Origin of the sequence: Sulfitobacter sp. HGT1, assembly GCF_013282155.1 — a bacterium.
In the GTDB taxonomy this organism is placed as follows: Bacteria; Pseudomonadota; Alphaproteobacteria; order Rhodobacterales; family Rhodobacteraceae; genus Sulfitobacter.
Genome location: NZ_BLWI01000014.1, coordinates 1 through 57,671 on the forward strand (window position 1 = coordinate 1; position 57,671 = coordinate 57,671).

Genomic DNA, 57,671 nt, shown 5'->3' on the forward strand with positions numbered 1-57,671 from the left:
TTTTAAGTGACATCCAACAGAGAGACTTCAGGCGCAGATTTACCCAAGCTTCGCAGCCGTTGGAGTTCGCCGCTGATTTCGGGACACTTTTGATGCGCAAACGCAGGCCCCGTAAATTTCGGAGCAAGGTCGGTATCAGGCGGATATTTAGACGCCCAACCCGGCGAAAATTTCCCGGAATAATTACGCCGAAAATACCCGGCACTATGATCGCTTTTTGCTTCCCTGCATCGTCCAAAAAGGTACGAAATACGAGGGCACAATGGTTCTGCTCCCCTGCTCAAGGAGGAGCCCATGCCGTCAATTTCACCCTTTCACCGTTTCGAAAAACTTTTGATGGAACGTGCACAAACTTGGCCAATACCTGGCTGCAAATCCCCGGCACCAATGTCACGCTGGCAAGCGGCCAGTTTGTTACAAAAAGCAATCCGCCGGGGTGATGTACCGCGCGTCAAACTCGCAACCTCGTCACTTCTGCAATCTGACCCCGCCCGGCTTTGGCGCAGGCTGGGGATTATCGCTTTTGAAGACATCGGGCTGGCAAACCTGTCTCTAGTGGGACAGGTCACTCTTGCACTGCAGGGAAAAATCTTCCGCCGGTCGCTAGGCGGGGAGGCTCGCGTGGCATCGGGGCTAGCGACAGACCTTGCGTTATCCTCGAAAAGTCGCGCAGCGGATGACATGCTGTGTGTCATAGTTGATCACCCCAAAAGCTCGGACATAAGGCGAAAGCTGGCTGGGATGTCGGAGGAGAGATTATTGACAGTGGTAGCTGCCTGCCAAGATATGACGACCAGATGTATAGCCGCCGATATGTGTGCAGTTAATTGCACAGAGCCAAAACATCTCTTTCTAGAGAAGTTTTTGAATGCCGCTGGGGTTGGCCCGTCAATAACGTGGATGGCGCAGGAAGGTAGCAAGCGCACTGGAACATTGCTGCCGTTGTTCATGGCGTTGCTGTCCCAGCAAAATGGCGTCAACGAATTTAATCCTGACGACGAAATGCCAGAAGAGATCGATATCGCAGGCCTTCCGGGTTGGGCGCTTGATATGTTTACCCGAGAAGGCAAGGCGAGCATTCGCCATCTTTTGGCGGGTCAAAGCGAGGCCGCAAGATATCTCCGGGATAGCTTCCCAGTAGCAGGCAGAACGCGGCTACTTGGGGAGGCTGTCTTTCGGGTGGAAAGTGGGTTGCTGCGAAATCGCAGCGATGGCCCAAAGGGGCAAATGCTACGTTCGCAAATGGAGCGTGAATGCCTTGGGATAGACCTAGACCAAGCAGATCAGTTGTTGAGGCTCACGCGATCCGCAGTCCCAGACTTAAACGAATGCCGCAAATACATCATGGGGGGACCAAAGCATGGCTGAGGATATGATCCTAACCCGGCATAATCCTTTCTTATCCCGGGTCACAAACGGTTCAAATTGCACCACCTTGAGAGGGGATGATGCGGTTGAGCACTTCATCCGCGAAAGCCTTTCGGAGAACACACGTCAGGCCTATCGGGCTGATCTGGCCCACTTCACAGTTTGGGGCGGTACACTCCCGGCTTCACCCGAGACAGTTGCACGATACCTTGCCGAACACGCCGAAATCCTTGCCCCTGCCACTCTCTCCCGCCGTGTTGCGACCCTAAGCAAGGCTCACGCGGCAAACGGCTGGCCGAACCCCTGCCGCAAGGAGTTGGTGCGCGCGACGCTGCGAGGGATCAAGCGGGTCAAAGGCACAGCGCAAGCTCAAGCACGGCCATTGCTGCGTGAAGACCTATTCTTGGTTCTGGACGCCTTAGAGGATGACCCTCGCTCTCTCAGAGATCGCGCATTGCTGCTGATCGGCTGGGCTGGGGGCTTCAGGTCTTCAGAACTTACCGGGCTAGACATCTCAGACATCGAAGATGTGCGCGAAGGCATAATCCTGCATCTCCGCCGCTCTAAGGCGGATCAGACAGGCCAAGGCCGCAAGGTCGGTATACCTTTAGGGAGGACACGTCACTGCCCTGTGGCGGCTCTCTCTGGATGGCGGCAAGCCCTCTCAGGGCCAGGTGGCAGGGTGTTCCGTCCCGTAGACCGTCACGGCAACGTGCGAGGTTCCACGCTGAGACCAGATGCCGTTTCGACAATTCTCCGGGATCGGCTGGCTACGGCGGGGATCGAACCTGAGGGCTACAGCGGCCACAGTCTCCGCGCGGGTATTGCCACAAGCGCCATCAAAGCTGGGGTTCCCACATACAAGGTCCGCGCACAGACAGGTCATGCGTCCGACGTGATGCTGGCCCGATATGTTCGGGATGCTGGATTGTTTGATGGGAATGCAGCCGGGGCTTTGTTGTGAGTTGGGCGGATTGTGTTGAAAAACTCTCCTTCAGCGCATTGGGCCCAAATTTGGCAGAACAAAATTCCAAAATATGGAAATTTCGGCGGCATTCCGGGGCGCAATTAGCTCGTCGGGGAACAGGTTTCCGCATTTCAGAAATTTGCAGTTGCAGCAAAGAGTTTTTCAACACAATCGGCGAAAACCGGACTTTCGCTGCGGTGCGCAATGTAATTCGATGAGGTTCCAAAGCAGCCATTCACAGATCTCTGATTGCAGGCGAAAAAATATACCTACAAAGAGCTTATTTTTTTTCAAGCACTCGCGTAAGGGTAGTGCCCGTATCCTCCAACCTAGTGGCAGAATTCATGTTCCCTATATCGCCAATGCCCAAAAACCTTGAAGAGAACCAAAACACTGGAGCGTTTGAAGACTTAAGAAAGCAATACAAAGGTACCTTTGCTGTTTTGGAAGATTCGGACCCGCTCGCTACTGCACTTTCCTTCGCCGCTCTTTTGCTGAATGAAAACCTCCAAAGTTCCACTTATCGGATCGAGACCTTGGTCAATTTAGCTTTGGCGCTTGGTCGCGACAAAAACAGGCTCAAACAGAAGGATTTCCGCAGACTTTATGGGGACATGGAAAATGGCATCGTCGCTAGACAAGAAGATCCAGCTGAAGATGTGTTCGTAAGTAACATCAGCACTATGCGTGGCAATTTCCTCGTACTTGAGGGGCTAAGTGAAGGAACTGGATACTTCCTGCAGGTATTCATGCAATTGGTCGACAGTCTTCCCAAAAACGAAAGCTACGATGTGATTAGGGATCCAGTCTACGCACTGTTGACCTTGTCAAATGAAGCCTGCAAACGCGCCGGTTTGTCCAGAAACCAGCTGGGGAACGAGAGACCACAGGCAAAGCTCACACCACAAGATGCTGAACGAATACCGGAGCTGAGAAAATGTCTTACGTTTAGCTCGGCAGATCTTGATGATCTGGGTATAAAGCTCGACGACCTTGGCGAGTTTGGATTTGGTCCATCAGCAAGAGCAAAACTCCTCAAACAGAACCTTCTTCACAACGACCTCGAACGTTGGCCCGTAGGCCATAAGGACAGCAATACTTTCCTGCTGCTTCCGACCGCAGTCAGCGGCAGCATTCGTCGCTTTGTTTTCGAGATGATTGTCAAAGCCTACGGGCTGGACACCTTCTTAAAGGCTTTAGCCTATGAGTACTCAAAGCGACTGAACTTGATACCTTTTCTCGGAGAATTTGGTCGAATTCAGCTAGAATTTACGCCCGCCGGTGACACTCTCATGGCAAGTGTGTTCCGCTGGGTGGACGACGGGAGAGCGCTTCACATTCTGTTTTTCATGGACAATCTGCGGGGCTTTGAAGAAACAGGGTTTGGCGGGTGGCACAAGGACCAGCCCAATACATCCGCCGCGATCCTCGATCACATTAAACTGGCTAAAGCGAAAGCTGAAGAAAGCGATGACTTCAAATCTGGCATAAGCATAATAGTAAACTGTGGCGTCGGGCGAGGCATCAATCTTGCTGCCAGCGTGTTCGAAGTTGAAGACTGGGACGTAGACTTTCTCTCTGTGCACGACTTTGAAGTTCTTTCTAACAAGCACAGCTTTTCACCGATTTCACTATGGCGGCTGAAGGATGCTGAACGGCAGGTTTCGGGAGCTGGAATTGAACTCTTCAATATCAATGGTCTGCTCAATCTGATTGCTTGGCGAGAGCAACTTGGCGGCCACTTGGTACCACACAATCAGGTTCCAGATACCTTCGGGGACGGAGGTGCCGGTTTGATCATGGTCGATCAAAACGCGCTGCGCACATTGCGACATCAATCGAAACAAGAAGCCGATGTTCATTCTGCCTGCAAGCTTGATGGCAGTTGGACTTTGGTCAGACGCACGTCCAGCTCGTTGAGCGAAGAAGATCGATCCATTTCTCTATATGCAGACATGCTAAGCAACGAGAGCCTTCCGGCGTTACTGTTCGAGGATCGGGGCATCGAATGGTGGACCCAGGTAAGTGGTGTTGAGGGTAGTCCGAGAGATGCGATCTCTGAACGTTGGAGGATGCTGTCTACATGGTTGCCTCGAATTGCCCAAGCATTTGGTGCACTTGAACAACAGCACAAACCGCCAAATCGATTGCAAATCAATGCAACCTTTGATGGTGCAATGGCTGGCCTGGCAGAGCAGCCTAAGCCGTTCTCAGAAAATGAGCTGAGGGAAACTCTTTCAGTAAGTGCTCAAACCGGCGAAGCGGTGGTAACCGTGAAAGCCAATCGCAGATTTGAAGATGCCTTCTTCAATGAAGATAATGTTGCCGAAAGAGCGTGGGTGAGGGCAGCTTGCCTCGGAGTTTCTCAACTCGCAGCTGAGCCGTTGGCCGCAGAGCAATTTGAGGATCTGCTAAACTTAATTGTTCCGAACAACCGTGTGCGTCAAACGCACGCCTTCCCTGCAGCGAGTTTTCGCGATTTTGTTCATCACAAACTCCCTCGAAAACCAGTATTCATAAACGATGCCGACACGAGCACTCTCAAGCTTTTCCTTGGTTGGAAGGTCCGTGACCGCAAACTGGGCGCAAACATACAAGGAAAAGCAGAGTGTACGGCCTATCTGCGCCAATTGGTTGAACTTCTCGAGAATAAGCTGATCGATTTCTTAAGAAAATTTGAGAAGAAGTCTGTTTTGCAAAGGCTTATCACTAACCATGAAGCTGCAATGTGCGACCAAGAGACTTGGAAAAGAACCGCCGCTGCTGTCAGTGCATTGCACGAGGAGAAAGGACGCGCATTGGAGGAAATACTCAAGCACCAGTCGAAGCTTAACGCAGTTTTTCAGTCATCGCGTGTTCTAGTCGAAGTTGCTAACTGCGTTTGCAGCCTCGACGATGGCGATGCGTTTGGCGAATTTGATCTCGCACAGTCCATGGCGATGATGATTGAGATTATTGAATTTGGGGGATGGTCTGACGCAATCCACTACGGCGCGATGGAACCAACACTTGTGGTGGCGGCGCTCGGCGATGTCCTAGCTAACCATGACTTTTTCGAGGAGGTTGTCGTCCCGTTCGGTCAAGCTGGTATGAAATCCAGAGTTGAGCGAAGCATTCAAGGTTATGGGGATCACTTTTTGGCACCTAAGGAAAAGACTGGCGAGCTGGATAAGGGGTTTTTGGCCGAAAAAGAACAGTTTTCAAAGGCATGGGAATGCGAGCTTGGCTTCCCTATTGAAGCACATGGAGCTTTTGTAGTTGCTTGTGAAGAGGTGGGGCTGGCCGAGGAAAAAGCGTGCTTTGTGGTTCGAAAGTCGGAGCTTACCCGGAGGGTTCTGGACCTAAAACCGGAACTGGAGCAGCATTTGGATCAAATTTTTCATGAACTCTCTCTGCTCCCAAGATCAGACTGGAGGATCGCTCCTGAAGGATTTACTGATCTTGATCGCCAACCTTGGAAGTTCCGTCGTTTGCTAAGTGTCCTTCGGCGTCCATTGATCCAACTTAGCGACGTAGAGGATCCTGAAATCTATCTTTGGCCAGGGATGGTCGGCGATGGTGGTGAGTATACTTTCGTTCGGTACTGGGAAGCCGAATTCCGCGAAATTCAAATTCGCACGAAGGAAATGCTGCGTTGGAATGGTTCGGTGAAGGATAAAAGTAGCTTCAACGATCAAGTGGCTGGAAGGCTCCGTGAATTGGGTTGGACAGCAAAGTCAGATGTTGGCGTTACACAGATTTTGGGTCGATCTGAGGATGAGAAGTTCGGCAACATCAAGCGACTAGGTGACGTGGATGTTCTTGCATGGGACGAACAAAGTCGCCGCGTGATTGCTATTGAGTGCAAGGATCTTATGTACCGAAAGACGCCTGGAGAAATCGCCGAACAGTTGTCAAGTTTTCGAGGTGAATTGGATGCAAAGGGCAAACCGGACCTCTTGCTTAAGCATCTCAACCGAGCATCCGCCCTGCGTGGAAATCTTGATGAACTAAGAAAATTTACAGGGATATCCGATCCTACTTTGGAGGATTGCCTCCTTTTTAGCGGTCAGGTCCCCATGGGGTACGCAAAAGAGGGTATCCGCAGCAAGGCAAATATGTTGCTTTTCGATCAAATAGGCACCCTAGCTTTGAACACATAAAATGCATAGTGAGTAAAGCTATGACTGAAAAAACTATTCTGGACTACTTCGGAACCGTTGACCGGCCCCAACGTCTTTATTGTGGCCTTTGCGAAAGACTGATGCACCTCGACTTCGTGCACTTGCAAGAGCGCACAAGGGCCAATTTCGAGGCCGCTGTCAACTCATCCAAACATTTTGCATACTCATCCTCCGCTGTCCCACAGCAGCCGCGTCCTCGCTGCCCTCATTCGCATTTTGAAAATCCTACACAAATGACCAAGGTCCGGTTTGACGGGGCGTGCAGCAGCATCCAACGCGACACTTGGACGGTCGGCTCAGGTCAGTCAGAACAAATAACCACTGATATGAGGTCAACATGCAACTGATGATGGGCGGCATTAACGGAAACTATCTCACCAACATCACGCTGAATGCGGCGACTGAGACGCAAGAGGTTTTGGCAGCGGTCGCATACGTTACGGAAATGGACCTTCTGTTCGACTGGTGTTGGAACAACGGTATCCCGCTTAAGTTTTACGGTCGCCTCGACGAAGGCGTTCCAGTCAAACCTTCCATCCTATCGACGTTCCTGGATCGGAAATCTGCAAGATTCCAATGCCGTCTCGTTCAGCATCACCATGCAAAGGTAATCTGGTGGCGCGAATACGGCCTGTATATCGGCTCTGCGAACCTCACCGCGAGTGCCTGGTACAAGAACGTCGAAGCAGGGTGCTTCTTTCCGGAAGCAGAAATCACCGACGAGATGGCGGACGATATACTTGAACTCTTCAACGTGCTCGATCGGAACTCGACGCCGCTGACGGAGGAGTTGCTCGCCGTCATGCTGAAGCGTGCAAAGCAGATAGCCAGCTCGAAGCCGCCTTCTGAGGAGTTCTGGAATAGCCCCAGTTTCAACAAATGGTCGGGGCTCGTTCAAACCGGGAAGAAAAAGGCCACGGACCGCCGACGCGCCGCATTTCTGGAGGAGTGGCATTCAACGCTTCAACAGCTTCGTGACATCGGAAATCTTGTGAGCAAGCCTGAGAACAGACCTTCATGGGTCGACGCGGATGCGCCAGCCGGTGCTCAAGGCGACCAATTCCTACATGCACATTATTACCAACGCACCTTTGATGGACGCAGAGCACTCTATACCGAGCATTTCGAACGGAACAGGAAGAACCCTGATACTGCGGTCGCCGAAGCCATAAGCTGGTGGCGTAGCCTCTCAAAAGCTCCTTGGGAAGAAGACGTAATGTTGAATTCTACCGCCCCTATGCTTCGGGAGGCGCTCACTGCCGAGGCCATCGACGAAATGGACTATAGCGATTTTCGTGAGGTCTGCATGGGCATACATTCCATCAAGGATTACGCCCGACGAGTGGCCAACAAAGCTGTCGGTCTTCGAGAGGACGGGACAAAGTACACGATACCAGAAAAGGTCGACGCGCTCTCGAAACGGATTTGGGGCGACAAGTCCGCAGGCGGCAACGACGTTAAGCAGCTCCTGAACTTCATCCTATATAGCGGTGCAGAGGCGCAATTGCCGGAGCGCCTCTGGACCGCTGTTCATGACCCGAAATGGAAAATCGAAGGCCTCGGAATCAGCGCTTTGGGCGAACTCGTCGGTTGGGCACTACCGGATCGTTTCCCACCCCGGAACGGACGAACATCGAAATCTCTTATGTCTTTGGGCTATGACGCCACAGTCCACGTTAGATGACTTAAGCTACAACAGATCTTCGACGCGGCTCTATCGATTTTGCATGACTGCTTCGGCGAAGCTGCAATGCAGCGTGATGCTGCTGGATCAATGTTCGGTTAAGACCGTTTCCAACAAAGACGGCGTGGACAACCCCTCGCCTCATGAATCCTGACCATGACATAGTTCTGCTTCGGAAACGGAAGCGCAATACGCACGAAAATTGGTGGGAAAAAATCGATGGAAAACTGTTCAACATTGCGATGAGCTGGTAGCAATTGATACGTTAGGTGGAATAAATGTAGATGCTGGAAAGGCTGGATACGAATTGAAAGTCACATGGCTATCCAAGATCGCGGTGTTCATAACACTGGCGTCACCGTGCTGGGCGGCTCAAGACCCCGTGGTAGTTTCCTGTAAGTTTCAAAACCTTCCACTGATGCAGTTTATATTTCGAGGAAACTCTTCCGAAGAAATTAGCACTGTTCAGATTGGCGACCGAGTCCCGTTGCCCCTAACGATTGGGTCGATGTTCATATCCGCTACTGATGATCGAACAGGCACTATGTATCAGTACGTGTTGCGCGAACCAGCGAACGTTGATGTCTGGCAGCAGGGTGCCAGCAACCAACTGAACTTTTACGGCGAATGTATATCCAGCTTGAGATGAAGCGATAAGAACATCGGGATGCAGACCGGACTTACTTCCACAATGGAAATGTGTTTTCGGGGCTAACGACAACCAAGCTCCTTTCGGAAAGCGTTCACCCGTTCAAGGTTTTTACTTGAGCTCTGCCCACACTGCTTTTCGCATGGCACACCATCGTTATCACCATCAGCGCGAGCGTACCCACATATACACCATTGATAAACGGCTTCCTTGCAGCTGCTTACCTGCCCGCAAGTTTTCCCGCAGGAGTAGGCTTGGGCCAATTTGAACTCACCCGCGGCACTTTCTGGAACCTCATCCGGATAAGCAAAATTTGGCCTCAAGGTGAGGAGTGCGAAACCGACAAGAATATGTATTATATGCATGAAACGGACTCTCTTACTCAATCCGCATCCTCTCTGCATTGAACATTAAAGTCATTTCCTTCCAGGCGTCAAACTTCTCAGCCGGTAGTGGGAAGCCCCTAGCACCACATCTTATAATACTGCGACGGGCAGCTTCGAAAGCTTGGGTTACGGCAGCTTCTGAGCCGCCAAAACTGCTAGCAAGTTGTATGGAACCAGCGATAGGCGTACCGTCCGGTTTCATAGCCATCTCGACCGTGACCGTGGTGCGGAGTGCCTCGGACGAAAGGGATCCTACGGTCCAGCAAGCAGACACCGCTAAGAGGAACGCTTGCTTTTCTTCAGGAGACAACGAAGCCTCGCTAGGCAGATATGGCGCAGTCGGTGCTGCCAACCGGTGATCCAACTCATCAGGTACGCCATTTGTTTCTAAGTTTCGCCCTTTTGCAGGTTCTGAGAGCTCAGGACTGATGGGCTTTGGCTTTGGCGTTTCAGCAGATTGGATAGGCTCAGAGGACGAAGCTTCTCTATCAAAAGCTCCTTGGGCTTCTAATAGCAGAAGCAAGCCAGCTACGGCATCGAGAGACGATTTCGAAACCTTCCGGGGAGATTCAGACCCGCTGCCCCAAGGCAGAATGGCAGCTTTCATTGCGCTATCGCTACAAAATGCTTCAACGTGAAGCTTTTCTCCGTTTATCAGCATTCTGAACTGAGCGACTGGCCCTCGGCTGTCCTCAAAAATTTTGACGGAAGAGAAGGAAAGTATGTTTGCCATCACCGTTCCAGCGTTAATCGATACTTGTAGGAAACCAAGGCACGCACTGTTCGAAGAGAATTCTCTACCTTCTACAGTCGACTTCATGAAATCATCGAATTTCTCAGGAGCACCCTCGATTAGCTCCCCACCCTTCTCCATTGCGCTGCTACCCAGACCCAAAAGCAGGCTTCTCCCCAGATCCTGAGCTCCAACAGGGAAAGAGACCACGACCGCAAACGCTAGCGGCATCAATATTTTCAAACTTTTTCCCCCACAAAGATCGACATGACAGGCATTACTCTATCTCGAATAAAATGATATTTGCATAATCCTGCTGACGGAACAAAGCCCACATTTTTTATCAAACTTTGCATCGCTCTCCTGCTAGCAAGTTTTCACTGACTAACGGGAGAGGCCGCAAGCATCGCGCATCACAATTATCGCAACAGTTTGACTGGCGCACTCAGGCCTGCTCAGAGGGACTGAGGAGGACAATCCATCCGACAAATACTTGCTTTAAGCTCCTCGGATGTACTTTTTGAATTCGTCCTTGAAGTGGTTTACAAAACTGGTTAACTTTAATGTGGCCATGCTGGCTTAACACACTGGAAAATATAAGTTTTGGGATTTTTAGCGGATCACCCGCTAGGCTCCACCATTACCTTTGCATCATATCCCGGACACGCTCCGCCATCTTGGCTAACGGCTGGTATGTTCCCCACTAAAATTGTGTCGCGGCAGATTTATGATAATCTTTTCCGCGCCAACACTAGACGACTGGTCCATTACTTCCTATCTGCCCCTCATGGCAGAGCAAAAGAAATCAGACCTCACGCGACAGAAAATCCTGACCTCCGGCCGTGCGCTGATCAGCAAGCACGGCTTTGGCGCGGTCGGGCTGGCGCGAATCCTCAAGGAAAGCGGCGTACCCAAAGGGTCGTTCTATTATTACTTCCCCTCAAAGGAAGCATTCGGCCACGCCCTGCTGACCGACTATGTCGCCGATTACCTTGCGCGGATTGACGCGCTTTGCGCCACCCAAGGGTCCGCCCATGACAAGCTGACCGCCTTTTGGACGGCGTGGCTGACGCAGGCGGGGTCCGAAGGCATTGCCAGTCAATGTCTGGTCGTCAAACTGGGGGCCGAAGTCGCCGACCTGTCCGAAGACATGCGGCAGGTGCTTGATAAGGGCGTCACCGCCTTGGTCAACAGAATCGCCGCGCTGCTGATTCTAGGGGCGAAAGACGGCTCCCTGATCGCCGTCGACGATCCACAGGCAACCGCCCAAATGCTTTATGCAAAATGGCTGGGGGCCGCGATTCTTGCCAAACTGTCGCGAAATGAAATCCCGCTCAGACAGGCGCTGTCAGAGACGAACAAAACCCTTTCAAAATCCTAATTTAAAGAAAAGAGACACCGCTATGAAAGCTGCAATCCACGATACATTCGGCGAACCAATTGAAGTTCTGAAAGCCACTGAAATCGACGCACCAACCCCGGGCGCTGGCGAAGTTTTGGTCAAAATGACCCTGTCGCCGATCCACAACCACGATCTGTGGACGATCCGCGGCACCTATGGCTACAAGCCCGATCTTCCCGGTGCCATCGGCGGGTCCGAAGCGCTTGGCACGATTGAAGCCGTTGGTGCGGGCGTTGATGCCCTAATGATTGGCAAACGCGTCTCAATCGCGGGCGTTCACGGCACTTGGACCGAATATTTCCTAGCCCCTGCCGATGGCGTGCTGCCCCTGCCCGATATGATCTCTGACACGGCGGGTGCGCAGCTGATCGCGATGCCGTTCAGCGCCATTTCCCTGCTGGAAACCCTGAAGGCGAAAAAAGGCGACTGGATCATCCAGACCGCCGCAAACGGCGCTGTTGGCAAGATCATGGTGACGCTGACCAAAGCACGTGGCATCAATCTGTTGAACCTCGTGCGCCGCGACGAGGCCGTGCAAGAGTTGACGGATATGGGCATCGAAAACGTCCTGTCCACATCCGGTGCCGATTGGCAGAAAAAGGCGCGTGAAATTGTCGGCGATGCTGGCGCGGTATCAGCCATTGATTCTGTCGGTGGCGATGTATCGGCTGATCTGGTTGATCTGCTGGGCGTTGATGGCGAACTGGTTGTTTTCGGCACTGCCACAGGCGCGCCAATGCCGCTGTCGTCGGGCGCGTTGATCATGAAGCACATCACCGTCAAGGGATTTTGGGGTGCGCGCATCAGCAAGGAGATGGACCCGGCTGAGCGCAAACGCCTGATCACCGAACTGGTCACCTTGGTCGCCAAAGGCGACTTGGTGCTGGAAGACGGCGGGGTCTTTGCGATTGATGACGTGTCTGACGCCATGAAAGCCGCCCTGACACCGGGCCGCGCGGGCAAGGTGATGATCCGCGGCTAACCGTTAAGCTCAGAAAAACGAAAGCCCGGTCTCTGGAAACTTCCAAAGGCCGGGCTTTTTCATTGGTGCCGTGTGTATCCGGCTTAGAATGGCAAGCCGATGTAATTTTCGGCCAGATCGCGCCGCGCTGTTTCGCTTTGCGACAGGTGGCTTAGGGTTGCCTTGCGCATCTGCGCGGCAAAGCTGTCTTCGCCGTCGAACCGGTGCAGCATTGTCGTCATCTGCCAGCTAAAGCGCATTGCTTTCCAGATCCGCGCCAGCGCCCGATCAGCATAGGCATCGACACCGGACATGTCCTTTTTCTTGAGCGCCGCGATCAACGCGTCATGCAGATAATACACATCCGACGCGGCCAGGTTCAGCCCCTTGGCCCCCGTGGGCGGCACGATATGGGCAGAATCGCCGACCAGAAACAGATTGCCCCACCGCAGGGGTTCACTGACAAACGACCGCAGCGGCGCGATGGATTTTTCGATCGACGGACCGGTCACCAAAGCATCGGCGGTTTCCTTTGGCAGGCGCATTTTCAACGCCTCCCAGAAACGGTCATCGCTCCAGTCTTCGACTTTGTCGGTCAGCGGGGCCTGCACATAATACCGCGACAGGTTTTCATTGCGCATGGAGGCGAGCGCAAAACCATGGCGCGAATTGGCATAAATCAGTTCGTGATTGGCAGGCGGCGTGCGCGACAGAACGCCGAGCCACCCGAACGGATAAACCCGTTCGAATTCCTCGCGCTTGTCGGCAGGGATGGTTTGGCGGCTGACCCCGTGAAATCCGTCACATCCCGCGACATAGGCGCAGTCGACACGATGACGCGCGCCATTCAGGCTGTATTCGACAAAGGGCGCGTCGGTTGTAACGTCGCTAATGACCACATCTTCGACATCGTGAATGATCGTGGTGCCCATCGTATCCTGCGCGTCATACAGATCGGCGGTGACTTCGGTCTGGCCATAGACCATTACCTTTTTGCCGGTCAGTTCGTGGAAATTGATCCGCACCATCAGATCATCATCGGTCAGATAGCAGCCTTCGTGCGGCAATCCTTCGCGGTCCATGCGATGACCCACGCCTGCCTCGCGCAACAGATTGACCGTTCCATCCTCAAGCACGCCAGCACGGATGCGCGCCAAAACCCGCTCACGGCTGGTGCGCTCCAGGATCACGGTATCGACGCCGGCCCGGTTTAAAAGCTGCGACAGCAACAGGCCGGATGGCCCCCCGCCAATAATGACGACTTCGGTTTTCATAGTGCTGCCCCTTTGGATGAATTCAAACAGATGTACCCCCAGCCTTGCATTGCGTGAATGGACCAATTGCGCAATCTCTGGTACTTATCGTGCATGACGCAAATGGCCCTTATCCCTGATTATCAACTTTATGGAGAGACCGAGGCCTTTCCTGATGTGGTACATTGCGAACATATCAAAGACCGCGCCCCCGAGCATGGCTGGCACATTGCCCCGCACCGCCATGCCCAATTGGCCCAGGTGTTTTTCATTCAAACAGGCCGCGCAAAGGCCGTGGTTGACGGGCTGGATTTTGATTTATCCGATAACCAGCTCTTCTATGTCCCTGCGCAGGCCGTTCACAGTTTTGCCTTTGCCCCGAACACCCAAGGCATGGTTCAGTCCTTTCCGGTCTCCATTCTCCGCAGCATTCTACCCGCAACCGAAGATGTGGCGCGGGGTCTGTCCTTGCCGTTTGTCGCGACCCCCGATGCGACATTGCTGGCCCTGATGGCCTTGCTCGACCGATCATTGGCAGACGCTCTGCCCTATCGAACCCAGACAGCGGTCGGGCTGGCCCATGCGGTGTTGTCAAAGACAGCCGCGCTTGGCCCCGCCCCCAGTGGTCAGGAAGGGACGAAACGCGATGACAGGCTGGCGCGTCTTGACCAGTTGATTGCCGAACATCAAACCGCAGGCTGGCGCGTGCGGGACTATGCGGCGCAAATGGGCCTCAGCACCGGACACCTAAGCCGCCTGTGCCGCACAACCAACGGCATGTCGGCATCAGCCTATATCGAGGCAAGCACAATCCAGGAAGCCTGCCGCCTGCTGGCCTTTACCCAACTTACGGTGGCCGAAGTGGGTTACAGGTTGGGGTTTGCCGATCCGTCCTACTTCTCCCGACGGTTTCGGGCGCTCCAGGGGCAGACGCCCTCGGCCTATCGTCAGCGGTTTGTCAGCCAACCCTAGGCCGACCGAAACGCGCCTAAAATTTGTGCACGCGTCAAAAAAACAGCCCGATTATTGGCCGACAGGTTCTGTTTGCCATCGCCCCCACTGCGAATCCCGCTAACCATAATCTGGTTTTTAACGCCACCGCGGAGGGGCCCATCAACATCGCATCCCATACCGATCTGGCATCACAGGTGCAGACCCAGCCCCGTGCGTTGGGCACGCTGCGCGTGGTCAGCAAAACCTATGGCGCTGCCTCTGTTATTGGCGATCTGTATCAATCGGGATGCCTCAAGGCGCTGTTTCCCCGCGCGAATGCGGCAGGATTGACCGGCGTATTCCTGAACACCTCGGGCGGCATGACGGGGGGCGACCGCCTGTCGATCGACGCCGAGGCCGGTACGGGCAGCCGTCTGACATTGACCTCGCAAGCCGCCGAACGCGTCTATCTGGCCCAACCCGGCGCACCCGCACGGCTGACCACGACCCTTAACGTCGCAAAGGATGCGCGCATTGACTGGCTGCCGCAGGAAACGATCCTGTTCAACGGGTCCGCGCTGCACCGCCGGCTGGAGGTTGATCTGGCCCCCGATGCCACGTTCTTTGGGGTGGAACCGCTGGTCTTTGGCCGTGTATCGATGGGCGAGACCCTGACCAAGGGCAGCTTTGCCGACAACATCACCCTTCGCCGCGATGGTGTGCCAATCTTTGCCGATGCCGTGCGCCTGTCAGGCGATATTGCAGCGCAACTATCCGGCCCGGCCACCGCACGCGGCCAGTTCGCCATGGCCAGCGTCATCTATGCCGCCACCGATGCCGAAGCGGCGCTGAACCCCCTGCGCGCGCTGCTTCCGAAAACCGCCGGGGCCAGCCTGATCCGGCCCGGCGTGCTGTATGCGCGCGTTCTTGCCCCCGACAGTTACATCCTGCGCCAGTCCTTGGTGCCGATCATTGCCCGCCTGCAGGGCGCGGCCCCACCCAAAACATGGATGCTTTGACATGCAGCTAACCCCCCGTGAAAAAGACAAACTCCTGATCGCCATGGCAGCCGAGGTCGCCCGCAAGCGCCTGGCCCGTGGCGTGAAACTGAACCACCCCGAAGCCATCGCCCTGATCACCGACACCGTCGTCGAAGGCGCGCGTGATGGCCGCAGTGTCGCCGACATGATGCAGGCCGGTGCCCAGGTCATCACCCGCGACCAATGCATGGAAGGCATCCCCGAGATGATCCACGACGTGCAAGTCGAAGCCACATTTCCCGACGGCACCAAGCTGGTCACCGTCCACAATCCTATCCGCTAGAAAGGCCCCGATATGAAACATCTGATGATCCTGCCCGCGCTGCTTTTGGCCTCTCCTGCCCTTGCCCACCCCGGTCTGCACCTTGCACCCCACGGTGCCGAATGGATGCCGGTTTTCATGGGTCTGGCCGTGATCGGCACCGCTGCCGCCATCGCCCTGCGCGCCCGTCTCAAAGCCAAAGCGGCGGCAGGCAAATGATCCCCGGCGAAGTCTTTTGCGCCGAGGGGGACATCACCCTGAACGCAGGCCGCGACGCGATCACGCTGATGGTCGCCAACACCGGCGACCGCCCCGTACAAGTAGGCAGCCACTATCATTTCGCCGAAACCAACCCCGCATTGGATTTCGACCGCGCCGCCGCACATGGCTGCCGTCTGGACATCGCGGCAGGCACCGCCGTGCGTTTTGAGCCCGGCCAGCGCCGCGAGGTTCAACTGATCCCGCTGGCAGGTGATCGCAAGGTTTTCGGTTTCAACGCCGCAGTGATGGGCGCGCTTTAACGCGCAAAGAGGAAAGAGATCGACCATGACCACCAAACTCCCCCGCTCTGAATATGCCGCGATGTATGGGCCGACCACGGGCGACCGTCTGCGTCTGGCCGACACCGATCTGATCATCGAAGTTGAACGCGACCTGACCACCTACGGCGAAGAGGTGAAATTCGGCGGCGGCAAGGTGATCCGCGACGGGATGGGGCAGTCTCAGGTCACGCGCGCAAATGGCGCGGTCGATACCGTGATCACCAACGCGCTGATCGTGGACCATTCCGGCATCTACAAGGCCGACGTCGCCCTGAAAGACGGGCGCATCGCTGGCATCGGCAAGGCGGGCAACCCCGACACGCAGCCTAATGTCGATATCATCATCGGGCCGGGAACCGAGATTATCGCCGGCGAGGGTCGCATCCTGACCGCAGGCGGGTTCGACAGCCACATCCACTTTATCGCGCCCCAGCAGATGGAAGACGCGCTGCATTCCGGCGTGACCACCTGCTTCGGCGGCGGCACCGGCCCTGCCCACGGCACACTGGCCACCACCTGCACCCCCGGCCCCTGGCACATCGGGCGGATGTTGCAGGCCATGGACGGTGTGGTGATGAACATCGGCCTGTCCGGCAAGGGCAACGCCAGCCGACCCGGTGCCTTGATCGAAATGGTAAACGGCGGGGCCTGCTCCCTGAAACTGCACGAGGATTGGGGCACCACCCCTGCCGCGATTGATTGCTGCCTGTCGGTGGCCGATGACATGGACGTGCAGGTGATGATCCACACCGATACGTTGAACGAATCCGGCTTTGTCGAACATACGCTCGCCGCCATGAAAGGCCGCACGATCCACGCCTTTCACACCGAAGGTGCGGGCGGTGGCCACGCGCCGGACATCATCAAGATTTGCGGCGAAGAACACGTCTTGCCGTCGTCCACCAACCCGACGCGCCCCTTCACGGTAAACACTTTGGAAGAGCATCTGGACATGCTCATGGTCTGTCATCACCTTGATAAATCGATCCCCGAAGACGTCGCCTTTGCCGAAAGCCGGATCAGGCGCGAGACGATTGCCGCCGAAGATATCCTGCATGACATCGGCGCGTTTTCGATCATCGCCAGCGACAGTCAGGCGATGGGCCGTGTGGGAGAGGTGTTGATCCGCACATGGCAAACCGCAGACAAGATGCGCAAACAGCGCGGGCGTCTGCCCGAAGAAACCGGCGATAACGACAACTTCCGCGTCAAACGCTACATCGCGAAATACACGATCAACCCTGCGATCGCCCATGGGGTCAGCCGCGAAATCGGGTCCATCGAGGTTGGTAAAAAGGCCGATCTGGTGCTGTGGAACCCCGCCTTCTTTGGCGTGAAACCTGAAATGGTGCTGATGTCGGGCATGATCGTCGTGGCGCAAATGGGCGACCCGAATGCGTCGATCCCCACGCCGCAGCCCGTCTATAGCCGCCCCATGTTCGGGGCCTATGGCAGCGCGTTACAGCATTGCGCAGTGACCTTCATCTCTGAGGCCGCGCAATCAAACGGGTTGCGCGATCAGCTGGGCTTGTCCAAGCAGACCATCGCGGTCAAGAACACCCGCAATATCGGGAAATCCGACCTGATCCACAATTCTGCCACCCCCAAGGTCGAGGTGAACCCCGAAACCTACGAGGTACGCGCAGACGGTGAATTGCTGACCTGCGAACCCGCCGAAACCCTGCCCATGGCACAACGCTATTTCATGTTCTGAGGCCCGATATGACCGACCTTACCCCCGCCCACACCATCAAGCGCAGCGGCCATTGGGATGATGCCCATGACTGCTGTGTGCTGACCTATGACGAACGGTTCCTGCGCCGCAAACGCCTGCTGACCGCCCGTAACCAAGGGTTCCTTGTCGATCTGCCGCATACGGAATCGCTGAACCACGGGGATGCGTTCCAACTGGAAGACGGCAAACTGATCGAGGTCATCGCGGCCGAGGAAGCCTTGCTAGAGATCACCGGCGACGATCTGGTGCGGCTGGCGTGGCATATCGGGAACCGTCATTGCCCCTGTCAGGTCGAACCGACACGTCTGCTGATCCAGAACGACCACGTGATCCGCGACATGCTGGGCAAGCTGGGCGCGACCCTGCGCGATGTGTCGGAACCCTTCATTCCCGAAGGCGGCGCCTATGGCCACGGGCGCACCCACAGCCACGCGCATTGATGCAGACACAGGCGCTGATAACGCTGGCCCAATGGCTGTCGCCCAGTTTTCCCATTGGCGCGTTCAGCTATAGCCACGGGCTGGAAATGGCCGTGCATGATGGCACGATCCATGAGGCCACGTCCCTGCAAGCGTGGCTTGGCGGCATTATCACCCACGGCGCTGGCCGGACCGACGCGATCCTGCTTGGCGCTGGCTACCGTGGCGAAGGGGTGAAGGACGTTGATGCGCTGGCGCGTGCCTTGGCACCGTCATCAGAACGGTTGACTGAAACCGCACAACAGGGCGCTGCCTTTGTGCGGGTGGTCAATGACGTCTGGGGGCATGACCTGCCTGACCTGACATTGCCCGTGGCATTCGGTGCGGCCTGTGCGGCGCAAGGATTGCCGTTGCAAGACGCGGCCCAGATGTTCCTGCATGCTTTCGTCAGCGCGCTGGTCTCTGCCGCGATCCGGGCCGTGCCTTTGGGGCAAACCGACGGGCAACGTGTGATCACCGCCCTTGCCCCCCTGTGCCAGCAGACCGTGGAAACCGCGCTGACCCAGACCATTGACGACATCGGCAGCGCCTGTTTTCTGGCCGACATTGCCTCGATGCAACATGAAACGCTTTACTCAAGGATGTTCCAGACATGACCTCACCTCATGGCCCTTTGCGGATCGGAATCGGCGGACCTGTTGGTGCGGGTAAAACCACGCTGACGGCTGCCCTGTGTCGGGCCATGCGTGACCGCTGGTCCATTGGCGTGATCACCAACGACATCTACACCCAGGAAGACGCCGAAGCGTTGATGCGGATGCAGGTGTTGCCCCAGGACAGAATCATCGGGGTCGAAACCGGCGGCTGCCCGCACACCGCAATCCGCGAGGATGCGTCGATCAATCTGGCCGCTGTCGCACGGATGCAGGAGCGACACCCCGATCTGGACTGCATCCTGATCGAATCGGGCGGCGACAACCTGTCGGCCACATTTAGCCCCGAACTGGCCGACATCACTTTATATGTCATCGACGTGGCCGCAGGCGAGGAAATCCCCCGCAAGGGCGGCCCCGCAATCACCAAGTCGGACATCCTGATCATTAATAAAACAGACCTCGCGCCCTATGTCGGGGCGTCGTTGGATGTGATGGACCGTGACGCGAAACGTATGCGCGGCGACCGCCCGTTTGTCTTTGCCGCGATGAAATCAGACAAGGGCGTGGCCGAGGTTCTGGACCTGATCGTGAAAATCGGTGGATTACAAATGGTTCCCGCCGATTAACAATTTGTAACAAAAGCGGCGGATTTTTGCCGTTGGTTAACGGACTGCTTTGATCTTTGTCAAAAATCGACAAAAGTCGCCCGAGCTTTGCGGGGACGGTAAAGCACAGGCTAACAACCATCGGGGACAGCAAATGAGCGTGAAACACGCCTTGGCGACAAAATTCGGCATTCCATTTCTTCTGGTAGGCATGCTTTTCGCTGCTGGCTGCGCGCGCGCACCGGCCGAGCTTCAGACCATTTCCTCGGCTGGGATTAACCCCGATCTTCACGCCATGGCGATTCAGGAAGTACGCGCCTTGCAATCCAAAGGGGCCCGCGTCTGGTGTGTGCCCTTTGCGCGCAACGCCAGTGGCGTGAACATCCGCGGCAATGCGAACACCTGGTGGAACCAGGCGAACGGGCAATACGCCCGCGGCAAGAAACCAGCTGTTGGCGCGGTCATGGCGTTCAAAGGAACACGTCGAAATCCTATGGGCCATGTTGCTGTGGTATCCGAAGTGGTTTCCCCCCGCGAGGTTCTGGTCGACCACGCCAATTGGAAGCGCAACAAGATCTCCCTGCGGATGAGCGTGATCGACGTGTCTGCGGGCAACGATTGGTCCGATGTCCGTTTGGAAAGCCAGTCCGACTCTTACGGCAGCGTTTACCCGATCAATGGCTTCATCTACCCCGAAAACACGTTTCATCCCAAAGCTGACAACGCGCCCAAGCCTGTCTTTGCTTTCATGGGTGCGCCTGCAAAATCCTAATGAAAATCACGTGACTTTGGTATCACCCGCACATCGCGCGGGTGTTGCCTGGGGGCGACCTGTCCGGGGATCGGATGGGTCGGGTGATCGCCGCGCACGGTTGTCTGCGGCACGCGTTCGGCGCTAAGCCGGTCCAGCCGGTCAGTGCGGTTCTCCAGCCGGTCGGCCACCACATGGATCACCCGCCCGTCCGTCTGCATCCGCCCATGCACCACCAGCAGCCGCGCCGACATGATGACGGGGCGGTAATGTTCGAACAGCTTGGGCCAGATCACCAGATTGGCCACACCTGTTTCGTCCTCTAGCGTAATAAAGCACACGCCCTTGGCGCTGCCCGGTTTTTGCCGCACCAGCACCAGCCCGGCCAGCGATACTTTTCGCCCGTGGTTCAGACTTGGCAAATCCCCTGCGGCAATGAACCCCTGCTTGCGCAAACTCCTGCGAAAAAAGCTGATCGGATGCGCCTTAAGCGACAGGCGCAGCGTCTGGTAATCGGCCACCACCTGTTCGGCTTGCGGCATCGCGGGCAAGAGCACGGGCGGTTCCGCCCCTTCATCGCGGGCATCGGCATGGGTGAAAATCGGCAGATCGGGCGCGTCTTTCAACGCCTGCGCCTGCCACAGCGCCTGACGCCGGTCGATCCCCATGTTGCGCATCGCGTCTGCCTCGGCCAGCTTGCGGATCTGGCCACGATCCAGCCGCGCACGGTTTTTCAGGTCGGCCACATCGACATAGGGCCGGTCGCGGGCATCCATGATCCGCGCCGCCGCGTCTTCACGCATCCCGTCGACCTGCCGCATCCCCAAGCGCAGTGCAAAGCCATCAGCAGACGGTTCCAGCGTGCAGTTCCAGTCGGAATAATCCACATCAACGCCGCGCACCTCGACCCCGTGTTCACGGGCATCGCGCACGATCTGCGCGGGCGCATAGAACCCCATCGGCTGGCTGTTCAGCAGCGCACAGGCAAAGGCCGCCGGATAATGGCACTTCATCCAGCTCGACACATAGACCAGCTTGGCAAAGCTGGCCGCGTGGCTTTCGGGAAAGCCGTATTCACCGAACCCCTTGATCTGGTCAAAACAGCGCTGCGCGAATTCGGGGTCATAGCCACGCTCGGTCATCCGCCCGACCATTTTGGTTTGCAGCGTTTCAATCGTGCCGCGCGACCGGAAGGTTGCCATCGCCTTGCGCAATTCGTTCGCTTCCTTGGGCGAGAATTTCGCAGCATCAATCGCGATCTTCATCGCCTGTTCCTGAAAGATCGGCACCCCCAGCGTCCGCCCCAGAATCTTCAGCAACTCGTCCTGCGGATGCTCAGGCCCCGGTGCCGGATAGCTGACACCTTCCTGCCGTTGGCGGCGGCGCAAAAACGGATGCACCATATCGCCCTGAATGGGGCCGGGGCGCACGATCGCCACCTCGATCACCAGATCATAGAACACACGCGGGCGCAGCTTGGGCAGCATCGCCATCTGCGCCCGGCTTTCCACCTGAAACACCCCCAGACTGTCCCCCGCGCACAGCATGTCATAGGTCGCATCATCATCCGGCGGGACGGTCGCCAGTTCCTTGTCATCGTTGTAATGCGCCCGCATCAGGTCAAAGCATTTGGCAATGCAGGTCAGCATCCCAAGTGCCAGAATATCGACCTTGAAAATCCCAAGCGCGTCGATGTCATCCTTGTCCCATTCGATGAAACTGCGGTCGGGCATGGCCCCGTTGCCGATGGGCACCATTTCGGTCAGGGGGCGTTCGGTCAGGATGAACCCGCCCACATGCTGGCTCAGGTGGCGCGGCATGCCGGTCATTTCCCGCGCCAACATCAATACGCGGCGCAGGTACGGGTCCGACAGGTCCATCCCTGCTTCCTTGACGCGATCATCCCCCACCGATGCCTCGAAACTGCCCCAGACGGTGCTGGCCAGCTTGCTGGTCACATCCTCGGACAGCCCCATCGCCTTGCCCACCTCGCGGATGGCGGAACGGGGGCGGTAATGAATCACCGTCGCACAAAGCCCCGCCCGCGTGCGACCGTATTTGGCGTACATGTACTGGATCACTTCCTCGCGGCGCTCATGTTCGAAATCAACGTCAATATCGGGCGGCTCGTCGCGCTCCTCGCTTAAGAACCGTTCGAACAGCACGTCATGTTCGGCAGGGTCCACCGCCGTGATGCCAAGACAGAAACAAACGGTGGAATTGGCGGCAGATCCGCGCCCCTGACACAGGATCGGCGGCTGCGCATCCTGGCGGGCAAAGCGCACGATGTCGTTGATGGTCAGGAAATACCGCGCGATCTTCTTGGACCGGATCAGCGCGAATTCCTTTTCGATGATTGCCTTGATCCGGTCGGGCACGCCTTGCGGGTAACGCACGGCGGCCCCCTCCCAGGTCAGGCGCTCCAACTCCTCCTGGGCGGTGCGTCCCTCTGGCACGATCTCGTGCGGGTATTCATATTTCAGATCATCCAGACTGAAGGTACAGGCATCCGCCAGCCTGCGCGTTGCCGCAACCGCATGGGGCCAGGCGGCGAACAAACGGCACATCTCGGACGGCGGTTTCAGATAGCGTTCGGCATTCGTTTGCAGCAGAAACCCCGCCGTATTGATCGTGCGCCCCTCGCGGATGCAGGTCATGACGTCCTGCAAGGGGCGGCGGCTGGCGGCGTGATACAACACGTCATTGGTGGCCAGTATTCCCAGCCCGTGCGCCTTTGCGATGCGATCCAACTGGTTGATCCGCGCCACATCATCACCACGGTACAGATACGCCGCCCCCACATGCCGCAGCCCCGGCAAGACCCGCAGCAAGCGCGGCAATCCGGCCTCGAACACCTGCAACCCCTCGGGTGGCATCACGATCAGCTCAAGGCCCTCGGCATGATCCGCGACCATCTCAAGCGTCAGATGGGTGGTGCCCTTTTCCTGCCAGCCGCCATCGACATCGGCCATCTTGCCCTTGGACAGCAACGTAGACAGCCGCGCATAGGCATCCCGGTCACGGGGATAGGCCAGCAGATCGGTGCCACACATCAGCACCAACCTTGCACCAATGATGGGCCGTATCTTGGCTTTCGCCGCCTCGGAATACACCCGAACCACACCGGCCAAGGTATTGCGGTCCGCAATCCCCATCGCGTCATAGCCCAGCAGATTGGCAGTCGCCGTCAGATCAACCGCATCCGACGCGGCGCGCAGGAACGAGAAACAACTGGCCACCCCCAGCTCCACATAGGGGCTGGGCGGATGCCATTGAAACGGGTCTTCAGCCTCGATCGTGCGGCGTGGCAGGGCGTCATTCTGCGGCATCGCCTTGTCCCTTTATGGGAGAGCGGGAGGGATGTGGCCGCAGGTGCAGGTCTGCGGTCCTCATGCGAAAACACCGTGCAGAAACCACAGCGGGTCGCCGCCACGCCCGTCGCCCAACACACCCTGCCGGTAAATCCAGAACCGCCGCCCGTCCTGTACCTCGACCTTGTAATAATCGCGCAGCCGCGTGCCGGGCTTGTCGCGCCACCATTCCGGCGCGATCCTTTCCGGCCCCTCGAACCGCGCCATGTGATAGGCCACGCGCCGCCATTGAAACCGCGCGGGCGGGCCTTCGGGCACGGCATAAAGCACGGTGACTTCCTCGGCCGGGTCCAGCAGACGCAAGGGGCGTTCCCGGGTCATCTCGGGGGCCACCGCAGCGCTATGGGCAATCGCGGGCACGCGGGTTTCGACCCGTTCGGGCAGATGGCTTTGCACCCATGCGGACCATGTGATTTTCTCGGGGCCCAACCGCGCCGTCAGCCGGTCCAATAAAGCCGCCACATCGCGCCCCGCATCGCGGCTGCCGTCCAGATGGTCCTGATGCAACGACAGCGGTTCAACCCGCAGCGCCTCGAGCGTCAGCAGATCGAACCCGAAACCGGGGTCGATGCCATCCAGCTTGCCGGTCAGCAGCCGCAGCAGATGCGCCGGATCGCGCGTCGCTACGGCGGTTCTTACATCGCGGCTGCGCCATTCGCCGTCGACGCGGTAGATCGTCAGCCGCAACACCCGTGCGCCCTGTTCCCCCTTGGCCAGATCGGCACATAGCGCATCAGCCAGCGCGGGCAGTTGCGGTACCGGATCAATCACCGGCTCGGGCAGGCGCACGCGGGCCAGCCAGACCTGCGCATCCGGCGGCGCGTTCAGCGGATCGGCAGCGCGGCCCGTGGCGCGGTCCAGCAACACCAGCGGATTGCGATCTTCGGCCAGCCCCGAAAACCGCCGCATCAGCGCCACGCGCGGTACATCCGCCAGCGCGCCGATGGTTTTCAACCCCAGACGCGTCAGCAGCCGCAGCATGTCATCGCTTAACCGCAACGCCGCCACAGGCAACGGGGCAAGCTGCGCCATCATCGTATCCTTGTCACACACCACAGACGCAGGCCCATGGCGCGCCAGCATTTGCGCGGCCCCGCGCGTGGGGGCCATGGCCAGCCGTACGCTGAGCCCCTGCATCTTGAAACGTGTGGCCATGTCGCGCAGCATCGCGGCTTCGCCCCCGAACAGATGCGCGGCCCCTGTGACATCCATGACGATGCCATCCTGACCATCGCGTACCGTCCACGGGCACCAGCGCCGCGCCCAATGGGCCAACCGTTCCAGCAGCTTGTAATCGCCCGCCGCATCCGCCCGTTCCACATGCAAGTCGGGATAGATCGCCTGCACATCGACCACACGTGCGCCCCCCGCGATGCCCAGCGCGCGCGCCGTTGCGTTCATCGCGTGAATGACAGGACCATGGGCCCCTTCGCGCACCAGCACCACGGGCACATCATCCGCCGGTGGCGTGCGATGCTGGGTGATGATCCGCCGCCAGCGTTCCATCGCCAGGTCCGGGAAATAGACCGAGACGATCCGCGGGTCGCCCTGCTGCCCTGTCATAGCTTGCCATCCAGACACCGGGCGCGCGGCCACGGGCGCGGAACAAATCCGCCTCCCATATCGGCATGCCGGGGGCTTGGGCATTGTACCGGTTGCCGCCCGAAGGCCGCGACCGCAGCCGCCAGCGTTCGCGCGCCGCACTGAGCGCGCCGTGATCGCCGGACCGGATCAACCACAAAGGCACCCCCGAACTTTCCGCCCGTAGCGCCAGCCGTTTGGTGGCGGTGAAACTCAGCACCTCGGGCGCGCCGTGAATTTCGCCCACCACCGCAGACAGGCCCGCGCAACTCGCCCCTTCCTCCATCGCCCACAGAACATCGCGGGGATGGCTGACCTCGACCCGCAGGATGTTGCCGTTGAAGCCAAAGTGCCGCAACGCAGCCCCGTAAAGCCGCCCGTTTTCGCGCCGCGACATGCGGTCTTGAATCCACATCACCGGGTCCTTGCTGTCGGGCAGACACGCCAGCACAAACCCCGTCGCCGCCGCATCGAAGGGCGCGTCGGGCAGCGCGTCGCGCAGGATGGCACCGCCCATAGGTGGGGCCATATGCCGGTCCGGTACGTCCTTCGTCAGGCGCTTGCCAGACAGGGAAATCACTGGGGTAAATTGGGAATCGGGTTTCATGCATCCCTCCATATGTTCACTTTTTGTTCTACATGAAAAGGGCAGGTTTGACGAGGCTGATTTCAACCCTGCCGGTCAATTTCAGCTAAGCCCAAGCAATCCTTTTATATTCTGAACTTCGCAGGCCAAAAGGTGGCGGCAGCACTATCACAGATGTGAAGGCCAACGCGTCTCCTTGAAAAAGATATCACGCCTTTGGGCAAAAGCGGCTAGGGCAAGCAAATCATTCAGCTGGTCCACTTCGGCAACGGACAAAGGCGCAAGCACGCTTTCATTCCGGTGCAAAACCTCTTGCAGGATGCGTTCGTTCACCATGTGGCCCTTGGGCGTTACACTGATTATCGTCGCACGGGCATCTTGGACATCAGGTTCAGATTTAATCAGCGCTTTGCCAATCAGCACCTTTATCAGACGGCTGAGCTGGCTTTTATCCATCACCAGCAATTCGGCCATATCCCCCGCCCGCATCGAATCATGGGCATGCGCCACAGCCAAAAGCCACCATTCATTCAGGCCGAGGTCGAACATCCGTTCCATCCAATGTTGACCTGCACATGTGTTGATTGCTGTCAGGCGGGCAATGCGAAAAGTCACGACATCCACAACCGACGACACCTCCGGGTGCTTGGTCAACCGGGGTATAATGAAGCCTGCATCGCGATGATCATCGCTTAATGCCATCTTTCCGCCTTTGGATGGCAGATACCACAAAAGCGGCCTCCGGTCCGGAATTCACAGGTTTTGACAAAGTCATGTACATTCGGGACGCAAACGATTAGGGACGGGCGCAACACTCGGCTGGCGTGCGCGCCACTGCCGTGCCGCGCGCATTTAAGCCGCCCTTTTTAATCAGTCAGGACTTACCGTTGATCCAAACCATCGCAGACGCGCTTGCCAAACAAGGCTATGAAACGCTCACACCCGTACAACAGGCGGTCACAGATCCGGCCCTTGCCGACGCTGACCTCTTGGTATCCGCACAAACCGGATCAGGCAAGACCGTTGGCTTTGGTCTGGCGATCGCGCCAACCTTGCTCGGCGGCTCCGAGAAATTCGGCCATGCCGGTGCCCCCCTTGCGCTGATCATTGCCCCCACCCGGGAACTGGCCATGCAGGTCAGCCGCGAATTGACCTGGCTTTATGGCCCGGCCGGCGCTGTCGTCACCACCTGTGTGGGCGGCATGGACACGCGCACCGAACGGCGCGCACTGGACCGCGGCGCGCATGTTGTTGTCGCAACACCGGGCCGCTTGTGCGACCACATCAAGCGCAACAACATCAACCTGTCGGACATCCGCGCCGTGGTGCTGGACGAAGCCGACGAAATGCTGGACCTCGGATTCCGGGACGAGCTTGAATTCATCCTTTCGGAAGCCCCCGAAGAACGCCGCACGTTGCTGTTCTCTGCGACAGTTCCTGCCGCGATTGCCAAGCTGGCGAAATCCTATCAGCGCAACGCACAGCGCGTCGAAACCATCGGCGAGGCCAAGCAGCACACCGATATCGAATACCGCGCCCTGACCGTGCACCCGCGCGACACGGAAAACGCAATCATCAACGTGCTGCGTTTCTACGAGGCGAAAAACGCCATCGTATTCTGCAACACCCGCGCCGCTGTGGCGCGCCTGACCACACGCTTTACCAACCGTGGTTTTTCGGTCGTGGCGCTGTCGGGCGAGCTGTCGCAATCCGAACGTACCAACGCGCTGCAAGCGTTGCGTGACGGCCGCGCCCGCGTCTGTATCGCGACGGATGTTGCGGCACGCGGTATCGATTTGCCCAACCTCGAACTGGTGATCCACGCCGATCTGCCGTCGAACTCCGACACGCTGCTGCACCGCTCCGGCCGCACGGGCCGCGCGGGGCGCAAAGGTGTGTCCGCCCTGATCGTGCCTGCAAAACTGCGCAGCAAAGCCAACCGCCTGATCGGTGGTGCCAAGCTGAAAGTCGAATGGGCCAACCCGCCCTCGGCCGAAGAGGTCAACGCCGAAGATGAAAAGCGTTTGCTGGCTGATTCCGCATGGTCCGATCCGATCCCTGAAGATGCGGTGGGTTTCGTCGCCAATCTGGTGGAACAGTTCAGCGCCGAACAACTGGCGACAGCTTTTGTGAACCTCTACCGTGCGCGTCAATCCGCACCGGAACAGCTGGCCGAACCCGGGACACCTGCCGATGAAAAGCCGCGTGGCGATTTTGGCCCGTCTGTGTGGTTCTCGATCTCTGTCGGGCGCAACCAGGACGCAGAACCACGCACCATCCTGCCGATGATCTGCCGCATGGGCGATCTGACCAAGGATGACGTGGGCGCGATCCGTGTGCAGCCCAGCCATACCTTTGTCGAAATCCTGGCCACCTCCGAGGCCAAGTTCGTCAATGCGCTTGGCCCCGATATGAAAGTCGAAGACGGTGCAATCGTCACCAAGCTGGACAAGGCACCTGACCTGTCGCGTGGTCCCAAGCCCGGCGGCCGCGGCCCCAAGCCTGATCGTGGCCCCAAGCCCGACCGCGGCCCCCGCCCCGAACGTGCGCCGCGCCCGGCCTATGACCCCGATGCCCCAAGCGCACCGTACAAACCCCGCGCCGAAACCGCAGAAGCGCCTGTCGCCTACAGCGAAAAACCGCGCGGCCCAAAGCCACAGGGCGAAAAGCCACGCGGTGACAAACCCAAGTTCGAAAAACCCCGCGCCCCCAAAGGTGAACGGCCGCCAAAGTCTCACAAGACAGAACGCACCCCGATGAAAGCCGGCGCAGCGCCCAAGCCAAAGTCGAACCCGAAACCAGACGCCTTTGAAAAGCCCGCAGGCAAGCCAAAGGCCAAAGCGGTCTGGAAGAAAGAGAAATCCGACGCGCCACGCGGTGATGCAAAGCCAGCGGCAGACAAGCCGTTCAATGCGCGCGCAGCTGATCCGTCCAAGCGTTTCGTGCCCCCGAACAAGCTGGGTCAGGCTGGCGGCAAACCAAAGGGCGGCAAGCCTGCTGGCAGACCAAAAGGCGGCGAAGGTGCACCCAAACGTGCAAAAAGCAGCTTCCGCCCCAAATAAGCGATATCAAAGCACGCGGTTCACGCCGCGTGCTTTGCACATCCAGCCTTCAGCAACACACGACAGCAACAGACAACGCCCGAAAAGCCGCCCGGAATTTTCAAAAATTCCGGCCCGTTTTCTTTGAAAGAAAACGCCATCAAGCCGCTGATGTTTTCTAAACCGTCGCGGCTCCCTGTCATTTGGACCTAAAGATAGGTGCCGACTGGCCCTACTGTACCCTTCCCATTTGCGCTGATGTCATATCAAACTAGGCTGTATAATCACGCCTATACCCATCCTCATATTCGAAAGGTCAGCCCCATGGACGGCACATTCAACGAGAACGACATCTCCCGTGTGGTCGAGGCCGACCGCGCCCATATCTGGCACCACCTGAGCCAGCATAAACCCTACGAGACAACCGACCCCCGCATCATCGTCGAAGGCAAGGGCATGCGCGTCTGGGATCAAAAGGGCAAAGAGCATCTGGATGCCGTGTCCGGTGGCGTCTGGACCGTCAACGTCGGCTATGGCCGCGAAAGCATCGCCAATGCCGTGCGCGACCAGTTGATCAAGCTGAACTATTTCGCAGGCTCTGCCGGGTCGATCCCGGGGTCGATCTTTGCTGAAAAGCTGATCGAAAAAATGCCGGGGATGAGCCGGGTGTACTATTGCAACTCTGGCTCCGAGGCGAACGAGAAGGGCTTCAAGATGGTCCGCCAGATCGCTCACAAGCGCTATGGCGGCAAAAAGCACAAAATCCTGTACCGTGATCGCGATTATCACGGCACGACCATCGCCTGCCTGTCCGCTGGCGGTCAGGATGAACGCAATGCGCAATACGGCCCTTTCACCGACGGGTTCGTGCGCGTGCCCCATTGCCTCGAGTATCGCAAATTCGAACAGGACGGTGCGCCCGATGAAAATTACGGCGTTTGGGCGGCAGACCAGATCGAAAAGATCATCCTTGCCGAAGGCCCCGATACCGTTGGCGGGCTGTGCCTTGAACCCGTGACCGCAGGCGGCGGCGTGATTACGCCCCCCGATGGCTATTGGGAGCGCGTGCAGGAAATCTGCCGCAAGTATGACATCCTGCTGCACATCGACGAAGTCGTCTGCGGCGTGGGGCGCACCGGCGAATGGTTCGGCTATCAGCATTACGGCATCAAGCCCGACATGGTGACGATGGCCAAAGGTGTTGCCTCGGGCTATGCCGCCATCGCCTGCCTTGTGACCACCGAAGAGGTGTTCAACATGTTCAAGGACGATGCCAGCGATCCGATGAACTACTTCCGCGATATTTCGACCTTTGGCGGCTGTACTGCCGGCCCAACGGCGGGCATCGAAAACATGGCGATCATCGAGCGTGAAAACCTGCTGCAGAACACCACGAACATGGGCCACTATATGCTTGAGCAGCTCGAAGAGCTGTCGGACAAATATTCGGTCATCGGTCAGGTGCGCGGCAAAGGTTTGTTCCTTGGGGCAGAACTGGTTCAGGACCGCAGCACACGCGAGCCGGTCGTTGAAAAGATGGTGCAGGCCGTGGTGGCCGATTGCATGGCCCAAGGGGTCATTATCGGTGCCACCAACCGTTCCTTGCCGGGCAAGAACAATACGCTGTGCTTCAGCCCTGCCCTGATCGCCATGAAAGACGATATCGATGAAATCATCGCAGCGGTCGATGGCGCGATGGGACGTGTGTTCGGGTAACGCAGGGAGGCAATCAAACGCCGCCCCCGACAATCCACATGGCTATTTGTTGCCGACCGCTGAAATTAGGCTGGAACTTTATTCGACACGCTGCGTTTATCCAGTGAACGTAAACCGGAGAATACCATGAAAAAGTTTTTGATGATCCTGCCACTGCTTGGCGCAGTTGCAGCCTGTGACACACAAAACCAGTCCGCCTTGACTGGTGCAGCCGCGGGAGCCGCTTTGGGTGCCGTCGTTTCCAACGACAGTGACCGCACAAAAGGTGCCGTTCTTGGCGGCCTGGCTGGTGCAGCTGCCGGTGCCTACATCGGTCGCGGCGCGAACGGTCAGTGCGTTTACCAGAACTCTGCTGGCCAGCGCTACACGGCTGCTTGCCCATAAGCGCTGCTGCTTAAAGCACAGACAAACAATCAGGCCTCGGCATTTGCCGGGGCCTTTTTTGTGGGGCTGACGGATAATGCCAGATTGCACCGCAGCTAAGTCCAGCCTAGGCTCGATGCCATGGCGCTTCCTGTTGAAACATTTTTTTTGCACCCCGACGCACAGGGCACACTGCAACAGCAGATCCAGCAGATGATTGCCCAAGGCATCTTGACCGGACGCTTTGGCACAGGCGAGAAATTACCCTCCACGCGGAAACTGGCAGCGCATCTGGGGATCAGCCGGATCACGGTGACCATCGCCTATACCGAGCTGTTGGCGAATGACTACCTGACCTCCAGGGGGCGATCCGGCTATTATGTTTCGGAAAACGCGCCCGCCCCGCCGCAATTTACCCCCGCTGAAAACACCCCCGATGCCGTCGATTGGACACGCGCCATCGGGCAGCGGTTTAGCGGCGGCGTGACCCCGATCAAACCACAGGACTGGGCCAGCTATCGGTATCCGTTCATCTACGGGCAGGCGGACCCGACATTATTCGATCATGCCAACTGGCGGCTTTGTGCGCTTCAGGCCTTGGGGCAGCGCGACTTTACGGCGTTGACGACAGATTACTATGATCAGGACGATCCCAAGCTGATTGAATTCATCGCCCGCCATTCCCTGCCACGGCGGGGGATATCGGCCCGACCCGAACAGATATTGATCACGCTGGGGGCGCAGAATGCTTTGTGGCTTACCGCGCAGGTTCTGCTGACCCAACGCCGCCGCGCCGCACTTGAGGACCCCTGCTATCCCGCACTTCGGGATATCTTGACCCAATCGCGCTGCCACATGTCGCCCGTGCAGGTGGATCAAGAAGGGCTGATACCCGATGCCATTCCCGACGATACCGATGTGATATTTACCACCCCCAGCCACCAATGCCCCACCACCGCGACCATGCCCATGGCACGGCGTCGGGCTTTGCTGGACCGCGCCCGCGCTTTGGATGCGCTGATCGTCGAGGATGATTACGAATTCGAGATGTCGTTCCTGAAATCCCCCTCACCCTCGCTCAAATCGCTCGATCAGGACGGGCGCGTGATCTATGTCGGCAGCTTTTCGAAATCGCTGTTTCCCGGTCTGCGCCTTGGCTATCTGGTCGGCTCCGAACCGTTCATCCGCGAGGCGCGCGCCCTGCGTGCATCCGTCTTGCGGCATCCGCCGGGGCATATCCAGCGCACGGCTGCCTATTTCCTGTCGCTGGGTCACTACGACGCGCTGGTCCGCCGGATGAGCAACGCTCTGCATAAACGCCGCACGGTGATGGAGGACGCGATCAAGGCAAACGGGCTGCAAATCGCAGGGCGCGGTGCCTATGGCGGGTCGTCTTTCTGGATGCGCGCGCCGGATCACATCCGCACCGATGACCTGGCCATGCGCTTGCGCGCGAAATCCGTGCTGATTGAACCCGGTGCGCCATTTTTCAACGGCGACGCGCCACCGCAAAATTATTACCGACTTGCCTATTCGTCGATCCCGGCCGCGCAAATTGCTGCCGGTATTGCCCATGTGGCCCAGGCAATCGGTGGCCGTGGCTAAACTGGCCTTATCCAGCCGCTGCTGCTGGCCCTAACCCGTATGCGCTCCACCGCCTACTGTGCCTGTAAATCAAAATCACCTCCAAGGATGCCCCCCGACATGAAGATGACCACCGAAGAAGCCTTTGTGAAAACCCTTCAGATGCACGGCATCGACAACGCGTTCGGGATTATCGGGTCGGCGATGATGCCGATCTCTGACATTTTCCCTGACGCGGGCATCACATTCTGGGATTGCGCCCACGAAGGCAGCGCCGGCATGATGGCAGACGGTTTCACCCGCGCGACCGGCAAGATGTCGATGATGATCGCGCAGAACGGTCCCGGCATCACCAACTTTGTCACGGCTGTGAAAACCGCCTATTGGAACCACACGCCCTGCCTGTTGGTCACACCCCAAGCCGCGAACAAGACCATCGGCCAAGGCGGCTTCCAAGAGATGGAGCAGATGAACCTGTTCGCCGATTGCGTCGCCTATCAGGAAGAAGTCCGCGACCCGTCGCGCATCGCCGAAACCCTGAACCGTGTCATCATGCAGGCCAAACGCGCCTCGGCCCCCGCGCAGATCAACGTGCCGCGCGATTTCTGGACCCAAGTGATCGACATCGACCTGCCCGAAATCGTGGCGTTCGAGCGTCCCTCGGGCGGTGAAGTGGCCATCACCAAGGCGGCAGAGTTGCTGTCGAATGCCAAGTTTCCGGTGATCCTGAACGGTGCCGGCGTGGTGCTGGCGCAAGGCGGGATCGAGGCAAGCAAGCTGCTGGCCGAACGCCTGTCGGCACCCGTGTGTGTCGGCTATCAGCACAACGACGCCTTCCCCGGCGGGCATCCGCTGTTTGCGGGGCCGTTGGGCTATAACGGGTCAAAGGCGGGGATGGAGCTGATTGCGAAAGCCGATGTCGTTCTGGCCCTTGGCACGCGGTTGAACCCGTTTTCGACCCTGCCCGGCTATGGCATTGACTACTGGCCCAAGGACGCCAAGATCATTCAGGTCGATATCAACCCCGACCGCATCGGCCTGACCAAAAAGGTGACCGTTGGCATCGTCGGTGACGCCACCAAAGTTGCCACCGCGCTGCTGGCCAATCTGTCGGAATCCGCTGGCGATGAGGGGCGCGAGGACCGCAAAGCCACCATAGGTGCCACCAAGTCGAAATGGGCGCAACAACTGTCCGGCATGGACCACGAAGACGACGATCCAGGCACAACCTGGAACGAACGCGCGCGCGCGGACAAACCCGACTGGATGAGCCCCCGCATGGCGTGGCGTGCGATCCAATCCGCGCTGCCTGCCAATGCGATCATATCGTCCGACATCGGCAACAACTGCGCCATCGGCAACGCCTATCCATCGTTTGACGAGGGCCGCAAATATCTGGCCCCCGGTCTGTTCGGCCCCTGTGGCTATGGCCTGCCCGCCATTGTCGGGGCCAAGATCGGTTGCCGTGATGTCCCTGTTGTGGGGTTTGCCGGCGATGGTGCCTTTGGCATTTCGGTCAATGAACTGACGGCGATTGGCCGCGGCGAATGGCCCGCCGTGACCCAGGTCGTGTTCCGCAACTACCAATGGGGTGCTGAAAAGCGCAATTCGACCCTGTGGTTCGATGACAACTTTGTCGGGACCGAGCTGGACGAACAGGTGTCCTATGCTGGCATCGCGCAGTCGTGCGGTTTGCAGGGCGTCGTGGCGCGGACAATGGACGAACTGACCGCCGCGCTGAACAAGGCCATCGACGACCAGATGAACCACGGCAAAACCACCCTGATCGAGGCGATGATCAATCAGGAACTGGGCGAACCCTTCCGCCGTGACGCGATGAAGAAACCCGTATCGGTCGCGGGCATCAGCAAAGACGACATGCGCGCCCAGACGGTCTAGGGCATGGCGGGCACCCATATCCTTGTGATCAATGCAGGGTCGTCTTCGATCAAGACGGCCTTGTTTGACGGTGATCTGGCCGAAGTCCTTCGGATCGAGGCGACAGGCATTGGCGGTATCGGTGCGGTCAAGACGGGCGCGGCCTCAGAACCTGCCGATCTGCCCGATAATGCCGCAGCGTTGGCCGCCATCTTTGACGCGCTGTCACGGCAGGGCATTACCCTGACCTCACTACGCGCTGTGGCGCACCGCGTTGTGCATGGCGGCACCGCGCTAACCGCCCCGCACCGCATCACACCCGCCATTCGCCAAGCCATCGTCGATTGCATCCCGCTTGCCCCGTTGCATAACCCGCATCATCTGGCAGCGATTGACGCGGTTTCAGCGCTTGCCCCCGACCTGCCGCAATGCGCCAGTTTCGACACGGCGTTTCACGCCACGATTCCCGACCTCGCCCGCCGCTATGCCCTGCCGGACCGCCCCGATCTTGCCGGGCTGCAACGCTACGGGTTTCACGGCACCAGCTACGCCGCCCTTGTGCGCAACCTGCCCCAGCAAAGCGGCACCCTGCCCAAACGCTTGCTGGCGTTTCACCTTGGCAACGGCGCGTCTGCCTGTGCGATCCTTGACGGCCAAAGCGTGGCCACCACGATGGGCTATTCGCCGCTATCGGGCCTGACCATGGGCACACGGGTAGGAGAGATCGACGCAGGTGCCGTGCTGCGCCTTGTCCGCCAACTCGGGCTGGATCAGACTGAAACCCTGCTGAACCATCACTCCGGTCTTCTGGGGCTATCCGGCATCAGTTCAGACATGCGGACACTTGAAAACAGCGACACCCCCAAGGCCCGCTTTGCCATCGACCATTTCTGCTATTGGGCCGCCCGTCAGGCGGGGTCGTTGATCGCGGCCATGGGCGGGCTGGATGCTGTGGCCTTTACGGGCGGCATTGGCGAAAACTCTGCCCTGATCAGGACTGCTGTTCTTGACAAGCTGTCATGGATGGGAAAGTTTCCCAGCTATACCGTTGCTGCGCAGGAAGAAATTCAGATCGCCGGCGAAGCCAACGCCCTGCTGACCACCTGAGAAAAGAGAGCAAGGATGACGCATAAGCAACCCGTTCTTGACCTTAGCCCGCCCGTATCCGACGAGATCCGAAAAACCACCTGCTATATGTGCGCCTGCCGCTGCGGCATTAATGTCCATATGAAGGCCAACGGCGACGGCGACATGAAGGTCGCCTATATCGAAGGCAACCGCGACCATCCCATCAACAAAGGCGTCCTATGCGCCAAGGGCAGCGCCGGCATCATGCAGCACAATGCCCCCGCGCGGCTGCGCAAGCCGCTCAAACGTGTGGGCGAACGCGGGTCAGGCGAATTCGAGGAAATCGAGTGGGACGAGGCATTGCAAATCGCGACCGATTGGCTGGCCCCCATTCGTGCCGAAGCCCCTGAAAAGCTGGCGTTCTTCACGGGCCGCGATCAATCGCAAAGCTTCACATCCTACTGGGCGCAAAACTTTGGCACGCCGAATTACGCGGCGCATGGCGGGTTCTGTTCGGTCAACATGGCGGCGGCAGGCATCTATACGATGGGCGGCGCGTTCTGGGAATTCGGCCAACCCGACTGGGACCACACCAAACTTTTCATGCTGTTCGGCGTGGCCGAGGATCACGACAGCAACCCTATCAAGATGGGCATCGGCAAGATCAAGGCACGCGGCGCGCGGGTCATTGGCGTCAACCCGATCCGCACCGGCTATAACGCCGTGGCGGATGATTGGGTCGGCATCACACCGGGCACCGACGGGCTGTTCATTCTGTCGATGATCCACTGCCTGATGAAGGCCGGGCGCATAGACCTTGATTACCTCGCACGGTTCACCGATGCGCCGGTGCTGGTAAACGGCGACCCTGCATCGCCCGACTTTGGCCTGTTCCTGCGCGATGCAAACGGCAACCAACAGGTGATCTGCCGCAAGACCGGCACGTTGACCGCCTTTGACCAACCCGGCGTGCGGCCTGATCTATCCGCCACCCATGTTGTCGGCGACATCACCCACCGCCCAGTCTTTCACCACATGGCCGAAAAATATCTGACCGAAGATTACACCCCCGAAGCTGTCGCCGACCGCTGCGGTATCCCTGCGAAACGCATCCGCGCCATCGCCGCAGAAATTGCCCGTGTCGCCTTTGACGAAGCGTTCGAGCTGGACCACGAATGGACCGACTTCCGGGGCGACGTTCACAAGACCATGACCGGCCGGCCGGTGTCATTCCACGCCATGCGCGGGATTTCCGCCCATGCCAACGGGTTCCAGACCTGCCGCGCGCTGCATACACTCCAGATCATCCTTGGCACGGTCGAGGTGCCCGGCGGCTTTCGCTTCAAACCGCCCTATCCCAAACCCGCAACCGCGCACCCCAAACCCCATTGCGGCGTGACGCCCGGCAAACCGCTGGACGGCCCGCATCTAGGGTTCGTCCAAGGCCCCGCCGATCTGGCGCTGAAACCCGACGGAAGCCCCGCCCGCATCGACAAGGCCTTCACCTGGGAAAACCCGATGAGCGCCCATGGCCTGATGCATATGGTGATCTCGAACGCCCATGCGGGGGATCCCTACAAAATCGACACGCTGTTCCTGTATATGGCGAATATGTCGTGGAATTCGTCGATGAACACCGGCGGCGTGATGCAGATGCTGACCGACAAGGACGCAAGCGGCGATTACGTAATCCCGCATGTCATCTACTCGGATGCCTATAGCTCGGAAATGGTCGCCTTTGCCGATCTGATCCTGCCCGACACAACCTATCTGGAACGCCACGATTGCATCAGCCTGCTGGACCGCCCGATTTCCGAGGCCGGTGCCGCCGCCGACGCGATCCGCTGGCCCGTGGTGGAACCCGACCGCGATGTGCGCGGGTTTCAATCGGTACTCTGCGATCTGGGCGCGCGGCTTGGCCTGCCCGGTTTTGTCGATGACACAGGTGGCCAGAAATACGCTGACTACGCCGACTATATCGTGAACCACGAACGCCGCCCCGGCATCGGCCCGCTGGCGGGGTTTCGCGGCGCGGATGGCACCGATACCGGACACGGTGCGCCAAACCCCGATCAACTCGACCGCTATATCAAGAACGGCGGCTTCTTCACCCATCACATCCCGGATGGCGCGCAATATTACAAACCCTGGAACACCGCCTATCAGGATTGGGCGGTGCAAACCGGCCTGTTCGACGCCCCGCAACCCTATCTGTTTTCGCTCTATGCCGAACCGCTACGCCGCTTCCAGCTCGCAGCCGAAGGGCACGGCGACCGCCAGCCCCCCGACCACCTGCGCGCACGCATCAAACACACCATGTCACCCCTGCCGATCTGGTATGAAACCGACCAACAGGGCAACGATGGCTTTACCATCACCGCGCTGACCCAACGCCCCATGGCAATGTACCACAGCTGGGGCAGCCAGAACGCGTGGCTGCGCCAACTCCACGGCCACAACCCGCTTTATGTCCCCACCAAACTGATGCGCGAACACGGCCTGTCCGATGGGGACTGGGCGCGCGTCACCTCCCCCCACGGCGAAATCACCGTGCCGGTCCTCGAAATGGCGGCGCTGAACGACAACACCGTCTGGACATGGAACGCCATCGGCAAACGCAAAGGGGCCTGGGCGCTCGGTGATACCGCCCCCGAAGCCACCAAAGGGTTCCTTCTCAACCACCTGATCCATGAACTGCTCCCGCCCAAAGGGGACGGGCTGCGCTGGTCCAACTCCGATCCAATCACCGGCCAGGCGGCCTGGTTCGACCTCAAAGTCAAAATCGAAAAAGCCCCCGCCCAGTCAGAATCCAAACCCGCCACCCCGAAACAAAAATCGCCGGTCCCGGCCGCCGCCCGAAACCTCGCCTGGAAAACCACCGACTAACCCTCGGTTCTCTGGCTCGAAAATATCCCGGGGGTATGGGGGCTGGCCCCCACTCCGACACCAGCAAAGCAAACCACACATGACCGAATTGCCACTACAGACCCGGAAAAAACTCGGCCTCGTGATCGACCTGGATACCTGCGTCGGCTGCCACGCCTGCGTGATCTCGTGCAAAGGCTGGAACACCGAAAATTACGGCGTACCGCTGTCCGATCAGGATGCCTACGGCGCAGCTCCTTCTGGCACGTTTCTCAACCGGGTGCACAGCTACGAGGTCCAGCCCGACACCGGACCCGCGCAACTGGTGCACTTCCCGAAATCCTGCCTCCATTGCGAGGACGCGCCCTGCGTCACCGTCTGCCCCACCGGTGCCAGTTACAAGCGCGTCGAGGACGGCATCGTGCTGGTCAACGAATCCGACTGCATCGGGTGCAGCCTGTGTGCATGGGCCTGCCCCTACGGCGCCCGAGAGCTGGACCAGGCCGCAGGCGTGATGAAAAAATGCACCCTTTGCGTCGATCGCATCTATAACGACAACCTGCCCCAAGAAGACCGCATTCCCGCCTGTGTGCGCACCTGCCCTTCGGGCGCGCGGCATTTCGGCGATCTGGGTGATCCTGACAGTGACGTCAGCCAGTTGGTCGCAGACCGAGGCGGTGTTGATCTGATGCCGGAAATGGGTACAAAGCCGGTGAACAAATACCTGCCCCCCCGCCCCAAAGACCAGATGCCCGACATCGACGTGCTTGCCCCGTTTTTGGCCCCCGTCGCCACCGAGGCCAAAGGGTTCCTGGGCTGGCTTGACCGCACCTTGGATAAAATCTGATGCATCCTGCCCCGTCCGTCATCTTTTTCAGCGTGTTTTCCGGCTTGGGCTTTGGCCTGCTGTTCTGGCTGGGCTTGGGCTGGCCTTCGTCCACGGGCGTCGTCGCCTTTGTGTTTTTTGCAATCGCCTATCTGCTGGCTGTGGGCGGGCTGATCGCCTCGACCTTCCATCTGGGCCAACCCAAGCGCGCGCTCAAGGCCTTCAGCCAGTGGAAGACAAGCTGGCTGAGCCGCGAGGCGATCTGTGCGGTGGCGGCGTTGATCCTGATGGCGGTCTATGGGGCGGGGGCTGTATTCTATAATCAACACTGGCGCGTGATTGGCGTGTTGGGTGGGCTGCTGTCGCTCGGCACCGTTTTCACCACATCGATGATCTATGCCCAGATCAAGGCGGTGCCGCGTTGGCACATGCCGCTGACACCGCTCAACTTCCTATCCCTCTCGGTCGCGGGCGGCGCATTGCTGGCGGGGCAGGTCACATGGGCGCTATGGTTGATCGCGATCGCGGGCGGCATCCAGCTGGCCACATGGGTCATCGGTGACACCCGTTTTGCGGCCTCCGGCACCACCCTCGCCAGTGCCACGCAGCTTGGTGGCATTGGTCAGGTCCGCGCGTTCGAACCGCCGCACACCGGCACCAACTTTTTGTTGCGCGAATTCGTTTATGTGATCGGGCGCAAACATGCCTTCAAGCTGCGGGTGATCGCCCTGCTGCTGATGTGCGTGGTGCCAGTCATTCTGTTGCTGGTCCCGTTTTCGCATATGGCTGGCGGGCTGGCCGTCCTTGCGCATGTGGCAGGTGTTCTGACAGCACGCTGGCTGTTCTTTGCCCAAGCCGAACATGTGGTCGGCCTGTATTACGGCAAACGTTAAAATGGCGGCGCAAGGTGGGGTTTCACCTTACGCCGCCATCACTTCAAACTAGGCAGGTCTTAGGCCAGCAGCCCGGCGTGACGCAGGCCTGCGTTCACCAATGCCTTGGTGTCTTCTGTCAGAGGTATAAGCGGCAAACGCACCTCCGCAGAACATAAACCCAATTGGGACATCGCGTATTTCACGCCAACCAAACCCGGCTCGGTAAAGATCGCCTTGTGCAGCGGCATCAGCTTGTCCTGAATGGCCAGTGCAGCCGCGTAATCACCGGCAAGGCAATGCGCCTGCATCTGGCTTAGCAGTTTGGGCGCGACATTCGCAGTCACCGAAATACAGCCGACACCGCCTTGGGCGTTAAACCCGTGCGCTGTGGCATCCTCGCCCGAAAGCTGGATGAAGTCCGGCCCGCACAGCATCCGCTGGTCACAGACCCGCGCCAGATCACCAGTGGCATCCTTGACACCGATGATGCGCGGCAACTTGGCCAGCTCCGCCATCGTCTCGGGGGTCATATCCACAACCGAACGGCCGGGGATGTTGTAGATGATGATGGGCAAACCGCAGGCGTCATGGATCGCGGTGAAATGCGCGATCAGACCCGCTTGGGTCGGCTTGTTATAATAGGGTGTGACAACCAGCACCGCATCGGCACCGACAGATTCCGCGTGCTTGGCCAGCCGGATGCTTTCAACCGTGTTGTTGGACCCCGCCCCTGCAACAACAGGGATGCGTCCGGCAGCGGCCTTGACGACCTCGGCCACAACGGTTTCGTGCTCGGCATGGGTCAATGTGGGCGATTCACCGGTGGTGCCAACCGGGACCAGCCCGTTCGACCCTTCGGCAATATGCCACTCAACCAGTTTCTTGAGCGTGTCCAAATCCAGCGCGCCGTTCGTGAACGGCGTGACGAGTGCAGGCAGAGAACCTTGTAACATATGCACGCTCCTTTTCTTGCGTTGCTGGGCTGGGCGCCCGATTGCTGACTGGCGGCAACGTGAGTTGAAACCCAAGCGCCTTACAGTATGTTGCAAGGCTGTAGCCTTTGATCACTAGGAAATGCAAGAGATGACACGCGCCGCACTGACGCTGATACTGCTATTCGGCCTTGCATTTCCGGCGCTGGCAGAACGCCCGCGCCCGCTGGGATGGGCGATGGACGCCGTGCGGACGGGCAGTTGGGACAATGCTGCACGGATCGCACAACGCGATGGCGCGGTGGCTGTCGACATCATCGAATGGCACCGCCTGCGGTCCGGTTTGGGCACCTATACTGATGTCACGGCATTTCTAAAACGGCGACCCGACTGGCCCGGAGAAGACTATCTGCGCATGAAATCCGAAAATGCCGTGATTGCCCAGGGTGATGCGGCCGTGTTGGATTTCTTTCAGGGCAGGCCCCCGCAAACGCCGGTGGGGGTGCTTGCCTATGCCACCGCATTGAAGAACGCCGATCGTATCGGAGAGGCCGAGGCACGGCTGGTTCTTGCCTGGCGCACCATGCCGATGGACGCGGTTTCGCAGGCCCTGTTCGTGGCAGATCACGACCGTTTGCTAAAGCCGCATCATGCCGCGCGTCTGGACGAGATGTTATGGCAGGGCGCGCAGGCCGAAGCGCGGCAAATGTTCGATCTGGTCAGCGACGCCGACAAGGCGCTGGCCGAAGCACGGATCGCCCTGCAAAACCGCAGGGGCGATGTGAACGAGCTGATCAATGCCCTGCCCGCCAGCAAGGGTGGTGATGCGGGTTTGCAGAAAGACCGCTTTGAATGGCGCATCCGCAAAGGCTTCGAAGACAGCGCCAAGGATTTGCTGCTGTCCCAATCCGTCAGCGCCGCTGCCCTTGGCCAGCCCGCCGCATGGGCAAACCGCCGCCGTGCGCTGGCCCGCGACGAAATGCGCAACGGCGATCCGAAACGCGCCTATCAAATGGCCTCGCAGCATTTCCTTGAGGAAGGCTCGCATTTTGCCGATCTCGAATGGCTGTCCGGCTATATCGCCTTGCGGTTCCTCAAGGACCCAAAGCGCGCGTTGACCCATTTCAAGGCCCATGACGGTGCTGTTGAATCCCCCATCAGTCAGGGGCGTGCGGGCTATTGGCAGGGCCGTGCCTTGCAGGCCATGGGGGATGCCGAAGGCGCTGCCAAGGCCTATGCCCAAGGTGCGAAATTCCAGTCATCATTCTATGGATTGCTGGCCGCCGAACGCGGCGGGCTGGCCTTTGATGAAACTTTGGCGGGCGAAACACCGAAACAGGATTGGCGCGGTTCCGCACTGGCCCAAGCGCCGCTGTTTCAGGCCGGAATGTTGCTTCAGGCCTCAGGAGAGCTGAGCATGGCAGAGCGGTTCTGGACCCATCTGGCGGAACAACTGCTGGCCGATGATGCGGCCCTGTTGGGTCAGGCCGCGATTGACATTGGCCAGCCCCATCTGGCGGTGATGATCGGCAAACGCGTGGCACAGCGCGGCATCACCATCGCCGCGCCCTATTACCCGCTGCATTCCGCGATCAAGCTGGACCTGAACATGGCCCCCGAAATGGTGCTGGCGATTGCGCGGCGCGAAAGCGAATTTGATCCGGTGGTGCAAAGCCATGTGGGCGCGCGCGGATTGATGCAGTTGATGCCCGGCACCGCCGACGATGTGGCGCGTGATCTGGGGATCAGCGCGCTGCACACAACCGACCGCTTGACTGCCGACCCCGATTACAATGCGCGGCTGGGGTCGGAATATCTGTCGCAGATGGCAAAAAGGTTCAATGGCAATGTCGTGATGGTGTCTGCCGCTTATAACGCCGGCCCCACGCGGCCACCGCGCTGGATGGATGATTATGGCGACCCGCGCGAAGGCGACATTGATATCGTCGACTGGATCGAGATGATCCCGTTTCGCGAAACCCAGAACTATGTGATGCGCGTCACCGAAAGCTTGCCGGTCTATCGGGCACGGCTAGGAAAAGATCCCCTGCCGCGCCCCTTTACCGAAGAACTGACCGGATCAACGTTGCTGCCGTTCACGCCAAAAGGTGAATAGGCCAGCGGCGACAATCAGCATGGCACCGATGGCGACATTGGTGCGCACGTCTTCGCCAAAAATGCTGATGCCGATGATGCTGGCAAAAACCAGTTGCAGATAGGCAAAGGGCTGGACCGCACTGGCCGCCGCGACCTCGTAACAGCGGATCAACAGCCAATGGCCCGTGACCCCCGTGATGCACAGGAGTCCCATGTATATCCAGTCGCTCGGGATCATCGGTTCCCAGAACCAGATCCCTGCTGCTGTCATCGCGACCGACCCCGTGACCCCCGTCCAGAAAAAGCTGGTTGCGGTCTTGTCCTTGCGACCGACATAGCGGGTCAGCAAACCGTAAACCGCGAACATGGCCGCCGCGACCAACGGGATGACTGCGGCAGGGTCAAAGACGTTCATCCCCGGTTGCAGAATGATCAACACGCCGATGAACCCCACACCGATCGCCAACCAACGCCGCCACCCCACGCTTTCGCCCAAAATGGGGCCGGACAATGCCGCCACCAACAGCGGATAGCAGGTAAAGACCGCGTGGCTTTCCACCAAGCCAAGGATCGTAAAGGCGGCAATCATCACGCAAATCTCGGCTGCCAGCAGAAGGCCGCGAATGGTTTGCAAAACCGGTTGGCTGGTCTTGGCCGCCGCCCGCAGACCGCCGGCGTTCCGCTTGGCAATTGCGATGACAAAGGCGGCAAAGAACCAATAGCGGATCATCACGACCATCAGCACGTTATATTCCGACGCAAGATGCCGCGACAGCCCGTCCTGGACCGCGAAGACAAAGGTCGTCAGCACCATCAATGTAATGCCCAGCGGAATGTTGTTTGACTGTGCCGCGGCGGCGGCTTTGTTGGTGGCGCGGCTCATGTGCGGACCGCCTGCGTCATGTGGCGTTTGCGACCGTACCCTTGGGTGCGTTGCACCGCAAAACCCGCCGTCTCGAGCGCGCGCCTGACCGCACCTGCCGCCGTATAGGTCGCCGCTGTGCCAAAGGGCCCGGTGTGCCGGAAGACCGCGTTCAACAGATCAGGCTCCCATAGCTCGGGGTTTTTGGCCGGCGAAAAACCATCAAGAAACCACGCATCGGCCAACCCCTTCCAACGTGGCACGGTCAGTCGCGCGTCACCGATGATTACCTCGACCTCCAAACCGGGGAATGACATTTTGCCGCCCTTAGGGGTCCATGCATCCAGCAATGCATCGCGTTTGCCATCAAAACCGGGAAAGGTTTCATGCGCCTTTGCCATATCATCGCGCGACATCGGATAGGCCTCGAACGACGTGAAACTCAGCGTGCCCTTGATGCCTGAGCGCGCCCAGGCATCCCAAACAACCAGCAAATTCAGCCCCGTGCCGAACCCCAGTTCGCCAATGCGGAACCCGTCGCGGAACCGGCGGGGCAGATCGTTGCCTTGCAAAAACACATGGCCGGTTTCTGCGACGCCATCCTCAAGGCTGAAATATGGATCGTCAAACATAGAGGACACCGGCACGCCGCTGTCTTTCCATTCAATATCAGCTGTCTGGTTCTCCATGACGCGGCCTTGTGCTATCTGAAATTTTGAAAACACTGCGCAAAAAGGGCAAGGATTAGCAATGGTCGAAATCACAATACGGGGCGCGGGGATTTTTGGCTTGTCGGTGGCCTGGGCCTGCGTCAGGCGCGGTGCTGCGGTTCAGGTGATCGACCCTTTTGGCCCGGCATCAGGCAGCAGCGGCGGGATCGTCGGCGCGCTGGCCCCGCATGTGCCCGAAAAATGGAGCGCCAAGAAAGCGTTTCAGCTCGATAGCCTGTTGATGGCCGAAGGGTTCTGGCACGAGGTCGAAGCAATCGGCGGCGCGAAATCCGGCTATGCCCGAAAAGGCCGATTGCAGCCGATCCTGAATGACCGCGGTATCGAACTGGCGCACCGCCGCGCAGAGACTGCGCAAGAATTCTGGCAAGACAACGCCGTCTGGCAGGTGCTTCAGGCCAAAGATGCCGACTGGGCACCGGCAAGCCCGACGGGATGGTTGATCTACGACAGCCTCAGCGCGTTGATCCACCCGCGCCAGGCCTGCACTGCGCTGGTCATGGCGTTGCAGGCCAAAGGCGTCACGATCCAAGCGGAAGCGCCCGATCAGGGTCAGGTCTTGTGGGCGACAGGCGTGGCGGGATTGACCGACATGTCAGCCCGATACGACCGCGTGGTCGGGGCGGGGGAAAAGGGGCAAGCCGCGTTGCTGGCCCATGACGCGCGCGGATTGCCGCAACTTTTTGCCGATGGTGTGCACATCATCCCGCATAGCGATGGCACCGTCGCCGTCGGATCAACAACCGAGCGGTATTTTGACAACGCCGACCAGACCGACACGCAGCTGGATGATGTCATCGCCAAGGCCCGTTCCGCCGTTCCTGCGTTGGCATCGGCGCAGGTGATCGACCGCTGGGCCGGACTGCGCCCCCGCAGCCACAGCCGCGCGCCGATGTTGGGGGCTTGGCCCGACAGGCCCGGTCATTTCATCGCCAACGGCGGCTTCAAGATCGGGTTCGGCATGGCCCCCAAAATATCCGAGGTGATGGCAGACCTGCTGCTGGACGGATCCGATGCGGTTCCCGACGGGTTTCGCGTCACAGACAACCTTTAGGCGGTTGCCACCATACATTGCCGCCCGTCCGGCCCCTGCACCCACAGATCGCGGCCGTTTCGGCACAGCGTGGCGGTTTCGTGATCCATCAGCGGCGATGTCGCGCGAAAGCTGAATTCCGCAAGCGGCCCCAGCTCCGTTTGCGCTTTGAGCATCAGCAATTGCGCCAATAGCGGGCCATGGACGACCAACCCGTCATACCCTTCGACGTCGCGGGCATAGTCCAGATCATAATGGATGCGATGGCCATTGAACGTCAGCGCCGAATACCGAAACAGCAAGGTCGAGGTAAAGCTGACACGATCCATCGTTTCGGCATCTTTGCGCGCCACGGGCGGGACAGGTTTTGGCGCGACGGGATCTGCATCCTCGCGGTACACCAGATCCTGCCATTCCGTCACGCACAGCGCATCGTCTTGCCAAATCTCGTGGCGCAATGTGACAAACCCCAACGGCCCGCTGCGGCCATCCTTGCGCTGGTGGCGTTCGCATACCGTGCGCTTTTCAGCCGGCGTGCCTGCGGTAATGGGACCGTGAAAATTCAACCGTCCGCCGGCCCACATCCGCCGGGGCAACCCCATGTCAGGGATCAGACCGCCAACCTTGGGGTGGCCATCGCGCCCCAACGCCTTTGGGGGTTCAGGGTCCCAGAAATAAAGCTGATGAAAGAACGGCGGAAGCGGATCGCCCGCACAAAGGGTTGCGTCGTGCCCCAATGCGACTTGAAATGCCGAGGCGCGGGCACTGTCCATCACATCCTGTTTACGTTGTTCTGTCATAGGCGCAGTATCCGTTTTGAAGGGTCACATAAGGAATCGTCATGCAACATTCGGAAATTCAATGCCGCGTAAGAGAATTGGATCACCTTGTTCTGACGGTTGCAAGCATACCTGAAACCGTGCGATTCTACACCCAAGTCCTAGGGATGCGCGGCCAGCAATTTCAGGTGGCCGATGGCAGCAAACGCTGGGCGCTCCGGTTCGGGCAATCCAAAATCAACCTGCATCAAAAAGGGCGTGAATTCGACCCCAAAGCCGCGCAACCTACCGCAGGGTCCGCCGATCTTTGTTTTCTGACCGATGCCCCGATTGCAGACTGGATCAGACATCTGACAATTCACGGGGTCCAGATCGAAGACGGCCCCGTGCCCCGATCAGGGGCCACAGGGCCGATCACATCGCTTTATATCCGCGACCCCGACCGCAACCTGATCGAGGTAAGCGTGCCAACCGTCTAGCGGTTTATCTCGGCGCGCAGCGCTTCCATCAACTGGGTCAGTTCTTTCACGTAGATCTCTCCGGTGAGATGCCCGTTTTCATCAAATGCGTTGGAACTGTTGGCCAGATGAATTTCGGGACCCTGCAAAATGCGCGGGCGGAACGGCACCATGAAGCTGCGCAAAATCAACTGGGCGCGTTCACCACCTGCACGGCCTGCGGCGGCAGACATCACAGCCAAGGGCTTGCCGCTCCAGGGTGTGCCTTCAACCCGGCTGATCCAGTCCAGCGCGTTTTTCAAAACACCTGACGGGCCTTTGTTATATTCGACTGTCGAAATCAGCACCGCATCAGCCGCCGCAATCTGGTCTGCCACGGTTTGCACAGCAGCTGGAACCCCTGTCGCCTCTTCTTCGTCGGCATCATACAGCGGAAACCGGATATCGGCTTCGGTATAGGTGCAATCGCCAAAAAGCCGGGCGGCCTCGGACAGCAGCATCGAATTTGTCGATCCTTTGCGCAGCGATCCGGAAATACCAATAAGGTTCAGCTTGGCCATGGGTGACGATCCTTTGAATGAATATGCTGTAACGTGAACTGTGGCGAACCACGCAAAAAGCAAGAGGGCAAAAAGCAAGAGGCCCCGGCGGGTTACCGGAGCCTCTGTTCGCTAAACCTGTCAGATATTAGGCCGCGTTGGGAAGGATAACGATTTCGACACGACGGTTCTGCGCCTTGCCAGCAGCATTCAGGTTGCTTGCAATCGGCTGGCTTTCACCGCGACCGACCGAACGGATACGCCCGCCCGGAACACCATTGCCGATCAAAACGCTCGCGACCGCGCGTGCGCGACCTTCGGACAATTGCTGGTTATACGCTGCATCGCCGTCACTGTCTGTGTGGCCGATGATCTGCAAAGTGGAATTGCTATAGATATTCACGTTGCGCGCCAATGCTGCCAGATCGTTCTGCATACCCGCCTGCACAGTGGTGCTGTCTGTTGCGAACAGGATATCCTGTGGCAAGGTCACAATCAGACGGTCACCGGTGTTGGTGATGATCACGTCACTGTCCAGCTGCCGGCGCAGATCTGCCTCTTGCTTGTCCAGCGAATAGCCGATGCCAGCGCCGATAGCGCCGCCAGCCAATGCACCCACCAAAGCGCCATCGGCACGGTTACCGTCACCTTTGGACAGGGCACCGATAACGGCACCCGCGCCCGCGCCGATCAGTGCGCTGTTGCGTGTGTTTGCGTTTGGATCATTGGGGTTGCCACCGATCGGACCGGGTTCACAGGCGCTTAGGGCCAGAACACTGGTCAGGGCGACGGCGATTGTGGTTTTCGAAAAAGTCATAATATCTTTCTGCCTTAGTTGGGGCCCCGTTCGGGCGAGGCATGTAGCACTCAACTCCCTACACGACCTCAGGTTCCCGATAAACTGGCGCGATACTGCCGATCGGCACCAACCCGCTTATCAGCCGGCATCTGCCCGCGCGGATTCATAGGCCAGCATAGCCCGTTTGACGGGGATGCCCCAGTGATACCCCCCCAAGCCGCCGGATTTGCGCAGGGCGCGGTGACAGGGGATCAACCAACTGATCGGGTTGCGCCCGACAGCCGTTCCCACCGCGCGCACCGCCTTGGGTGTGCCGATGGTTTGCGCGATCTCGGAATAGGTTGTGACATTGCCGGACGGGATGCTCAGCAATGCCTCCCACACCTTTATCTGGAAGGGGGCACCAATCAGATAAATCGGGGCCTTGCCGCTGCGACCATCCTGCGCGCCAAAGGCCGTCTGGACCCAGTCGTGCAAAAGGCCGGGGTTTTCGATGAAACTGGCACCCGGCCAGCGGCGGCACAGATCTGCCATCGCTTCGGCTTCGCCCATCTCGGCCGAGAAAGCGAGGCCGCATATCCCGCGGTCCGTTCCCATGACCAGGGCTGGGCCAAAGGGGCTGTCAAACCACCCCCACGAGATCACCAACCCCTCCCCCTTGCGGGCGAATTCGCCGGGGCTCATGGCCTCCCAACGCAGGAAAAGATCATGTAGCCGCCCTGACCCCGACAGACCCAGTTCATGGGCAGCCCCAAGGGTGGTAAACCGGTCGCGCAGCAGGTCTTTGGCGTGGTCCAGCATCAGGTATTGCTGATAGCGCTTGGGCGACACCCCCACCCACCGCGAGAAAATCCGCTGGAAGTGCGGCGCGCTCATCCCCATTTCGCCGGCGATCTGATCCAGCGCCAAGGGGTCGGCGGCGCGATCGATCAAATCAATCGCGCGGCGCATCACACCATAGTGATAGCCATCTTCTGGGTCGTGAATCGGGGGGGTGCAATCATGTGTCATGCTCCCAAACTAGGGTCTGCACAGGCGTCTAGCGACCCGAAACTTGCGGCAAACGCATCCTCAGGCGGCCAGCAAATGCAAAAGCGATTCTTCGGGGCTCAGCAAATCACGCAGAAAACGCGCCTCTTGATTGGTGAGACACATGCGCGGGGTTGTGGTTTCCGCGTCAAATATCCTGCTCGCGCGGCGGACTGCGGGGGGCACATCCAGCATCCACGCCATATTTTGCCCTGTCGTCTCTGCCCAGATACCGCAGGTCATGATCAGCTCGTGTCGTTCTGTGATAATGTGATGATAGCTTAACGCCGGTGCGCCAAGTTCAACACGGGGCCCGCGACGCCGTGACATTGCCCCGATTTCCGCCATTGCTTCGTTATGGCCGAAATGCAGCGCCACGCGCGGGGATGCGACAAGCACGCTGTGATGCGGCGACAGGCGCAAAGGCTCTGCCAAGCCATCGGGTGCTGCGCTGTCGCGGGGCCGAAGATGCAAGGGCGCAGGCAGCGGAAGACCATCCGGCCCGATGCCCCGCGACCGTTTGATCGCCAGTATGCGTTGGGCACCGTGATCGCGGGTAATGACGTAATCCCCCGATTCGATCCATTCTACCGGTAATTCACCATCCAGTGTCATGATCATCGCCCCCGGCCCAAAGCCGGAGACCTTTGAAAACATCAATTCAACCGACATCACGCTTTCCTTTCTTAGGGTCAAAGGCCCGTTTCACACGCCCAATCTAGGGCCTGAGAAAGCAATCTAGCGAACAGAATGTGCAAAAGTGGTAAATGGCGCAGCTTGCCTGCAGCCAGTCTTGCCCTGATTGCAAATTCATCCCATACCAAGGGTCATGGCCAAGCCCCTTGATTATCATACCATCCGCGAGATCTTTACCCGCTTTCAGGCAGCCGATGCCGAACCCAAAGGCGAGCTTGATCACACCAATGTCTATACCTTGCTGGTTGCAGTCGCGCTGAGCGCGCAGGCAACTGATGCGGGTGTGAACAAGGCGACGAAATCCCTGTTCGAAGTGATAGAGACGCCCCAGCAGATGCTGGACCTCGGGTTGGAAGGTCTGATCGAACATATCAAATCCATCGGATTGTTCCGCCAGAAAGCCAAGAACGTCATCAAGATGAGCCAGATTCTGGTTGATGAGTATGACGGCATTGTGCCCAACAGCCGCGCCGCGCTGCAATCCCTGCCCGGTGTCGGGCGCAAGACGGCCAATGTCGTGCTGAACATGTGGTGGCATTATCCCGCACAAGCGGTCGATACGCATATCTTTCGCGTCGGCAACCGCACACGTATCGCGCCCGGTAAAACTGTCGATGCCGTTGAACGCGCCATCGAAGACAATATCCCCGTTGATTTCCAACAACACGCCCATCACTGGATGATCCTGCACGGCCGTTATCATTGCAAAGCGCGCAAGCCGCAGTGCAGAACCTGCATCATCCGTGATCTCTGCCCCTATGAGGACAAAACCGAATGACCCAATATGAAGTGGTTGGTATCGGCAACGCCGTTGTCGATGTAATCTCGCATGCCGATGACGCGTTTCTTGCCGACATGAACATCGAAAAAGGCATCATGCAATTGATCGAGCGTGACCGCGCCGAAGACCTGTATGGCGCGATGAACGACCGCCTGCAAACCCCCGGTGGGTCGGTTGCCAACACGATTGCCGGCATCGGTGCGCTTGGCCTGCCGACCGCATTTATCGGGCGTGTGAATGACGACCATCTGGGCCAGTTCTATGCGCAATCCATGATCGACGGCGGCACGGATTTCGTGAATGCCCCCGCTGCGGGTGGTGATCTGCCGACCTCGCGGTCGATGATCTTTGTATCGCCAGATGGTGAACGGTCGATGAACACCTATCTGGGCATCTCGACCGATCTGGGGCCTGCGGATGTACCGGATGCTGTCGCGTCCTCGGCCAAGATCATGTTCCTCGAAGGATATCTGTTCGACAAGGATCAGGGCAAACAGGCTTTTCTTGAGGCGTCGCGTCTGACCCGCGCTGCGGGCGGCAAGGCCGGCATCGCGATTTCCGATCCTTTCTGCGTTGACCGTCACCGCGACGATTTCCTGCGCATGATCGCCGACGAACTGGATTACGTCATCGGCAACGAGGCCGAAATCAGATCCCTGTTTGAAACCGACGATGTCGAAGAAGCGCTGACCAAGACTGCTGCGATGTGTAACATAGTTGTGTGCACGCGGTCGGGCGATGGCGTCACGCTGATCCGCGATGGCGAACGTGTCGATGTGCCGGTGACCAAAATCACCCCCGTTGATGCGACAGGTGCCGGGGATCAGTTCGCTGCGGGTTTCCTGTATGGCATGGCCACAGGTCGCGATCTGGAAACCTGCGGCAAGATGGGCCACATCTGCGCAGCCGAGGTTATCAGCCACGTTGGCCCGCGTCCCCTGGTCGACATCATGACCCTGTTCAAAGAACAAGGGTTGGTCTGATCAATGCTGGGTGATGGTTATCATGATGTGCCCGATGGCAAACTGGCGATGGTCGTCACCCATCTGCAAATGCACGCGGCAGCCCCCACACGTGCGGTGTCCCTGCCCCAAGGTATAACCCTGCGGCAGGTCACCCCGACGCTTGACTGGTACCGCGACATTTTCAAACGCGTCGGTGCGCAAGACTGGCTGTGGTTCGGGCGGCTCGTGATGTCGGACGCCGAATTGAACGCGATCCTCACCGATCCCGATATGGCATTTTACACGCTCTCCAAGGACGGTCAGGACGAAGCCCTGCTTGAACTGGATTTCCGCCAGCCCGGCGAATGCGAGCTGGCCTATTTCGGGCTGACCTCGAAACTGATCGGCGCGGGGGCGGGGCGTTATCTGATGAACCATGCGATTGCGACCGCCTGGGCCAAGCCCATCACCCGCTTTCATGTCCACACCTGCACGATCGACAGCCCGCAGGCCGTGGCATTCTATATTCGCAGCGGGTTCACGCCCTATCGCCGTCAGATCGAAGTTGCCGACGATCCGCGGCTGACGGGCATGTTGGGGCGCGATGCCGGCCCGCATGTGCCGATCATCGGCTAAAGCGGGCGCTTAGCCCATCCGTTCGGATGCATATGATCCGGGCGATGCCGGGAACACGACTGTCTTGTTGCCGTTCAAAAACACGCGGCGGTGAATATGCGCGTGAATGGCGCGGGCCAGAACCTGGCTTTCGACATCGCGGCCCAGTGACACGTAATCATTGGCGGATTGCGCATGGGTGACAACCACGATGTCCTGTTCGATGATCGGGCCTTCATCCAGATCGGCGGTCACATAATGCGACGTTGCCCCGATCAGTTTCACCCCGCGCTGGAACGCCTGCTTATAGGGATTCGCCCCCTTGAAGCTGGGCAGGAACGAATGGTGGATGTTGATGATCCGCCCCGACATCTTTTGGCACATCTCGTCTGACAAGATCTGCATATAGCGGGCCAGCACGATCAGATCGGCCCCTGCCTCCTCGACCACCGCCATAATCCGCGCTTCGGCATCGACCTTGTTTTCGGCGGTGACCTTGATGCAGTGGAACGGGATATCGTTGTTCACGACGACCTTTTGATACTCCATATGGTTCGACACCACGGCGACGATGTCGATCGGCAGCGCGCCAATGCGCCAGCGGTACAGCAAATCGTTCAGGCAATGGCCAAAACGCGAGACCATGATCACGACCTTCATCTTTTCGGTCTGGTCGTGAAAGTCATACGTCATGTCAAACGGGCTGGCCGTGGCCGCAAACCCTTCGGCCAATTTGCCCAGATCGACGGCATCATCGCTTTCAAAGCTGACCCGCATAAAGAAGTTGCCGGTTTCCTTGTCGTCGAACTGGGCACTGTCGGTGATGTTGCAGGCGTTGTCGGCAAGGTAATTCGCAATCGCGGCGACGACCCCGCGGGTCGACGGACAGGTAACGGTCAGTGCAAAGTTTTTCATGGTCGAGGTCCTGTCACAAAAGGGGATCGGCATCAGGCACCGACAAGGCTGTGTTTGCCCATGCCGGGGGCACCGTCAATATGCCCACGGGCAAATGCACGGCCAAAGACACCTCACACAGGGGATGTATCGCGCCAATGGTTTCCGATCATGCACAATGGTCGAAATCCGCTACGAAACGGGCAGTCTGGAAAAACCAAAAGGGGGCTTAAGCCGCCCCGATATAGGGCCGGAATGCCGCGACGACAGCTTCGTACACCTCGCGTTTGAACGGCACGATGTTGGCGACCAGATCGTCAACGGGCAACCAGCGCCATTCCGAGAACTCCTGATGATCCGTCTTCAGGTCGATCTCGTCATCAGCGCCGTGAAACCGCAACAGAAACCATTTCTGCTCCTGACCGCGATACCGCCCCTTCCAGATGTTCGGCACCAGATCATGGGGCAGATCATAGGGCAGCCAGCCTTCGGTCTGGGTCACGACAGACACGGAACTCGGCCGAACACCGGTTTCTTCCTCAAGCTCGCGCAGGGCGGCGACCTCGGCGTGTTCGCCTTTTTCAACGCCGCCTTGGGGCATCTGCCACGCGTCCTGATCGCGGTCGCGGCGCTGCCCGACAAAGACATGGCCATCCGCATTGATCAGCATCACACCCACGCAAGGACGGTAGGGCAGTTTGGCGATTTCTTCGGGGGTCATGGGGCGGGCCTTTGGGTTGCATCGGTTCAGCGCGGACCTAGCACAAAAGCCGCCCCCATGTATATTGGCTTACGCAGCGTTGTGCGTGACAGACGCCAACGCTTAAGATGAAGTCAGCCACACCGTCCCCATCCTTCGAAAGGTTCGCCCAATGTCCGACTATCCTCACCTGCTGGCCCCGCTTGATCTGGGCTTTACCACGTTGAAAAACCGCGTGCTGATGGGGTCGATGCATACGGGGCTTGAGGAAACCCAGGACTGGAACCGTGTCGCCGAATTTTACGCCACCCGCGCGCGGGGCGATGTGGGGTTGATGGTCACCGGCGGCATCGGGCCGAACCCCGAAGGGTCAGTCGCCCACGGTGCCGCGATGATGACCTCGCAAAAGGATGTCGACAACCACAGCATCGTCACCCAACGGGTACACGAGGCCGGCGGCAAGATCGCGATGCAGATTCTGCACGCGGGCCGCTATGCGTTCAGCCCCAATTGCGTGGCACCATCGGCGATCAAATCCCCGATTTCGATGTTCGCCCCAAAAGAGCTGGACGCCGAAGGTATCGAAAAGCAAATCAGCGATATCGCCGCCTGTGCCCTGCGCGCCAAACAGGCGGGATATGACGGTGTCGAAATCATGGGCTCCGAAGGATACTTCCTGAACCAGTTTCTGGTCACCCACACCAACAAGCGCACCGATGAATGGGGCGGCAGCTATGAGAACCGGATGAAGCTGCCGGTCGAAGTCGTCCGCCGTGTCCGCGAGGCCGTTGGCCCCGATTTCATCCTGATCTACCGTTTGTCGATGATCGACCTGATCCCCAACGGATCAACCTTTGACGAGGTCGCACAACTGGCCCGCGCAGTCGAGGCAGCGGGTGCCACCATCATCAACACCGGCATCGGCTGGCACGAGGCGCGCATTCCCACGATTGCGACGTCGGTGCCGCGCGCTGCATTTGCGTGGGTCACAAAGAAACTGATGGGTCAGGTGGGCATTCCGCTGATCACCTCGAACCGGATCAACACCCCCCAAGTCGCCGAAGACGTGCTGGCCGAAGGCTGCGCCGACATGGTGTCGATGGCACGCCCCATGCTGGCCGATGCGGATTTCGTCGCCAAAGCGGCGGCAGGCAAGGCCGACCAGATCGCGCCCTGCATCGCCTGTAATCAGGCCTGTCTGGATCACACCTTTGGGGGCAAGATATCAAGCTGTCTGGTCAACCCGCGCGCGTGCTACGAGACAGAGCTGAAGGTAGAGCCATCGCAGAACGTCAAGACCATCGCGGTTGTCGGTGCCGGCCCTGCGGGTCTGTCGGCAGCCATCACAGCGGCAGAGCGTGGGCACAAGGTCACTGTGTTTGACCGCGCCTCAGAGATTGGCGGGCAGTTGAACCTTGCCAAGCAGGTTGCGGGCAAGGAAGAATTCTGGGGTCTGGTCGATTGGTACCGCGCCATGGTCAAGGAACGCGGCGTGATGGTCAAACTGAACACCGAAGTATCCGCCAATGATCTTGGGGGTTTCGACGAGGTGATTATCGCCACCGGCGTTGTGCCGCGCGACCCGCAGATACCGGGGCAGAATGCAGGCAATGTGGTCAGCTATATCGACATCCTGAACGGCAAGGTGACGGCGGGCAAGAAAGTCGCCGTGATCGGCGCAGGCGGCATCGGGTTCGATGTGTCTGAACATCTGGTTCATGACGGCGACAGCACCACCACCAACCTGCCCGAATGGATGAAAGAATGGGGCGTCACCGACCCAGCCGACCATCGCAGCGGTCTGGCCCCCGAAGGCCCGCAACCCCACGCACCCGCGCGCGAGGTCACGATGCTGCAACGCAAGGCCACCAAAGTCGGCAAGGGCTTGGGCAAGACCACGGGCTGGATTCACCGTGCATCGCTGACCATGAAGAACGTCCAGATGATCGGTGGCGTGAATTACGAAAAGATCGACGCAGACGGGCTGCACATCAGCTTTGGCGAAGCCCGCGAGAAACCACAGCTGATCGAGGCGGACACCATCGTGCTATGTGCAGGCCAACTGTCGGACCGGTCCCTCGCCGACGCGCTTGAGGTCAAAGGCATCCCTTGCCACGTCATCGGTGGTGCCGATGTCGCCGCTGAACTGGACGCGAAACGCGCGATTGACCAAGGCACGCGGCTGGCCGCCGCACTGTGATATTGCCCCTTTGCCTGTAGGATGCGAAACTCCGCCCTGAGCAGTTAAGGGCGGACCGCATGCCGATTTGTGTTTTTGATATTTTTGCCGATGGCACCACGTCCGTTCCGACCGAGACCAACCTGACGGGGCCGGGTGTGTACCGCTGGTGGCATTTCGATCTGACCGACGAGATGCTTGAACCTTGGGTGCGCGAACATCTGCATGAAATCCCCGCCGGATCGCTGATCCAGAAACAAACGCGCCCGCGCTGTGACCGGTTTGACGGCGGTTTGATCCTGAACCTGCGCGGCATCAATATGAACGCAGGTCAGGACGCCGATGAAATGGTGTCTGTGCGGATGTTTGTTGAAACAGGTCTGCTGATCACCGTGCGCCGCAAAAAGGTCTTTGCCATCGACGCGATCCGCCAATTGGCCGAAGCACAAAACGCCCCGCCCAGCCCGGCCAAGTTTCTTGAGGATCTGGTGCGGCGGTTGACCCTGCGGGTTCAGGAACATGTGGCAAGCATCGACGAACAGGCGGAGTTCTTTGAGATCGATCTGGAAGACAAAGAAACGCCGATGCCGCATGAATTGCCCGAAATCCGGCGCAGCGTGATCCGGTTGCGGCGCTATCTTGATCCGCAACGTGCCGCCCTGAGCAAGCTTGCCGCCCTTGATATACCGCTGATCCCCCAAGCCAGCCAGCTGGAGCTGCACGAACAAGCCAACAGCGCGCTGATCGCGGTGGAGGAATTGGACGAGCTGCGCGAGCGCCTTGTGTCGGTGCAGGAAGAACATGATGCCAATGTCGCCCAGCGTCAGGCGCGGCACGGCTATGTGCTGTCTGTGGCCGCAGCCATCTTCCTGCCGCTGGGTTTTCTGACCGGGCTGTTCGGCGTGAACGTTGGCGGGATGCCCGGCACCGGTCACCCGTGGGCCTTTGCCGCCCTGTGCCTGTCGATGACGGCCCTGGCTGTGCTGATGTTTGCGTTGCTCAGATGGGTGCGCTGGATCTAAAGCCCCCCGTTGGCGGGCATTGTTTCAATGTTTCCCTGCCGCGAACGATCCATGCAATGACCTTGCTACTGTCCCACCTCTGCCGTGATCCTGCCCGATTTGGGCACCATACCATTCCCAACGCAGATGATTGAAAAGGGGACGGCAATGGACCGCCTGACAGAAATGGAAGCATTCGCCACAGTTGTGGATCAGGGTGGTTTTACGGATGCCGCCAAAAAGATGGGCATCTCGAAGTCCGCCGTATCAAAACACGTCTCCTCGCTTGAGGCACGGCTTGGTGCGCGATTGCTGAACCGGACGACCCGCCGGGTCAGCCCC

50 protein-coding genes (1 of these 50 running past the window's edge) are annotated in these 57,671 nt (G+C 58.8%); 34 read left to right on the forward strand and 16 right to left on the reverse strand.

Annotation, left to right across the window (positions count from 1 at the left end):
• Positions 1–294 precede the first annotated feature (294 nt).
• From HGT1_RS16150 to HGT1_RS16165, 4 genes are all read left to right on the forward strand, one after another.
• A complete protein-coding gene (locus tag HGT1_RS16150) occupies positions 295–1,368 on the forward strand; it encodes a hypothetical protein (RefSeq protein WP_176250995.1) in 1,074 nt (357 codons plus the stop codon).
• A gap of 4 nt (positions 1,369–1,372) precedes the next feature.
• Positions 1,373–2,332, forward strand: coding sequence for a site-specific integrase (locus tag HGT1_RS16155; RefSeq protein WP_255200251.1), 960 nt, complete (start codon positions 1,373–1,375; stop codon positions 2,330–2,332).
• Positions 2,333–2,679: 347 nt separating this feature from the next.
• Positions 2,680–6,477, forward strand: a complete 3,798-nt coding sequence (locus tag HGT1_RS16160) for a hypothetical protein (protein ID WP_176250996.1) — start codon at positions 2,680–2,682, stop codon at positions 6,475–6,477.
• 358 nt (positions 6,478–6,835) lie between these two features.
• Complete coding sequence (locus HGT1_RS16165) at positions 6,836–8,182, forward strand: phospholipase D family protein (RefSeq protein WP_176250997.1); 1,347 nt, start codon at positions 6,836–6,838, stop codon at positions 8,180–8,182.
• A gap of 1,027 nt (positions 8,183–9,209) precedes the next feature.
• Here the strand turns inward: HGT1_RS16165 and HGT1_RS16170 are convergent.
• Positions 9,210–10,193, reverse strand: a complete 984-nt coding sequence (locus HGT1_RS16170; protein ID WP_176250998.1) for a hypothetical protein — start codon at positions 10,191–10,193, stop codon at positions 9,210–9,212.
• A 484-nt stretch (positions 10,194–10,677) separates the two neighbouring features.
• Between HGT1_RS16170 and HGT1_RS16175 the strand changes: the two genes are divergently transcribed.
• Together HGT1_RS16175 and HGT1_RS16180 are read left to right on the forward strand one after the other, a co-directional pair.
• On the forward strand, positions 10,678–11,331 hold the full coding sequence (locus HGT1_RS16175; protein ID WP_308791278.1) for a TetR/AcrR family transcriptional regulator: 654 nt from the start codon (positions 10,678–10,680) through the stop codon (positions 11,329–11,331).
• Positions 11,332–11,353: 22 nt separating this feature from the next.
• Complete coding sequence (locus HGT1_RS16180; RefSeq protein WP_176250999.1) at positions 11,354–12,334, forward strand: zinc-binding dehydrogenase; 981 nt, start codon at positions 11,354–11,356, stop codon at positions 12,332–12,334.
• Positions 12,335–12,417: 83 nt separating this feature from the next.
• On the opposite strand, the gene pobA is transcribed toward HGT1_RS16180, so the two are convergent.
• The gene (gene pobA / locus HGT1_RS16185; protein ID WP_176251000.1) at positions 12,418–13,587 is read right to left on the reverse strand and encodes a 4-hydroxybenzoate 3-monooxygenase; all 1,170 of its coding nucleotides are present in this window, start codon (positions 13,585–13,587) and stop codon (positions 12,418–12,420) included.
• 102 nt (positions 13,588–13,689) lie between these two features.
• Here pobA and HGT1_RS16190 point away from each other — a divergent pair, with 102 nt between their 5' ends.
• The 10 genes from HGT1_RS16190 (at position 13,690) to HGT1_RS16235 (ending at position 20,530) form a co-directional block, all read left to right on the forward strand.
• Entirely contained in the window at positions 13,690–14,538 is an 849-nt protein-coding gene (locus HGT1_RS16190; RefSeq protein ID WP_255200245.1) for a helix-turn-helix domain-containing protein, read from the forward strand.
• 176 nt (positions 14,539–14,714) lie between these two features.
• The gene (locus HGT1_RS16195; RefSeq protein WP_375708114.1) at positions 14,715–15,518 is read left to right on the forward strand and encodes an urease accessory protein UreD; all 804 of its coding nucleotides are present in this window, start codon (positions 14,715–14,717) and stop codon (positions 15,516–15,518) included.
• Between the two features lies 1 nt (position 15,519).
• Positions 15,520–15,822: an urease subunit gamma gene (locus tag HGT1_RS16200; RefSeq protein WP_008227618.1), complete on the forward strand. Its 303-nt coding sequence runs from the start codon at positions 15,520–15,522 to the stop codon at positions 15,820–15,822.
• Between the two features lie 12 nt (positions 15,823–15,834).
• Positions 15,835–16,020: a hypothetical protein gene (locus HGT1_RS16205; RefSeq protein WP_176251002.1), complete on the forward strand. Its 186-nt coding sequence runs from the start codon at positions 15,835–15,837 to the stop codon at positions 16,018–16,020.
• Positions 16,017–16,322, forward strand: a complete 306-nt coding sequence (locus tag HGT1_RS16210) for an urease subunit beta (RefSeq protein WP_176251003.1) — start codon at positions 16,017–16,019, stop codon at positions 16,320–16,322. The genes HGT1_RS16205 and HGT1_RS16210 overlap by 4 nt, the downstream gene beginning before the upstream one ends.
• Positions 16,323–16,347: 25 nt before the next feature.
• Positions 16,348–18,057, forward strand: coding sequence for an urease subunit alpha (gene ureC / locus HGT1_RS16215; RefSeq protein WP_176251004.1), 1,710 nt, complete (start codon positions 16,348–16,350; stop codon positions 18,055–18,057).
• A gap of 8 nt (positions 18,058–18,065) precedes the next feature.
• Positions 18,066–18,518, forward strand: a complete 453-nt coding sequence (locus HGT1_RS16220) for an urease accessory protein UreE (RefSeq protein WP_176251005.1) — start codon at positions 18,066–18,068, stop codon at positions 18,516–18,518.
• Positions 18,518–19,153 carry an urease accessory protein UreF gene (locus HGT1_RS16225; RefSeq protein ID WP_176251108.1) on the forward strand — a complete coding sequence of 212 codons (636 nt, stop codon included), beginning with the start codon at positions 18,518–18,520 and terminating at the stop codon, positions 19,151–19,153. Before HGT1_RS16220 ends, HGT1_RS16225 begins: the two co-directional genes overlap by 1 nt.
• Complete coding sequence (gene ureG / locus HGT1_RS16230) at positions 19,150–19,779, forward strand: urease accessory protein UreG (protein WP_176251006.1); 630 nt, start codon at positions 19,150–19,152, stop codon at positions 19,777–19,779. The genes HGT1_RS16225 and ureG overlap by 4 nt, the downstream gene beginning before the upstream one ends.
• A gap of 133 nt (positions 19,780–19,912) precedes the next feature.
• Positions 19,913–20,530: a CHAP domain-containing protein gene (locus tag HGT1_RS16235; protein ID WP_176251007.1), complete on the forward strand. Its 618-nt coding sequence runs from the start codon at positions 19,913–19,915 to the stop codon at positions 20,528–20,530.
• Here HGT1_RS16235 and HGT1_RS16240 read toward each other — a convergent pair.
• The 4 genes from HGT1_RS16240 to HGT1_RS16255 form a co-directional block, all read right to left on the reverse strand.
• Positions 20,527–23,838, reverse strand: a complete 3,312-nt coding sequence (locus HGT1_RS16240) for an error-prone DNA polymerase (RefSeq protein ID WP_176251008.1) — start codon at positions 23,836–23,838, stop codon at positions 20,527–20,529. The two genes, HGT1_RS16235 and HGT1_RS16240, sit on opposite strands and share 4 nt — an antisense overlap.
• Before the next feature lie 60 nt (positions 23,839–23,898).
• The gene (locus HGT1_RS16245) at positions 23,899–25,443 is read right to left on the reverse strand and encodes a DNA polymerase Y family protein (protein WP_255200246.1); all 1,545 of its coding nucleotides are present in this window, start codon (positions 25,441–25,443) and stop codon (positions 23,899–23,901) included.
• A complete protein-coding gene (locus HGT1_RS16250) occupies positions 25,334–26,068 on the reverse strand; it encodes an ImuA family protein (protein ID WP_176251009.1) in 735 nt (244 codons plus the stop codon). The genes HGT1_RS16245 and HGT1_RS16250 overlap by 110 nt, the downstream gene beginning before the upstream one ends.
• 147 nt (positions 26,069–26,215) lie before the next feature.
• Positions 26,216–26,749, reverse strand: coding sequence for a MarR family winged helix-turn-helix transcriptional regulator (locus HGT1_RS16255; RefSeq protein ID WP_176251010.1), 534 nt, complete (start codon positions 26,747–26,749; stop codon positions 26,216–26,218).
• A gap of 185 nt (positions 26,750–26,934) precedes the next feature.
• Between HGT1_RS16255 and HGT1_RS16260 the strand changes: the two genes are divergently transcribed.
• From HGT1_RS16260 to HGT1_RS16300, 9 genes are all read left to right on the forward strand, one after another.
• Positions 26,935–29,109, forward strand: coding sequence for a DEAD/DEAH box helicase (locus HGT1_RS16260; protein ID WP_176251011.1), 2,175 nt, complete (start codon positions 26,935–26,937; stop codon positions 29,107–29,109).
• Between the two features lie 303 nt (positions 29,110–29,412).
• Positions 29,413–30,804, forward strand: coding sequence for an aspartate aminotransferase family protein (locus HGT1_RS16265; RefSeq protein ID WP_176251012.1), 1,392 nt, complete (start codon positions 29,413–29,415; stop codon positions 30,802–30,804).
• Positions 30,805–30,930: 126 nt separating this feature from the next.
• Positions 30,931–31,188 (forward strand): glycine zipper 2TM domain-containing protein, encoded by a 258-nt coding sequence (locus HGT1_RS16270; RefSeq protein ID WP_176251013.1) that lies wholly within the window; start codon positions 30,931–30,933, stop codon positions 31,186–31,188.
• 120 nt (positions 31,189–31,308) lie between these two features.
• Entirely contained in the window at positions 31,309–32,772 is a 1,464-nt protein-coding gene (locus tag HGT1_RS16275) for a PLP-dependent aminotransferase family protein (RefSeq protein WP_176251014.1), read from the forward strand.
• A 99-nt stretch (positions 32,773–32,871) separates the two neighbouring features.
• Positions 32,872–34,650 (forward strand): sulfoacetaldehyde acetyltransferase, encoded by a 1,779-nt coding sequence (xsc, locus tag HGT1_RS16280; RefSeq protein ID WP_176251015.1) that lies wholly within the window; start codon positions 32,872–32,874, stop codon positions 34,648–34,650.
• A gap of 3 nt (positions 34,651–34,653) precedes the next feature.
• Entirely contained in the window at positions 34,654–35,736 is a 1,083-nt protein-coding gene (locus HGT1_RS16285; protein WP_176251016.1) for an acetate/propionate family kinase, read from the forward strand.
• Between the two features lie 15 nt (positions 35,737–35,751).
• Entirely contained in the window at positions 35,752–38,583 is a 2,832-nt protein-coding gene (locus tag HGT1_RS16290; protein ID WP_176251017.1) for a molybdopterin oxidoreductase family protein, read from the forward strand.
• Positions 38,584–38,662: 79 nt separating this feature from the next.
• Complete coding sequence (locus HGT1_RS16295; RefSeq protein ID WP_176251018.1) at positions 38,663–39,409, forward strand: 4Fe-4S dicluster domain-containing protein; 747 nt, start codon at positions 38,663–38,665, stop codon at positions 39,407–39,409.
• The gene (locus HGT1_RS16300; protein ID WP_176251019.1) at positions 39,409–40,281 is read left to right on the forward strand and encodes a DmsC/YnfH family molybdoenzyme membrane anchor subunit; all 873 of its coding nucleotides are present in this window, start codon (positions 39,409–39,411) and stop codon (positions 40,279–40,281) included. Before HGT1_RS16295 ends, HGT1_RS16300 begins: the two co-directional genes overlap by 1 nt.
• A 59-nt stretch (positions 40,282–40,340) precedes the next feature.
• Here the strand turns inward: HGT1_RS16300 and dapA are convergent, their stop codons facing one another.
• Entirely contained in the window at positions 40,341–41,216 is an 876-nt protein-coding gene (gene dapA, locus HGT1_RS16305; protein WP_176251020.1) for a 4-hydroxy-tetrahydrodipicolinate synthase, read from the reverse strand.
• A 121-nt stretch (positions 41,217–41,337) separates the two neighbouring features.
• Here dapA and HGT1_RS16310 point away from each other — a divergent pair, with 121 nt between their 5' ends.
• Positions 41,338–43,311, forward strand: a complete 1,974-nt coding sequence (locus HGT1_RS16310; RefSeq protein ID WP_176251021.1) for a lytic transglycosylase domain-containing protein — start codon at positions 41,338–41,340, stop codon at positions 43,309–43,311.
• Here HGT1_RS16310 and HGT1_RS16315 read toward each other — a convergent pair.
• Positions 43,276–44,175 carry a DMT family transporter gene (locus HGT1_RS16315; RefSeq protein ID WP_176251022.1) on the reverse strand — a complete coding sequence of 300 codons (900 nt, stop codon included), beginning with the start codon at positions 44,173–44,175 and terminating at the stop codon, positions 43,276–43,278. The genes HGT1_RS16310 and HGT1_RS16315 overlap by 36 nt on opposite strands.
• Positions 44,172–44,843, reverse strand: coding sequence for a tRNA (5-methylaminomethyl-2-thiouridine)(34)-methyltransferase MnmD (gene mnmD, locus HGT1_RS16320; protein WP_176251023.1), 672 nt, complete (start codon positions 44,841–44,843; stop codon positions 44,172–44,174). Before mnmD ends, HGT1_RS16315 begins: the two co-directional genes overlap by 4 nt.
• 61 nt (positions 44,844–44,904) lie before the next feature.
• Between mnmD and HGT1_RS16325 the strand changes: the two genes are divergently transcribed.
• On the forward strand, positions 44,905–45,936 hold the full coding sequence (locus tag HGT1_RS16325; RefSeq protein WP_176251024.1) for an FAD-binding oxidoreductase: 1,032 nt from the start codon (positions 44,905–44,907) through the stop codon (positions 45,934–45,936).
• Here the strand turns inward: HGT1_RS16325 and HGT1_RS16330 are convergent.
• Complete coding sequence (locus HGT1_RS16330) at positions 45,933–46,715, reverse strand: acyl dehydratase (protein WP_176251025.1); 783 nt, start codon at positions 46,713–46,715, stop codon at positions 45,933–45,935. The two genes, HGT1_RS16325 and HGT1_RS16330, sit on opposite strands and share 4 nt — an antisense overlap.
• A gap of 41 nt (positions 46,716–46,756) precedes the next feature.
• Here HGT1_RS16330 and HGT1_RS16335 point away from each other — a divergent pair, with 41 nt between their 5' ends.
• The gene (locus tag HGT1_RS16335) at positions 46,757–47,173 is read left to right on the forward strand and encodes a VOC family protein (protein ID WP_176251026.1); all 417 of its coding nucleotides are present in this window, start codon (positions 46,757–46,759) and stop codon (positions 47,171–47,173) included.
• Here HGT1_RS16335 and HGT1_RS16340 read toward each other — a convergent pair.
• From HGT1_RS16340 to HGT1_RS16355, 4 genes are all read right to left on the reverse strand, one after another.
• Complete coding sequence (locus HGT1_RS16340) at positions 47,170–47,712, reverse strand: NADPH-dependent FMN reductase (protein ID WP_176251027.1); 543 nt, start codon at positions 47,710–47,712, stop codon at positions 47,170–47,172. The two genes, HGT1_RS16335 and HGT1_RS16340, sit on opposite strands and share 4 nt — an antisense overlap.
• A gap of 127 nt (positions 47,713–47,839) precedes the next feature.
• Positions 47,840–48,508 carry an OmpA family protein gene (locus HGT1_RS16345; RefSeq protein WP_176251028.1) on the reverse strand — a complete coding sequence of 223 codons (669 nt, stop codon included), beginning with the start codon at positions 48,506–48,508 and terminating at the stop codon, positions 47,840–47,842.
• Between the two features lie 120 nt (positions 48,509–48,628).
• Positions 48,629–49,501 (reverse strand): bifunctional helix-turn-helix domain-containing protein/methylated-DNA--[protein]-cysteine S-methyltransferase, encoded by an 873-nt coding sequence (locus HGT1_RS16350; RefSeq protein ID WP_176251029.1) that lies wholly within the window; start codon positions 49,499–49,501, stop codon positions 48,629–48,631.
• A gap of 60 nt (positions 49,502–49,561) precedes the next feature.
• Positions 49,562–50,191 (reverse strand): Hint domain-containing protein, encoded by a 630-nt coding sequence (locus tag HGT1_RS16355; RefSeq protein WP_176251030.1) that lies wholly within the window; start codon positions 50,189–50,191, stop codon positions 49,562–49,564.
• 157 nt (positions 50,192–50,348) lie between these two features.
• Between HGT1_RS16355 and nth the strand changes: the two genes are divergently transcribed.
• From nth to HGT1_RS16370, 3 genes are read left to right on the forward strand one after another with little or no spacing between them, the layout of a single operon-like run.
• Positions 50,349–50,993 (forward strand): endonuclease III, encoded by a 645-nt coding sequence (nth, locus tag HGT1_RS16360; RefSeq protein WP_176251031.1) that lies wholly within the window; start codon positions 50,349–50,351, stop codon positions 50,991–50,993.
• Positions 50,990–51,979 carry an adenosine kinase gene (locus HGT1_RS16365; protein WP_176251032.1) on the forward strand — a complete coding sequence of 330 codons (990 nt, stop codon included), beginning with the start codon at positions 50,990–50,992 and terminating at the stop codon, positions 51,977–51,979. Before nth ends, HGT1_RS16365 begins: the two co-directional genes overlap by 4 nt.
• 3 nt (positions 51,980–51,982) lie before the next feature.
• Positions 51,983–52,576 (forward strand): N-acetyltransferase, encoded by a 594-nt coding sequence (locus HGT1_RS16370; RefSeq protein WP_176251033.1) that lies wholly within the window; start codon positions 51,983–51,985, stop codon positions 52,574–52,576.
• Positions 52,577–52,585: 9 nt separating this feature from the next.
• Here HGT1_RS16370 and purU read toward each other — a convergent pair whose 3' ends face one another.
• Together purU and HGT1_RS16380 are read right to left on the reverse strand one after the other, a co-directional pair.
• Positions 52,586–53,470: a formyltetrahydrofolate deformylase gene (purU, locus tag HGT1_RS16375; RefSeq protein ID WP_176251034.1), complete on the reverse strand. Its 885-nt coding sequence runs from the start codon at positions 53,468–53,470 to the stop codon at positions 52,586–52,588.
• Positions 53,471–53,678: 208 nt separating this feature from the next.
• Entirely contained in the window at positions 53,679–54,170 is a 492-nt protein-coding gene (locus tag HGT1_RS16380; RefSeq protein ID WP_176251035.1) for an RNA pyrophosphohydrolase, read from the reverse strand.
• A gap of 151 nt (positions 54,171–54,321) precedes the next feature.
• On the opposite strand from HGT1_RS16380, the gene HGT1_RS16385 reads away from it, so the two are divergent.
• From HGT1_RS16385 to HGT1_RS16395, 3 genes are all read left to right on the forward strand, one after another.
• The gene (locus HGT1_RS16385; RefSeq protein WP_176251036.1) at positions 54,322–56,349 is read left to right on the forward strand and encodes an NADPH-dependent 2,4-dienoyl-CoA reductase; all 2,028 of its coding nucleotides are present in this window, start codon (positions 54,322–54,324) and stop codon (positions 56,347–56,349) included.
• A 59-nt stretch (positions 56,350–56,408) separates the two neighbouring features.
• The gene (locus HGT1_RS16390; protein ID WP_176251037.1) at positions 56,409–57,350 is read left to right on the forward strand and encodes a zinc transporter ZntB; all 942 of its coding nucleotides are present in this window, start codon (positions 56,409–56,411) and stop codon (positions 57,348–57,350) included.
• Between the two features lie 147 nt (positions 57,351–57,497).
• Positions 57,498–57,671: the beginning of a LysR family transcriptional regulator gene (locus HGT1_RS16395; protein WP_176251038.1), read on the forward strand. 732 nt of this gene lie beyond the right edge of the window; 174 of the gene's 906 nt are visible here — the first part of the coding sequence; the start codon lies at positions 57,498–57,500; its stop codon lies beyond the right edge, outside the window.

Coding starts and splice junctions, on each gene's coding strand:
- HGT1_RS16275 (WP_176251014.1), top strand. CDS start 31,309: ATGGCGCTTCCTGTTGAAACATTTTTTTTGCACCCCGACGCACAGGGC.
- HGT1_RS16350 (WP_176251029.1), bottom strand. CDS start 49,501: ATGACACATGATTGCACCCCCCCGATTCACGACCCAGAAGATGGCTAT.
- purU (WP_176251034.1), bottom strand. CDS start 53,470: ATGAAAAACTTTGCACTGACCGTTACCTGTCCGTCGACCCGCGGGGTC.
- xsc (WP_176251015.1), top strand. CDS start 32,872: ATGAAGATGACCACCGAAGAAGCCTTTGTGAAAACCCTTCAGATGCAC.
- mnmD (WP_176251023.1), bottom strand. CDS start 44,843: ATGGAGAACCAGACAGCTGATATTGAATGGAAAGACAGCGGCGTGCCG.
- HGT1_RS16175 (WP_308791278.1), top strand. CDS start 10,678: ATGATAATCTTTTCCGCGCCAACACTAGACGACTGGTCCATTACTTCC.
- HGT1_RS16155 (WP_255200251.1), top strand. CDS start 1,373: ATGATCCTAACCCGGCATAATCCTTTCTTATCCCGGGTCACAAACGGT.
- HGT1_RS16220 (WP_176251005.1), top strand. CDS start 18,066: ATGACCGACCTTACCCCCGCCCACACCATCAAGCGCAGCGGCCATTGG.
- HGT1_RS16315 (WP_176251022.1), bottom strand. CDS start 44,175: ATGAGCCGCGCCACCAACAAAGCCGCCGCCGCGGCACAGTCAAACAAC.
- HGT1_RS16180 (WP_176250999.1), top strand. CDS start 11,354: ATGAAAGCTGCAATCCACGATACATTCGGCGAACCAATTGAAGTTCTG.
- HGT1_RS16295 (WP_176251018.1), top strand. CDS start 38,663: ATGACCGAATTGCCACTACAGACCCGGAAAAAACTCGGCCTCGTGATC.
- HGT1_RS16240 (WP_176251008.1), bottom strand. CDS start 23,838: ATGCCGCAGAATGACGCCCTGCCACGCCGCACGATCGAGGCTGAAGAC.
- HGT1_RS16225 (WP_176251108.1), top strand. CDS start 18,518: ATGCAGACACAGGCGCTGATAACGCTGGCCCAATGGCTGTCGCCCAGT.
- HGT1_RS16265 (WP_176251012.1), top strand. CDS start 29,413: ATGGACGGCACATTCAACGAGAACGACATCTCCCGTGTGGTCGAGGCC.
- ureC (WP_176251004.1), top strand. CDS start 16,348: ATGACCACCAAACTCCCCCGCTCTGAATATGCCGCGATGTATGGGCCG.
- HGT1_RS16160 (WP_176250996.1), top strand. CDS start 2,680: ATGTTCCCTATATCGCCAATGCCCAAAAACCTTGAAGAGAACCAAAAC.
- HGT1_RS16270 (WP_176251013.1), top strand. CDS start 30,931: ATGAAAAAGTTTTTGATGATCCTGCCACTGCTTGGCGCAGTTGCAGCC.
- HGT1_RS16335 (WP_176251026.1), top strand. CDS start 46,757: ATGCAACATTCGGAAATTCAATGCCGCGTAAGAGAATTGGATCACCTT.
- nth (WP_176251031.1), top strand. CDS start 50,349: ATGGCCAAGCCCCTTGATTATCATACCATCCGCGAGATCTTTACCCGC.
- HGT1_RS16200 (WP_008227618.1), top strand. CDS start 15,520: ATGCAGCTAACCCCCCGTGAAAAAGACAAACTCCTGATCGCCATGGCA.
- dapA (WP_176251020.1), bottom strand. CDS start 41,216: ATGTTACAAGGTTCTCTGCCTGCACTCGTCACGCCGTTCACGAACGGC.
- pobA (WP_176251000.1), bottom strand. CDS start 13,587: ATGAAAACCGAAGTCGTCATTATTGGCGGGGGGCCATCCGGCCTGTTG.
- HGT1_RS16235 (WP_176251007.1), top strand. CDS start 19,913: ATGAGCGTGAAACACGCCTTGGCGACAAAATTCGGCATTCCATTTCTT.
- HGT1_RS16325 (WP_176251024.1), top strand. CDS start 44,905: ATGGTCGAAATCACAATACGGGGCGCGGGGATTTTTGGCTTGTCGGTG.
- HGT1_RS16310 (WP_176251021.1), top strand. CDS start 41,338: ATGCAAGAGATGACACGCGCCGCACTGACGCTGATACTGCTATTCGGC.
- HGT1_RS16250 (WP_176251009.1), bottom strand. CDS start 26,068: ATGAAACCCGATTCCCAATTTACCCCAGTGATTTCCCTGTCTGGCAAG.
- HGT1_RS16190 (WP_255200245.1), top strand. CDS start 13,690: ATGGCCCTTATCCCTGATTATCAACTTTATGGAGAGACCGAGGCCTTT.
- HGT1_RS16340 (WP_176251027.1), bottom strand. CDS start 47,712: ATGGCCAAGCTGAACCTTATTGGTATTTCCGGATCGCTGCGCAAAGGA.
- HGT1_RS16150 (WP_176250995.1), top strand. CDS start 295: ATGCCGTCAATTTCACCCTTTCACCGTTTCGAAAAACTTTTGATGGAA.
- HGT1_RS16205 (WP_176251002.1), top strand. CDS start 15,835: ATGAAACATCTGATGATCCTGCCCGCGCTGCTTTTGGCCTCTCCTGCC.
- HGT1_RS16165 (WP_176250997.1), top strand. CDS start 6,836: ATGCAACTGATGATGGGCGGCATTAACGGAAACTATCTCACCAACATC.
- HGT1_RS16290 (WP_176251017.1), top strand. CDS start 35,752: ATGACGCATAAGCAACCCGTTCTTGACCTTAGCCCGCCCGTATCCGAC.
- HGT1_RS16330 (WP_176251025.1), bottom strand. CDS start 46,715: ATGACAGAACAACGTAAACAGGATGTGATGGACAGTGCCCGCGCCTCG.
- HGT1_RS16300 (WP_176251019.1), top strand. CDS start 39,409: ATGCATCCTGCCCCGTCCGTCATCTTTTTCAGCGTGTTTTCCGGCTTG.
- ureG (WP_176251006.1), top strand. CDS start 19,150: ATGACCTCACCTCATGGCCCTTTGCGGATCGGAATCGGCGGACCTGTT.
- HGT1_RS16245 (WP_255200246.1), bottom strand. CDS start 25,443: ATGACAGGGCAGCAGGGCGACCCGCGGATCGTCTCGGTCTATTTCCCG.
- HGT1_RS16255 (WP_176251010.1), bottom strand. CDS start 26,749: ATGGCATTAAGCGATGATCATCGCGATGCAGGCTTCATTATACCCCGG.
- HGT1_RS16285 (WP_176251016.1), top strand. CDS start 34,654: ATGGCGGGCACCCATATCCTTGTGATCAATGCAGGGTCGTCTTCGATC.
- HGT1_RS16370 (WP_176251033.1), top strand. CDS start 51,983: ATGCTGGGTGATGGTTATCATGATGTGCCCGATGGCAAACTGGCGATG.
- HGT1_RS16365 (WP_176251032.1), top strand. CDS start 50,990: ATGACCCAATATGAAGTGGTTGGTATCGGCAACGCCGTTGTCGATGTA.
- HGT1_RS16345 (WP_176251028.1), bottom strand. CDS start 48,508: ATGACTTTTTCGAAAACCACAATCGCCGTCGCCCTGACCAGTGTTCTG.
- HGT1_RS16390 (WP_176251037.1), top strand. CDS start 56,409: ATGCCGATTTGTGTTTTTGATATTTTTGCCGATGGCACCACGTCCGTT.
- HGT1_RS16355 (WP_176251030.1), bottom strand. CDS start 50,191: ATGTCGGTTGAATTGATGTTTTCAAAGGTCTCCGGCTTTGGGCCGGGG.
- HGT1_RS16210 (WP_176251003.1), top strand. CDS start 16,017: ATGATCCCCGGCGAAGTCTTTTGCGCCGAGGGGGACATCACCCTGAAC.
- HGT1_RS16385 (WP_176251036.1), top strand. CDS start 54,322: ATGTCCGACTATCCTCACCTGCTGGCCCCGCTTGATCTGGGCTTTACC.
- HGT1_RS16380 (WP_176251035.1), bottom strand. CDS start 54,170: ATGACCCCCGAAGAAATCGCCAAACTGCCCTACCGTCCTTGCGTGGGT.